Below are 44,184 nucleotides of genomic sequence, written 5' to 3'. Positions count from 1 at the left end.
CCTTTCAGCAGGGCTGGAAAGGGCGAACACGCCACGAGTCAACGTGAGAGGACGATCACGGCTCGGCCTCGGCAGCAGAGGGTGCCGGTCGGGTGGCGGTGCTCTTCCAGGGCCAGGGTGATCTCCCCGGTCGCCGGATCGGCCGACTCGACGACGCCGGAGACCACCAGCCGGTCACCGGCGTACGCGGGGGAACGGTTCTGCCAGCCCACCGAGCGCACCTCACCGGCGTCGCCCGCGAACGCCGCCGCCGCCCGGTAGAACAGGCAGCCGTGCAGCTGGGCCATGACGACCGGCCCGTCCAGGCCCTCGGACCGGGCGAACGCGGTGTCGTAGTGGATGCGGTGCGCGTTGCGGGTGACCGCCCCGAAGCGCAGCAGCCTGATCGCGTCGGGGAGCAGCTCGACCGCCGGGACCGGGGTGCCCGCCGTCATCTGCTGCCTCGAAGGACGGCTCGCCGGGTCGCTCGTCGGAAGACTCGCGGGATCGCTCATCGGACGATGAACCTCTCGATGACCTCGGTGAACGGGCCGCGTTCCGTACGGTAGGACTTGGCGACCGTGAGCAGCAGGAAGCCCGGCGCCTTGCCCTTGCGCTCCACCGACTCCAGGGTGCGACGCACCTCCACCCGCTCGCCGGGGCGGACCGGCCCCAGCAGGCGTACGTCCTGCCCGCCCGCCATGAGCCGCACGTCGAGCCCGTCGGTACCGGGGACCTCATCGCGGTACATGCCGTCCGGCCGGAACTCCCCGGGATCGGCGCCCGGCGCCCCGCGCAGCAGGCTGACCGGATACATCGGATGCACGGTGAAGGCGGGATGGTCCGGATCGACCAGATGCGCCGCCGTCTCCCCCGCCGCCCGCGCGAACTCGGCGGCCTCGGCGGCGTTCAGCACGCCGAGCGAGCGGTGCTCGGCCCGTCCGACCAGCGCGCGGGCGCGTTCCTCGGCCAGGCCGAGCGCCCCGCCCGTCACTCCCCCAGCTCCGGCTGCTCGGAGACGATGCGCTCCCAGATGGGCTGGAACGCGAACCAGCCCACGTCCTCACCGCCCACCTGCTCGGCGGTCAGCCGCGCGGTCTCCTCGTCCAGCTCGACCGGTTCCCCGGCCGCCCGCGCCATCAGCTCGGCCTGGAACGAACGCTCCATGGTCACGAACCACCAGACCGCCGAGTCCACCGTCCGGCCCACGGTGAGATGGCCGTGGTTGGCGAGGATCACCGCCTTGCCGTCGCCGAGCGAGGCCGCGATCTCCCTGCCCTCCTCGGGACCGAACACCACGCCGGTGTAGTCCTCGTGGAAGGCGTGCGAGCCGTGGAAGGCGCAGGCGTCCTGGGTGAGCGGCGCCAGCGTCCGGTGCAGGGACGAGAAGGACTTGCCGTACGGGCCGTGCGCGTGCACGGCCCCCACGACGTCGGGACGGGCCCGGTGCACCTCGGAATGGATCGCGAACGCCGCCCGGTTGAGCCGGCCCTCCCCCTCCACGACCTCGCCCTGGTCGTTCACCAGCAGCAGGTCCCCGGGCATGATCCGGCCGAAGTAGCGGCCGAACGGCGCCGTCCAGAAATGGTCGGTCCGCTCGGGGTCGCGGGCGGTGATGTGCCCGGCGATCCCCTCGTCCAGGCCGAACCGGGCCAGCACCCGGTAGCCCGCGGCGACCCGCCGCTTGCGGTGGGCCCGTTCGGCGGCCACGGTCGGGAACACGGGCGGGGCGGGAATGTTCGCCAGATCCCGCATGGCGACCTCGTCGGCGACCGTCATGAGCTGCCTCCCTTTCCTTTGGGGCCGAGCTGAGCGGCTCCCTCGCGGAGATTAGGCGCGGGCGTGCGTACCGGCTACCGGGACGGCCCGCTCAGCGGACCACCGCGCTTGGCCCGGCCGCCGCGCCCCGGCACGATCGGATCATGGACCTCATGCGGATCCGGCCAGCGCCGGAGGGCGCGTACGCCAAAGCGGACGGCGTCGCCTACCACTACATCGAGATGGGCGAGGGCAGCCCGACGATCTTCCTGCACGGCGGCGGGCCCGGCTGCACCGGCTGGTCGGACTTCGGGCAGGTGGCGCCGCTGTTCGCCGCGGACCGCCGGGTGCTGCTGGTCGACATCCTGCAGTACGGCAAGTCCGAGAAGACCGTCATCACGGGCCCCATGTGGGACTTCCACGCGGCCAAGACGGCGGCGCTGATGGACACGCTGGGCATCGATCGCGCCGACTTCGTCTGCAACTCCTGGGGCGGGACGATCGCGCTCGACTTCGCCGCCCGCCACCCCGAGCGGGTCCGGTCGCTGGTCATCACCGGGAGCCAGCCGGTCTGGTACGGCCCGCTGGCGCCGCTGCCGGAGAACGGTCACCGGGGGCGCAAGGCCCGCGACGTCTACTACGGCGGGGACGGACCGTCCTGGGAGAAGATGCGCCAGCTGATGGCGCGCCTGGAGTGGTACGACGCGGACGCGATCCCCGAGGCCACCGTGACGATGCGCTACGAGCAGAGCCTGGATCCTGAGGAGATGGCTCTGGCCGCGGCGTCCGACAACCCCCGTGGCGACTGGCAGGACCTGTCCGGCGTGCTCGGGTCCGTCCAGGCGCCGACGCTGTTCATGTGGGGCATGTACGACGGGTTCCTCACGCCCGACTACCCGCTGATGCTGGCCCGCATGCTGCCCAGGGGCAACCTGCACGTGATGGACCGGGCCGCCCACCACCTGCAGGAGGAGCGTCCGGCCGACTACTACAGTGTCGTGACCGGTTTCCTCGATCAGGAGCACTGAAAATGGAGGCACCGGCGGTACGGGTCGTCGAGCTGTCCAGCCCGTTCACCCGTTTCGCGGGCCGGCTGCTGGTCGGGCTCGGCCACGAGGTGATCCTCGCCGAGCCGCCCGAGGGCGACCCCTCCCGGCGGGAGCTGGACGGCTGGTCGTTCGCCCACTGGCACGCGGGCAAGCGGTCGGTCACCCTCGCGCCCGGCGACGCCTCAGGGCTGCGGCGCCTGCTGGAGACCGCCGACGTCCTGCTCGACGGCACCGCCGAAGGGGCCGGCGGGCTCGGCGGCCTGGAGCATCTGGTGCGCGTCCGGGTCACGCCGTTCGGGTCCGGTGGCCCGCGCGGCGCCTGGCAGGGAACCGACCTGGTCGTGTCCGCGCTCGGGGGCATGCTCGCCCAGGTCGGCGATCCCGGCGGCCCGCCCCTGTCGCTCCCGGAGAACCAGGCCGAGCAACTGGCGGGCGTGAACGCCGCGATCGCCGTCCTGCTGGGCCTGCGGGCGCGGCGGAACGGCCCCGGCCAGCTCATCGACGTCTCCGCCCAGGAATGTGTGGCCGCGAGCCTGGAGGCGGGCACGCTGGCCTACCTGCACGAGGACCGCGTGCCGTCCCGTCCCGGACGGGTGCACCCGCTGGTCCCGCACGGCCTGTTCCGCGCGGCCGACGGCCATCTGGGCGGCGGGCTGGGCGGCAGCCCCCGCATGTGGGACGCGCTGCTCGCCTGGCTCCGCGAGGAGAACGCGCAGGCCGACCTGGACGAGCCGCGCTGGCAGGATCCCGTCGAGCGCAAGAAGCACCAGGAGCACGTGTTCGAGGTCGTCCAGGCGTTCGCCGGCAAGTGGCCGAAGGCCGCGTTCGCCGAGGCGGCCCAGGGCAGGAAGCTGCCGTGGGCCGCCGTCGAACGCCCCGACGAGCTCGCCGCCAACCCGCAGCTCCTCGCCCGCGACTTCTTCGTCCAGGCCAGGACCGCCGAGGGGGAACGGACCGATCTCGGCTTCCCGTTCGCCTTCCCCGAGGGACGGCGCGTCGCGTCCCTCACCGTGGCCGAACCGGGCGCCGACCAGGCACTCCTTGACATGCCCCGCGAACCCGGCCGAGCCGGAACGGGCCAGGCGGGAGCGGGAGGACAGGGCGCACCGGCGCTGACCGGGGTACGCGTGCTGGATCTCACCTGGGTGCTGGCCGGGCCGTACTGCACCAAGGTCCTGGCCGACCACGGCGCCGAGGTGATCAAGGTGGAGTCGGAGACGCGTCCCGACCCCACCCGGTTCGCCCCGTTCATGCACCTGTCCCGGGGCCCGCACGGCGGCCCGGACGCCAACGGCTACTTCAACGAGGTCAACCGCAACAAGCACAGCGTGGCGCTCGGCCTGCGATCGGACGAGGGCCTGGCCGTCCTGCGCGAGCTCATCGCCGCCAGCGACGTCGTCGTGGAGAACTTCAGCTCCACGGTCATGACGAAGATGGGCCTCGGCTACGACGCGCTCCGCGAGATCAAGCCCGGCATCGTCTACGTGAGCATGTCGGGTATGGGCCACACCGGACCGCGCGGCGGGTGGGTGTCGTACGCCGACACCGTGTCCGCGAGTTCAGGGCTGACCGGACTGACCGGGTGGTCGGCCGACGACGTCGTCGGCGTGATCTACGGCCACGGAGACATCGTCGCGGGCCTCCAGGCCGCGCTCGCGACCGTCGCCGCGCTGGAGCACCGGGACCGTACCGGGCGCGGCCAGCACATCGACCTCTCCCAACTGGAGGCGATCACCGCCCACATGGGCACCAGCGTGATCGCGCCGGTCCCGCCCGTACCGCGCGGCAACTCCCATCCGTACTGGAGCCCGCAGGGTGTGTACCGCTGCCTGGGCCCGGACCGGTGGCTGGCGGTCAGCGTCCGTTCCGGTGCCGAACGCCAGGCGCTGCGCTCGGCGATCGGCCGTCCCGCCCTGGCGGACGAGGCACTCGACGAGGCGCTCGCCGCCTGGGCCCGTACGATGCCCGCCGACGCCGCCGCCGAGCGGCTGCAGGATCACGGAGTGGCCGCGGGGGCGGTGCTCAACGGCCAGGACCTGGTCGAACACGATCCCCAGCTCCGGGCTCGCGGCTTCTACGTGCGGATGGAGCATCCGGTCGCGGGCGCGTTCCTGCACGAGGGGACACCGATCCGCCTGAGCCGTACACCCGGCGGGATCCGCGCCCCCGCACCCCTGCTCGGCGCCGACACCGACGCCGTGCTGAGCGAGGTCGCCGGGCTATCCCCGGAACGGATCCGGCGGCTCCGCGACGCCGGGATCCTGCGATGACGAGTGGGCCCACCACCATCCCGGCCCTGCTCATCGCCGCTGCGGAACGGTTCGGCGAGCGCCCGTTCCTGCGCGCGGGCGGTGTGACCCGTACATACGGGAAGTCGGCCGAGGTCGCCGCGCGCATGGCCGGGGCGCTCGCCGCCCGGGGCGTCCGGCGCGGCGACCGGGTCGCCGTCATGGCGGCGAACCGGCTCGAATTCGTCGACCTCCTCCTCGGCTGCGCCTGGCTCGGCGCGGTGCCGGTCCCCCTGAACACCGGCCTGCGCGGCCAAGGCCTCCGCCACGCGCTGGCCGTCGCCGAACCGCCCTACCTCGTCACCGAGCCGGAATACGCCGAACGCATCGCCGAGGCCGGTCACCGGGGAACGATCTGGCTCATCGGCCTGGACCACCCCTCACCCCGAGAATCCGAGCCGATCGCCCCGGCTCCCGTACGCCCGCAGGACACCGCCGCCGTCCTGTTCACATCGGGCACCACCGGGCCCTCGCGCGGAGTACTCTGCCCGCACGCCCAGTTCGGATGGTGGGGCCTCAACGTCTCCGACTCGCTCCGCCTCACCTGCGACGACGTCCTCTACACCTGCCTGCCGCTGTTCCACACCAACGCGCTCAACGCACTCGCCCAGGCCATGGTCGCCGGCGCGGCCTACACACTCGGCCCGCATTTCTCCGCCTCCCGCTACTGGACGCGCGTGGCCGAGGCCGACGCCACCGTCCTCTACCTGCTCGGCGCGATGGTGCCCATGCTGATGGCACGCCCACCGGGCCCGCAGGACCGCGCGCACCGGGCATGGCGCGCGCTCTCCCCCGCCACTCCCGCTCATCTCTGGGAGCCCTTCCGCGAACGCTTCGGCGTCACGCTGGTCGACGGCTTCGGCTCCACGGAGACGAACCTGGTCATCGGAACCGGCGTCGGCGACTGCCGTCCCGGCCACATGGGCGTGGTCCGCGACGGCTTCTCCGCCCAGGTCGTCGACGAGCACCTCGACCCCGTACCGGACGGAACGCCCGGCGAACTCCTCGTCCGCAGCCACCGGCCCCTGGCCTTCTCCACCGGCTACGTCGGCGCCCCGCCCGAACCGTCCGGCTCCTGGCGCCGTACGGGCGACCGCGTCGTCCGCGACCCCGGGGGCTGGTACCGCTTCGTCGACCGGATCAAGGACGTCATCAGGCGGCGCGGCGAGAACATCTCCTCCCACGAGGTCGAGGCCGCCGTCCGCGCGCACCCGGCCATCGCCGAGGCCGCCGCGTTCCCCGTCCCCTCCGACCTGGCCGAGGACGAGGTCATGGTCGCCGTCCTCGTCCGCCCAGGCCACACGCTCGACCCGGACGACCTCGTCCGCCACTGCGAACGCGAGCTTCCCCCGTTCGCCGTACCGCGCTACATCGAGACCCTGCCGGAACTCCCCCTCACCGAGACCGGCAAGATCCGCAAGGTCGCCCTCCGCGAACGCGGCGTGACCCCCACGACCTGGCACCGCTCATCGCCTCCCCCGACGAACGACGACCCTCCTCAGCACGTCCCTGAAAAGGCAACCCCACCCCGAGCGCCTTCCTCTGTCCACGAAACCGGTTGACCTCAAGTGCGGTCGAGACAGCAGACTGCTGAGCATGCGCGAAGACAACGTGGTCATTTATGAGGAGACCGGCGCCGACCCGACGTCCGACGTCCTGACGATCGAGACCGGGAGCGGGCGCACGCGAGTGCGGGCCGTCGGCAAGCCGGAGGAGATGGTCGAGCTCGTATCCCGGCTGATCGATGAAGGGGTGACCCGGATCGAGCTCTGCGGTGCGTTCGGTGCGGTGTGGCACGCCGCGGCCGGCCGGGCCGCCGGCGGAAGGATCCCCGTGGGGGCCATCTACTACGGGTTCGAGTCGCTCGTCGGCGTGGCCTCGTACAAGACGCGTTTCGAGGACGGAGAGGTCCTGTCAGAGGCGTTCATCGTCATTCACGATGGCGCCGATCCATCGTCCGACGTGGTGGTGCACCACAAGACCGACGGCGGCAGGACGACCCTCGTGGCGGTCCCGGACGAGGCCACCGCCGGCGAGGTGGCCGGAAGGATGGCAGACGAGCTGCAGCTGATCGAGCTGTACGGCGGGCCTGGGCCCGAGGGCGCCGAGCCGGCCATCCGGGCGGCGGACGGCAAAGTGCCCATCGGCGTCACCGCGTACCGGCATTGACGGCACAGGTCGGCGGTCACCGCTGTCCCGCCGACGGGACACCTCGCGTGTACGACACCCCGCCGGCTCGTCCTCTTCCGGCGCTCTGCGACCACCATTCGCCGCGCCCATGGAGCCGTGCCATTCGAAAGGTTCCGCCAGTCGGCCCGGAACTGCACGGCACCACCGGCGAATGGTGGCAGAACATTGCGGTGCGACTTCAGCCAAGCTCAAGGTGCCACCGTGTCCCGCATGGAAACAACGAGAATCGACGAGCGGACACGCCAGGCTGAAATCGACGCGATCGAGCACGTGGTCGCCACGATCCAGCACACCCAGCAGAACGAGCTCCCTGGGGAGTTCGTCGCGCTGTTCCGTTCCGACGCGATCTGGACGACGGCCTTGGGTAAACGCCTCACCGGCCGCGACGAGATCTCGGCGTTCACGCACAAAGTCCTGCCTGGTGCGATGAGAGAATCCACGGCCACTTACGAAGTGGTCCACGTCCTGTTCAACCGTCCCGACGTCGCCGCCGTCAAGGTCCGCCAGCGGGCGGTGACCCTGGACGGCCGGCCGGTCGAAGGCCGGAACGAGGGCAGGCCGCTGTACGTGATGGCCAAGCAGGACGGGCGATGGCTTCTGACCGCCTGCCAGAACACCGAGGTACTCGCTCGTGACCGCCGGCCTCGGCGCATCACGACCGCCGCGACCGTCGGCCTGAGCGCATCGCGATCGCGGATAGCACAGCGTCGATCCCACGGCCGACACGGCTGACGCCGACCACACTGAACACGGTGGCCCCCCGGGAACCGGGATTGCTTTCTGCCTCGTTCGGTCAGTAAGACCCATCTGAAACGGAGAGCAATGACTGACCGTGTAACCCTCGTCCGCAACCCACTGCTCGCGCAGGCGGTCGAGTACGCCTACGCGGCGACCGTGCCCCTCGCCTCGGCCCGTGCCGTCTGGACGGCTGGGGCGTGCCCGCTCGATGGCGACGGCGTCACCGTGGCCGTGGGTGACTATTCAGGCCAGGCCCGCCAGGTGATGCTCAACCTCGAGGAGGCCCTGCGCGGCGCCGGTGCGACGCTGAGCGACGTGGTGAAGACCACCGTGTACGTCGCCTCGTCCCGGCAGGAGGACCTTGTTCAGGCTTGGCAGGTCGTCCGCGAGCACATGGGCGCCCACGATGCACCCAGCACACTCCTCGGTGTCGCGGCGCTCGGCTACGACGACCAGCTCGTCGAGGTCGAGGCCGTCGCTGTGATCAACGACTTCCGCGCTTGATCCGGCGGCCGGGCCGATCGTGCCGCCGTGCAGGGAAGGGTGTCGAGAACGAGCCGGCGGGCGGAACCGCTCGCCGGGGCCGCCGGAATCGGTATCCGCAAGGTGGGTGGCACTGAGTGCCACGGCGAGTTATGGTGGCCCGAAGCAGAGAGGGGATGCCATGTCGCGGGTACGTGACGAAGCCCCGGGTGGTCGTGCCGCCGAGGAGCGCTACACCGTGGTGTCGACCGACAGCCACGTGGGACCGTCCGTCAAGAACCAGCTGCGGGAGTACTGCGACTCCAAGTACCTCGAGGACTTCGATCGCTTCGTGGAGGAGATGGAAGGACACGGGCTGCTTTCCTTCCGGTCCTCCGAAGCCGCCAAGCCCGGCGAGGACGAGAGCTGGTCGCTCGGGCGATCCCAGGCCGAGCAGTTCGGGAAGCGGGCGGGGATCCGCAACGCCGACCAGGTCGGCCATCGGTTCCTGCAGCGGAGTTACGAGCACAGCCTGATGCCGGGGCTCCAGGACCATTCGGCCCGGCTCGCCGACATGGACACCTCAGGTGTCGCCGCGGACGTCATCTACCACGGCGGACTGAACGGCCAGTCGATCCCGTTCTCGACCACCGGCCTCATCAGCTGGGGCGACTCGACGTACAACCATCTCGAGCCCGTCGGGGTCCGCGTCTACAACCGATGGCTGGCGGACTTCGTCTCGATGGCTCCGGCGCGCCATGCCGGCATCGCCCACATCCCGATCTCGGATCCCGAGGCGTGCGTCCGTGAGGTCGAGTGGGCGGCCGGGGCCGGTCTGAAGGGCATCAACCTGCCCGCGCCGCGTGGCGACTTCCCCATGCTCAACGACCCGGTGTGGGAGCCGCTGTGGGCGGCGTGCGCGGAGACCGGGCTGTCGCTCAACACGCACGGCGGCGGCGGCGAGCACTACCCGTACCAGGGCCAGGGCGCGCAGGCGATGTACATGATGGAGACGGCGTGGCGGACCCGTCGCGGCGTCTGGGTGATGGTCCTCAGCGGGATCTTCGACCGCCACCCCGCTCTGAAGCTGGTGCTGACCGAGCAGTGGATGGACTGGGCTCCCGGCGTGATGGCCGACATGGACGGGCTCTACAACGGGTCGGCCGGCTCCGCGGTACGGGCCGCCCTGCCCAGGCCTCCGTCCGAGTACTTCAAGCAGAACTGCTACATCGGCGCGAGCTTCATGGCCAACTGGGAGGCGAAGTTCGCGATCGAGCACGGTTTCGCGGGCAACGTCATGTGGGGCGACGACTATCCCCACGCCGAGGGAACGTGGCCGCACACGCGGGAGGCGATGCGGTTCACCTTCTGCGACATCGATCCGGAGTACACGCGGCGGAACATCGGCGATACGGCGATCGACGTGTACGGGCTCGACCGCGCCGAATTGGACCGGATCGCCGCCCGGATCGGTCCGATGGTGGCCGAACTCACGACTCCCACCCCGCCGCCCGATGACGAGGTGCTGGGTCTCTACGCGTTCCGCACCGGGCCGGGGATCTTCATCTGAGCAGGCGCCGGCGAACGGAACCATAAGCGGTGGCAGGTCGGGCGTCCGGAGGAGACGGTGAACAACATGAAGGACGAGAGTGCGGTGCGGGCACGGCCTTGCAGGTCGGTGACCGTCGAGGAGATCGACCATCTCCACGAGTTCGGCTGGGTGAAACTCAAAGGATTCGTCGACCCGGACGTGCTGCGCGCCATGCTCGACGTCGCACGCGAGAAAATGGGTGACGATGCCGACGGCAACCCGTTGTCCCCGGCCCTTGAGGCGGCGGTGGCGGAGGGAAAGGCCGGGCTGTCCTACTTCAACGCCCAGCGCAGTTCGGGCCTTTCGCACCCGGTGATGCGGTCCCTGATCCACGATGTGGGAAAGAGTGCGCAGCGACTGCAACGGCGCACCACCGCCGATGGTGCCGACCTGGGCGTCCGGTATTACTCGGACTTCTTCGTCCCGAAACTGCCCGCCTCGAAGAAGTCCCGGCATGGCGGGAACGGCCCCACCGCCTTCCACCAGGATTTCATCACCTTCTCCGTCGACCGTTCCGGTGGCATGACCTTCTGGTTCCCCCTGGAGCCGTACGGCCCGCGGGCGGGGACGATGTCGTTCGTGAACGGGTCGCACCGGGCCGGGGTCCTCGGCGACTACACGACGTACGGCGACGGCGACGCCCTCGACGCCTTTCCCGAGCTTCGCGCGCTGGAGGTGTCCGAGCCGATGACGTACGAGCTGGGCGACGTCACGGTCCACACCCACCTCACCGTCCACGGCGCCGGCCCGAACATGATGGAACGCCCCCGCTGGGCCTACCTCCTCGTCACCCAGCCGGCCGACGTCTGCTGGAACGGCTCGCCGTGCCCGAACTTCGATTCGACCGCCATGAAGCCGTGGGAGCCGTTCGGCGACGAGCGCTTCCCGGTGATCGGCTAGCGCGATGGACACAGCGGCGATGGCCCTCCTTCCCCCCTTTCCGAACCGCGACTTCATGCAGATGTGCTGGGTGGTGCCCGATCTTCGTACCGCCATCGACTCCTGGGTGCGCACCGCCGGTGTCGGACCGTTCTTCTGGTTCGACGGCGTCCCGTGCACCGACGGGAGTTATCGAGGGCGGCCGGCCGAATTCCCGGCGGTCACGGCCGCCATCGCCTACGCGGGAGGCCTGCAGATCGAGGTGCTCTGCCAGAACGACGACGAACCCTCGATCTTCTCCGAGCTCGTCCCGCGCGGGCGGTCCGGGCTCCACCACACCGGGCTGATCGCCCGCGACTACGAGGCCGAGCGCGACGCCTACGTCAGGGCGGGCGCGGCGCTCGCCTTCGAGGGCCGCATCGGCGCCAGCCGGACCTGCTGGCTCGACACCTCGGCCACGCTCGGGTTCATGATCGAGCTGCTCGAGCCGAGCCCCACGCGGGAGGCGGGCTTCGCCGCCATGCGCAAGGCCGCCGACACCTGGGACGGCACGAACCCGATCATCGGCCTCTCCTGAGTACGCCCTGGCCGGGAGGAGAGCGATGGACGAGAGCGAGCCGGCGTCGACGTTTCCCCAGCTGTTCGCGGAGATCGTCGCGGCACGGGGCGAGCGTGACGCGCTCATCCTCGCGAACGCGACACTGACCTACCGTGAGCTCGACGAGAGATCCGCCAGGATGGCCCGGGCGCTGCTGGCGAGCGGCATGGGCAAGGGCGCGCGGATCGGGCTGCTGGCGCCCGACGGAGCGCTCTGGCTGACGGCCTTCTACGCGGCCCTGCGGATCGGTGCGCTCGTCACCCCCATCAGCACGCTGGCGCCGCCTCCGGAGCTGGCGCAGATCATCCGCACGAGCGACGCCCAGATCCTCATCGGGGTGCGCCGCTTCCTCCGGCACGACTACGCCGACGAGCTGACCAGGGCGCTGCCGGGGCTGGGCGAGGGCGGGGCGGGCGCGCTCCGGCTCCTCGGCGCCCCGCACCTGCGGTCCGTCTGGCTCGACGACGCCGCCGGCCTGCCGTGGGCGCGGCCGGTCGAGGATCTCCTGGCCCGGGCCGATGCCCCGGACGCGCCCGACGCCGCACTGCTCGCCGCCGTGGAACGGGAGGTGTCACCCGGCGACGACGCGTTCGTCGTCTACACCTCGGGGAGCACGGCGGCCCCGAAGGCCGTCGTGCACGGGCAGTGGGCGGTGGCGCGCCAGCCGCCGGTGCTCGCCAGGTACTTCCTCCTGACGGGCGCCGACCGCACCATGCCGCTACTGCCCGCGTTCTGGATGGGCGGCATCGCCGCCGCTCTCCAGGTGCTGAGCACCGGCGGGACGCTGGTCTACCCGCCTTCCCCGGACATCGAGGACGTGCTCGACATGGTCGAGCGGCACAAGGTCACCTATGTCGTCGTCTGGCACCTCCTGGCGAAGCTGCGGGCGGCGGCGCTCGCGCGGGGCATCGACGCCGACGGGATCCGCGGCATGGGCGGCCCGTCGCGCGACGAGCACGGCTGGATCATCCCGCCACGGCTCCGGGCGAGCCTGCTGGGGATGTCGGAGAGCTTCGCGCCCCACAGCGCCGAGCCGGTCGACCGGCGCATGCCGGACGGCAAGGCGGGCGCCTCGGGCCGCGCCGTCAACGGCATCGAACGTCGCGTGGTGGATCCGGAGACCGGCGCGGAGGTGCCGGCGGGCCAGGTCGGCGAGCTCCAGCTCCGCGGCGGTGCGCTGATGACCGGTCTCTACAAGGTCGACCGCCGGGAGGTGTTCACGCCCGACGGCTTCTACCCCACGAACGATCTCGTGCGGATCGACGCCGACGGCTATGCCTTCTTCGCCGGCCGGACGGGCGACATGATCAAGACGAACTCCGCGAACGTGTCCCGGCTGGAGGTCGAGGCCGCCCTGAACGCGCTGCCGCAGGTGGCGCTCTCGCTCGTCGCCCCGCTGCCCGATCCGGAGTCCGGGGAGGTCGTCGCGGCGGCGGTGGTCCCGGCGCCGGGCACCGCCCCGACCGAGGACGGTCTCAGGACGGCGCTGCGCGACCGCCTGTCCAGCTTCAAGATCCCCCGCCGCATCGTGTTCATCGCGCATGACGACGTCCCGAGAACGGCGACGGGAAAGGTGCGGCTCTTCGACCTGGCCGAACTGATCACATCCCGCGGGCGCCCGGAGCCGTCACCGGAACGGGGGGCATCGGCCGCGGGCTAGGCACCGCCGTTCCGGCACATCGGCACCGACAGGAGAAGGCACGCATGACGGACAAGGACAGCCGGCCCTCGGCGGAGGAGATCGTCCGCTACGAGAAGGATCCGAAGACCAAGATCGCGACGATCACGCTCGACCGGGCCGACGAGCTCAACGCGATGACGATCGACGCCCAGCACCGGTACGCCGACCTCGTCCGGCTGGCCGGCATCGACGACGACGTGAAGGTCCTGGTGATCCGGGCGAACGGCCCGGACCTCGGCAGCGGCGCCGATCTTCCGGAGCTGATGGACATCATGGCCGGCCGGGGCGACGTCTCCATGAAGCACATCGTCAGGGTCCCCGAGGACGCCGACGTCGAGTACCCGCCGAAGGGCTCCTACCGCTACGGCGCCTCGAACGTCCAGTTCTACACCGACCCGAGCGCCGGGATGCGGAGCCTGCAGGACTTCAAGAAGATCAGCATCCTCGAGGTGCGCGGCTACTGCTACGGCTGGCACTTCTACCAGGCGGCCGACGCCGACCTCGTCATCTCGGCCGAGGGCGCCCTGTTCGGGCATGCCGCGTTCCGCTACGCCGGCTTCGCGGCGCGGCAGTGGCAGTGGTGCACGATGATGGGCGTCCGCAAGTTCATGGAGATGGTGTTCACCGGCCGCCCGTTCACCGCCAGGGAGATGTACGACTGCGACTTCGTCAACGCCGTCGTCCCCTTCGACGAACTCGAGGCGATGACGGAGAAGTACGCGCTCGCCTGCGCCCGCTCCCGGCCGACCGACACGGTCTTCGTCCAGAAGACCTTCTTCGAGATCTTCAAGCAGCACCAGGGCGAGTACATGGGCAGCATCCTGGCCGGCCTGCTGGAGTCGACGGGCCGGCTCCTGCGGCCCGACGGCGCATCGCTCGAACTCGACCGCGAGACGCTCGATCGCGGCCTGACCAACGCGGTCCGCGACAACGACGAGCACTTTCCGCCCGAATGGCGGCTCAGCCGGCGGGGGCGGGCGGCCGAGTGAGCCGCGCTACCGCGTCCTGGCGGCTCGCGGCCCGCGGCCGCGGCAGAACCGCCTGTCCGAGATCGGCGCCGTTCCCTGACCAGGGCGCCGATCCGTCGAAGGAGGGATTCCGATGCTGGTCCTGACGAACGCGAAGGTCTTCGACGGCCGGGAGATGCTCCCCGGCAGGCATGACGTGACCCTCGACGGAGACCGGATCGCGGCGATCGACGATGCGTCCCGCGCCCCGTCCCCCGACGCCTCCCCCAGCGCGTCCGATGACGTCCCCGCCGAGGTCGTCGATGTGGGCGGCATGACGCTGATGCCCGGTCTCATCACCAGCCACCTGCACCCGGACTTCTACAAGTTCGACATCTTCGCCGGAGAGAAGCCCGGCAAGGAGCTTCCTCCCGGCGTCATGATGGCGATCGGTGTCCGCACCTGCCGGGTCCTGCTGGAGAGCGGCTTCACCGGCTACTCCGGCGCCGCCTGCGCGCACGACATCGACGCCCAGCTCAAGATCGCCATCGCCCAGGACATCATCCCGGGCCCCCGCATCCGTGCGTGCGGCCATCACCTCGGCACCACCGGCGACATGAACAACAGCGCCCGGTGGTGGAAGCGCTACGAGACGCCGGGCCTCGACATCTGCGTCGACGGCCCCGAGGCCATGCGGAAGCTCGTCCGCGAGGAGATCGGCCGCGGGGTCCAGACGATCAAGATCTTCGCCGGCGCCGGGCACGGCATCCCCCACCACACGACGCGCAACATGGCACGCGACGAGATCGCCTCGATCGCGGACACCGCGCACGAACGCGGCACCAAGGTACGCGCCCATGTCGCCGGCAAGCGGATGATCCTGGAGTGCATCGAGCTCGGCGTCGACGTCGTCGACCACGGCGACGAGGTCGACGAGGAGGTCATCGAGGCCATGGTGGCGGCGGGCACCTTCTGGGTGCCCAGCCTCGTCTACCTCTGGAGCCTGTTCGAGATCGGCTACGCCGAGCGGTCCGGCGTGACGCGGGCGCAGTACGACCATATGCGGGCGATGCTTCCCCTCGCGCAGAAGGCAGGCGTCCGGATCCTGATCGGTGACGACTACAGCGGCGTGTTCCGGACCCTGCTCAAGGACGACCCGCTCGACCACCAGGTCGGCAACTACGGCCGCGAGTTCGCCTTCTACGGCGAGATCGACGGCCTGTCGCCGGCCGAGGTGCTGAGCTGGGGCACCGCCAACGCCGGCCAGCTGCTGATGGACCCGCCGGCGAGGGTCGGCGTGGTGGAGCCGGGGGCCATGGCCGACCTCATCGTCGTCGACGCTGATCCGCTCGCGGATCTGTCGTCCCTCGCGCGTCCCGGCGAGACCCTCAAGGCGGTCATCCGTGACGGTGCCTTCGCGATCGATCGTCTCCCTCCGCGCACGAAGGGCACCGCGGCCTGATCCCGCGCCCGGTCACCGGACCGGCGAGCGGGACGACCTGGAACGAAGGAGCGATGGACCGAACCGAGGAACACAAGGTCGTCTTCGTGACCGGCGCCGGCTCGGGCATCGGGCGCGCCGCGGCGGAGGCGTTCGTCCGCCGCGGCTACGCGACCGTGCTCGCCGACATGAACGAGGAGGCCGGCCGCGCCGCGGAGGCCGAGCTGCGCGCGTTCGGCGAATGCAGCTTCTTCCCGTGCGACGTGACCGAGGACGACACCGTCCGCGAGGCGGTGGCCCGGGCCGTCGCCACCTACGGGCGGCTCGACGCCGCCTTCAACGCCGCCGGGATCGACGGCGAGCACGGCAGGCCCACCGCCGAGTGCACCATGGACAACTGGAACCGGGTGATCGCCGTCGACCTGACCGGCACCTGGTCCTGCCTGCGCCACGAGCTGCCCGAGATCGTCAGGGCGGGCGGCGGCTCGATCGTGAACTGCGCGTCGGTGGCCGGGCTCCGGGCCGCGCCCACGCTGCCGGCCTACACCGCCGCCAAGCACGGTGTCGTCGGGCTGACCAGGGGCGCGGCACGCGAGTACGCCCATGCCGGGGTCCGGGTGAACGCCATCTGCCCCGGCACCGTGGACACGCCCATGTTCCGGCGTTCGATGGCGCCCGACGTCATCGAACGCCTCGTGGCGGCCAATCCGGTGGGGCGCCTGGCCGAGGCGAGCGAGATCGCGGACGTCGCGGTGTGGCTGTGCGAGGACGCCCCCGGTTTCCTCACCGGCCAGGCGATCGCGGTGGACGGCGGCACCGGCGCGTGACGTGGGACCAGCGCGTGACGTGGGATCTGACGGGACCGCCCGGTCCCGGGACGGAGGCAGGACCATGACGATCTCGTCGCTCGGCGATCACGGGACGGCGCCCGCCGAGCCCGGCGAATGGCCGCGCCCCCAGCCGGAGCGGACGATCGAGCAGGAACGCCTGCACCGCAGGCGGCGCCTGGCCGGCGCGTTCCGGATCTTCGCCCGGCTCGGCCTGCACGAGGGTCTGGCCGGCCACATCACCGCTCGCGACCCCGGACGTCCCGACCATTTCTGGGTCAACCGGTTCGGGATCGACTTCAGCCGGATCACCGTCTCGAACCTGCTGCTGGTGGACGCGGAGGGCCGGATCGTCGAGGGCGGTCCGCCGCTGAACAGGGCCGCGTTCGCCATCCACTCCCGCATCCACGAGTCTCGCCCGGACGTCGTCGCCGCGGCGCACAGCCACTCGGTCTACGGGAAGGCGCTGTCGGCCGTCGGCGAGCCCCTGCACCCCATCAGCCAGGACGCGTGCGCCTTCTACGAGGACCACGTGATCTTCGATGACTACGCCGGCGTCGTGCTGAGCACCGGTGAGGGCGACCGGATCGCCGCCGCGCTCGGCCGGCGCAAGCTGGCCCTGCTCGCCAACCACGGGCTGCTGTCGGTCGGGACGTCGGTCGAGTCGGCCGCGTACTGGTACATCGCGGCCGAGCGCGCGGCCAAGGCGCAGCTCATCGCGGCCGCCTCCGGCGCCCTCAAGCACATCGACCACGACACGGCCCGGCTGACCGCCCGCCAGGTCGGCGGCGAGACCCTGGCGCGCTGGTCGTTCGAGGCGCTGTACCAGGTCGTCGTCGAGGAGGAGCCCGCCCTCCTCGACTGAGGCCTGGCCGCCGGGCGTGGTGTCCCTGGCCGGCGCCGGGAGTACGAGGAGCCCCGCGTGCGGAAACGGTTCATGGCACTGCGCACCCTGGAAGGAAGCCGTTCGTCCAGGTATTGCCTGGCCGAGCGGCTACCCCGCCGGTTCGGTAGGGTTGCGTGGATGATCCAGCGGAGGGCCCCCGGCGCGGCCCGTGAACGGGTCCTGGCCGCGGCCCTGGAACTGTTCGCCCGGCACGGCGTCCACGGCACCTCGCTGCAGATGATCGCCGACGAGATGGGCGTGACCAAGGCGGCCGTCTACCACCAGTTCCCCGCCAAGGACGAGATCGTCCGCGCCGTCATCGCCCCGGCCCTCGACCGGCTCGCCGAGATCACCGCCGTGGCGGAGCGGCAGCGGAGCCGCTCCGCGCGCGCCGAGGTCGTCCTGGCGGGGATCGTGGACCTCGTCGTGGACAACCGCCACCTCACGACCGTCCTGCGGTCCGACCCCGCCATCGTCGAGATGCTCCGCGAGACGCCGGGGATGCGGGACGTCGAGGAACGCGTCTTCGAGCTGCTCGCGGGCCCCGACCCCACCCCCGAGATCTTCGTCGCCACCATCATGGTCAGCGGCGGCCTCATGTCCGCCGCCACGGGTCCGACCCTGGCCGGCCTCGACGACGCGACGCTGCGCCGCCATCTCCTCGGTAACGCCCACCGCCTGCTCCGCCTCAGGCCCCCCGCCGATCCACCCCCGCCCCTTGCACGTGGGTGAGCCAGGGCTTGTCTCAAAGTGGCTCGGCCGGGACTTTGAAACACGCCTAGGTGCGGACGGGGAGGGCGTCCCAGCCGCGGACCGTCGCCATCGGGCCGAACTTGGCCTGGTCCGAGTCGACCTCCCATTCGGGAAAGCGCTTCAGGACCTCCTCCAGGGCGATGCGTCCTTCCATTCGCGCCAACGCGGTGCCGAGGCAGAAGTGGAGGCCGCGGCCGAAGGTGAGGGGCTGCCCGGCCGGACCGCGGTGGATGTCGAAGCGGTCACCGTCGGGGTAGCGCCGGTCGTCGCGGTTGGCGGAGCCGTTGAGGAAGAGCACGGCGCTGCCTTCGGGTACCACCTCGCCGCAGATCTCCGCATCCCTGGCCACGTACCTGGCGATCTGGTGCGAGGGCGACTCGTAGCGGAGCACCTCCTCGATCGCGCCCGGGATGAGGCCGGGGTTCTCGACCAGCTCGCGGCGCTGGCCGGGGTGGTCGGCCAGCACCTTCCCGGTCCAGCCGATCAGGCGGTTGGTGGTCTCGTTGCCGGCGCCGGCGATGACGTTGACATAGAGCAGGATCTCGTCACGGGTCAGCCGGCGGCGCGTCCCGGCCGCGTCCACGAACTCGGCCTGCAGCAGGTCGGTCATGATGTCGTCCGAGGGGTGCTCGGCGCGCCAGTCGATGTACGCGGCGAACATGTCGCTGTCGCTGAAGAACTTGGAGACGTCCATGGGCTGCCCGGACTCGGGACGCAGGCCGTCGTCGACGCGGTCGCGGATCCACTCCTGATCGTTCTCGGGGATCCCCAGCAGCATGCCGATCGTGCGCATCGGAACCTGCGCACCGAGGTGGGCGATGAAGTCGAAGCCGCCGGCGCCGACCAGAGGGTCCAGGCTGCGGGCGCAGAAGTCGCGGATCCTGGGTTCGAGGGCGGCCACCTTCCGCGGCGAGAACACGCCCGCCATCAGCCTGCGGTGGGTGGCGTGGATCGGCGGATCCTCGAAAATGATCACGCCCGACGGGATCTCCATATCGGTCTTGATCAGTTCCAGGATGTTGCCGCGGCCCGAGATGAAGGTCTCCGGATCGGTCAGTCCGCGGTCGATGTCGTCGTAGCGGCTGACGGCGTAGAAGTCGTGCTCCTCGTTGTAGAAGAGCGGCGCCTCCTCGCGCAGCCGGCGGTACACGGGATAGGGGTCGGCGTTGATGTCGGCGTCGTACGGGTCGTAGTGGACGTCGCTCGCGTTGATGACCGGCATCGCTGCCCCTCTCTCGGGACGGCACCCGTCCCGGATCCGGCACCGCATCGCCGAGCGGTCGCCCGGTGTCTCCGTGCGGGTGTCCGGCGGCGTGGCGCCGTTGGCACTCGATGCCCGAACCGTATGGCACTCAGTGCCAGTGGTCAAGACCGCCGGCACCGGCCAGGCCGGCCCGGACCGGCCTCATGCTCGAGGGCGTGCAGGCCGCGTCAGGCGACGGTGTTCGCCGGCACTTCCAGCTCGGGGAGCATCTGGGCCATCCGGAACGCGCGGTGAACGAGCTCGGCGAGATCGCTCGACTCGTCCCGCAGCCATTCCTCGTACGCGGCGTTGGAGGCACCGCCGGAGACGTGCGCGGCGAGCTGCGGACCGAGGGACTCCGGCGGCGCGGCCATGCGGCGCGCCGCGAACCGTGCCACGACCGCCTGCCATTCGGCGTGCCGGAGGGCGGCGTTGGCCCGGAGCGCCGGTGTCCGCCGGATGAGTTTCATCCGCGCGCGGTGCGCGACGGGGCCGTCACTGTTCATGCGGTTGAACCGCAGCACCGCGTCCTCGATCGCGTCGAACATCGGCCGGTCGTCCGGCACGGACGAGAACCATTCCTCGAGGTCACGGAGCAGTGCCTCGAAGCCTCCGAACAGGATGTTGTTCTTCGACTCGAAGTAACGGAAGAAGGTACGTCGCGATATGCCGGCGGCCGCGGCGATGTCGTCCGCGGAGGTCTCGCGGAACCCGCGCGCCTCGAACAGTTCGAGCGCGACCTTCTCGATGGCTTCCATCGACGTCTGCTGCGGTTGTCTGCTCACACCTCTCCCATGTCGCGACATTGCGCGATTGCGGCGATCCGGGTTCGGGGCGGTCGGGCGCATCGACGCTACCGAGGATCGTACTCGCCGTGCCGGACTCCGGTTCCGCACACCTCACCAGCAGCTCTGGCACTCAGTGCCTCCGTTGGGTAGCCTCATGGCTCGCGGCCGCCGCGGGCACGGCAGAGGGGATTCGACATGCATCGCAACCTGTTGAGCACCATCGTCATCGACGTTCCCGCCGATGCGCACGACCGGACCCTCGCGTTCTGGTCGGCGGCCCTCGGGGCGACGGCCAGGGCCACGCGCATGCCGAATTACCACATCCTCGAAGAGGCGTCGCCGCCGCACCGGATCGTCGTCCAAAACGTCGGATCGGGTCCGGCGGGAGTCCACCTCGACGTCCACACCGACGACCTCGACGCGGAGGTCGAGCGGCTGGTGGCCTGCGGCGCGACCCTGGTCGACCGCTCCTGGGCCGACCATCCCGGCAGCTGGATCGTCATGCGGGATCCGGCCGGCATGGAGTTCTGCGTCGTGGCGGCGCTCACCGAGGTGCGCAAAGCCGATCATGGCGAGTTCGAGCGCCGGGCGAAGCCGGTGGGCTGAGTCCCGCACGAGAGGAGAGCCGGCACCGATGGATCTGCCGATCGAGGACGTGGCCGAGCTGGAGCAACTCTGCGCCACCTACGCCCTCAAGATGACCCAGGGCGACATCCACTACATCATCGAGCATGTCTGCACGGCCGACGGCACCTACAGCGCGTTCGGCGAGACGTACGGACTCGAAGACTGGCCGAGCCTGGTGGAGGCCGCACCGAAAGGCCTGTTCCTCACCGGCACGCCCGTCCTCGAACTGGACGGCGACACGGGTTCGGGCGAGGTGCCGCTGCTCTTCGTCGACCAGACCGACCACCAGATGCGCATGGGCTGGTACAGCGACACGTACCGGCGCACGGAGAACGGCTGGCGCCTCAGGACCCGCACGATGACGTTCCTCCGCCGCAACGGCGAGGCCGACTCCGGCAGGCCGCACGACCCGCGCCGGCCGAAGCCGGCGGCCAGGCGGTCCGGGTAGCCCTGGGCCGCTCCGACAATTGTGGCACTCAGTGCCTCCCAACTATGGCACTCAGTGCCTTTCGCCGAGTACCCTCAGAGACCATGAGGGAATCGGCGACGCTCGCGGGCCCACCGCTGCACGAGGCGACCGGTATCGGCGCCCTCACTCTCGGCGGCATCCTGACCGAGCTGTGCGCCTGGGTACCGGACGACGAGGCCCTGGTCTTCGACGACCCGCTCCTCGGCGGCGCGACCGTACGGTGGAGCTACGCCGACCTCGGACGGCAGGCCCGGCGCGTCGCGAAGGCGCTCGTGGCCTCGGGCATCGGCAAGGGGGCCCGTGTCGGTGTGCTGATGGGCAACCGGCCCGAGGCGATCGCGTCCCTGTTCGGAGGCGCGCTCGCCGGTGCCGTCGTCGTGCCGCTGTCGACCTTCTCGACGAGACCCGAGCTGGCGTACCTGCTCGCCCACTCCGACCTCAGCGTGCTCCTCGTCCAGACGGCGATGGGTACCCGCCGGTTCGCCGCCGATGTCGCCGAGCTGTGCCCCGCCGCCACGAGGCCCGGGCCGATCCGTGACCCCTCGTACCCGTACCTGCGCCACGTCGCCGCTCTCGGCCCGGCGGAGCACGCGTACGGGATCGGGTCGTGGGAGCCGTTCCTGCAACGCGGCACCGTGGACGACGCCCTGCTCGACGCCGTCGCCGCACAGGTGCACCCCTCCGATCCCGGGGTCGTCATCTACAGCTCGGGTACGACCGACCGGCCGAAGGGCGTCCTGCACAACCACCAGGCGGTCGCGCTGCAGTGGTGGACGCAGGCCGGGCTGTTCGGCCGCGACGGGTCGACACGCCTGTGGTGCGCGCTCCCGCTCTTCTGGACCGCGGGCCTGAACGCGGCGATGGGAGCCACGCTGGCCGCCGGCGGCACCTGGGTGATGCAGGAGATGTTCGAGCCTGGTCACGCGCTGCGGCTCATGAAGCGGGAACGCGTGACCGAGCCGCACACGCTCCCGCACCAGGCCCGCTCCCTCGAAGAGCATCCGGACTGGGCATCGACCGACCTCTCCTCGTGCACCAGGGTGTTCGGCAAGTCGGTGTTCACCCGCCATCCGAGCGTCACGGGGGACACGAGCTGGAACACGCCGGTCGGCTACGGCTCCTCGGAGACGTGCTCGTTCCTCACCGGCCATCCGTCCACCACGCCGCGCGAGCTGCTGAGGAAGCGGAGCTACGGGCGGCTCCTCGCCGGCAACGAGCTACGGGTCCTCGATCCCCGGACCGGCACCGTGCTCGGCCCCAGCGAGGAGGGTGAGTTCGCCGTGCGCGGGCCGACCCTGATGGAGCGCTACGTCAAGCGGACGCGCGCCGAGTGCTTCGACGCCGACGGCTTCTACCGCACCGGCGACCTCGGCTCCTACGACGAGGACGGCTACGTGCACTTCGGCGGACGTCGTACCGAGGTGATCAGGACCGGCGGCGCCACCGTGTCGCCGGCCGAGATCGAGGTCGAACTGCAGGCGTACGAGCCGGTCAGGCTCGCGCGGGCCGTCGGCCTTCCCGATGACCGGCGTGAGGAGATCGTCGTGCTGTGCGTCGAACTGAAGGCGGGCGCCACCGCGACCGAGGACGGCATCCGGTCCTTCCTGCGCGAGCGCCTGGCCAGCTACAAGGTGCCCAAGCGCGTGCTGTTCTTCACCGAGGGCGAGCTCCCGATGAACCCCAGCGGCCTAAAGGTGCGGAACGAAGCTCTCGTGGCCCTGGTACGGGAGCGGATCGGCCGATGAGCGAGAACGAGCAGGGCCCGCTGCGGCACGCCGATCTCTTCCACACCGGGATCATCGTCGATGATCTCGCTTCCGCCCAGCGGGATCTCGGCGACCGCCTCGGCGTGACCTGGCACGTCGGCGGCGGCAGCGTACGGCTGATGACCGACGACGGCGCGCGGACCGTGCGGACGTCCTACGCACTCTCGCGAGAGGGCCCGCACCACATCGAGTTGTGCCAGGCGATCGAAGGGACGCTGTGGACCGCGACCGCGCCGGGCGATGCCCACCACCTCGGCTACTGGGTCGACGATGTGGCATCCGCCTCCGCGGCGCTGGAGCGGCTCGGCTCACCGAGGATCGCGAGCATCGCCATCACCGACGACGCGCCGCCGCTGTGCGCCTACCACCGGACGAGGAACGGACTCTACGTCGAGATCGTCGCCCTGGCCTCGCAGCCGCTGCTCCTTCCCACGGAGGTTCGACCATGACCACTGCCGACATGGAGCCGCGTCCCGGGGAGGTCGGCGGCGTTCCGCGCGGCGAGCAGTTCTACCAGCGGCTGCTCGACGAGGAGACCCGGCCCGTACCGGCGAGCCTGCGCGCGACGTCGGCCGGCCCGCCGGACGACACCGGTATCGCGCCCGGCCGCTACTTCGATCCGGAGACCCACCGGCTCGAGGTCGAGCGGGTGTGGAGCCGGGTCTGGCAGATGGCGTGCCGCGAAGAGCAGATCCCCGAGACCGGTGACTCCATCGTCTACGACATCGCCGACACCTCGCTGATCGTCGTGCGTACCGCACCGGACGAGATCCGCGCCTTCCACAACTCGTGCCTGCATCGGGGCACGCAGCTGCGGAACCGGCCCGGTCATGTAACGCGCCTGCGCTGCCCGTACCACGGGTTCACCTGGAACCTCGACGGCAGTCTCCGCGAGATCCCGTGCGCCTGGGACTTCCCGCAGATCGACCCGGCGACGTTCCGGCTCCCGGAGGCACGCGTCGGGACGTGGGGCGGGTTCGTGTTCGTGAACATCGATCCGCAGGCCGGTCCGCTCGAGGAGCACCTGCAGAACCTGCCGTCGCACTTCACCGAATGGCCGCTGGAGGAGCGGTACCTCACCGGTCACGTCGTGCGCGTGATGCCCTGCAACTGGAAGGTGGCGCTCGAAGCGTTCATCGAGGCGTACCACACGATGACGGTGCACCCGCAGCTGCTGCGCACGGCGGCGGACACGCTGACCGAGTACGACGTCTACGGCGCGCACGTCAGCCGCATGATCACTGCGGTCGGCATCAGCAGCGAGCACCTCGATCGCGAACTCGACGACGCCGAGATCGTCAAGGCCATGCTCGGTACCCCCGAAGCGGACATCACCCTCGACCCCGGGAAGACCGCTCGCGAGGTGCTGGCGGAACGGGTGCGGGCCTCGCTGCACCGGCGCACCGGCCGCGACTACGCGCACATCACCGATGCCGAAGCGCTCGACGGCATCGAGTACTTCCTGTTCCCGAACTTCATGCCCTGGGGCGGGTACCTGACCGCGTTCGCGTACGGCTTCCGTCCGAACGGCAACGATCCCGACTCGTGCGTGATCGACATCATGGTGCTCGAACCCGTCCCGGAGACCGGCCCCCGCCCGCCCGCCGCGAAGACGCGGCACATTGGGCCGGACGAGAGCTGGACCGACGCACCCGAACTGGGCGTCTTCGGCCGGGTGTTCAACCAGGACGGTGCGCGGTTCGAGCGTGTCCAGCGCGGCCTGCGCGCCTCGGTGAAGGCGAGCGGCACGCTGGCGCGCTACCAGGAGAGCCGGATCCGCCACTTCCACGCGACGCTCGACGCCTACCTCGCCCGATCCGATTGAGGGCGCCTTCAGGCGACGATGCCCCGAAGCTTGAGGTCGATGATGGTGTCCCAGTCGAGACCGAGGCCCGTGAGAACGTCCTCGGCATGCTCATTGAAGGGCTGGAGACAGCAGAACGACAGCCACCGTCCGTCCCGGGTCCGATAGGTGGCGACCAGTGGATCGGCCGGAGGAACGCCCGCCGGGGGCGTCCCCTGGGCCCCGGTGAATTCGGAGAGGGCCAGCGCCGATCGAGTCGCCGAAGGCCGGCGACGGCGAGGCCGGCACATGGCCGTACCCGGGACGCATCACGCCCGCTCCGATGCCCGCCCGGGCCCAGAAGGCGAGCAGGTCGTACGAGCCCCGGTCGCGCTCGGGTCCGCGCTCGCCCTGGCCCGTGCCCCGGACATAGATGATGTTCGGATTGTGCGCCCGGACGTCCTCGACGTCGATCCTCAGCTTCGTGCGGACGCGGGGAAGCTTGCTGGTGAGGAAGACGTCCGATGCCGCGGCGAGCCGGTAGAGGATGTCCGCGCCTTCGGGTGAGGCGAGGTCGAGCGCGAGGCTGCGCTTCCCCCTGTTGGAGTGCTCGAACAGGACGTGCGCGTCCGGCGGGACGACGGCCGTCCCGGACGCCAGCAGGCCCCGCATGGCGTCGCCCCGCGCGACATGCTCGATCTTGATGACCTCCGCGCCCCAGTCCGCGAGCAGCGCCGCGGCTCCGGGGACGAAGGTGTGCTCGGCCACTTCGAGGAGGCGCACGCCACGCATCACTTGGGTCATGCGGTTCCTCCGGGTTCCACCGGCGTCCGGGGAGGGAGTCCCTCCCCGGACGGCCCGCCGTCCCTACTTCGCGGCCGCGGCCGCCTGGCGGGCCCGGAGGCGATAGGACTCCAGTTTCTCCTCGGGAGCGATGACCTGGTGGCTCCGCGGCCGGATGGAGACGTCGTGTCCCTCGGCCGCCCGGCGCAGCGCGCCGACCGTGGCCCGTTCACGCGGGACGTCCTTGAAGGGGTCGAAGGAGTACCAGCGCATGGCGTTCTCGTAGGTCATCTTGTTGATGTCCTCGTCCGGCACGTCATGCTCGGTCAGCACCGCCTGCAGCTCTTCGGGGGCGTTGGGCCACATGGAGTCGCTGTGGGGGTAGTCGGCCTCCCAGCAGATGTTGTCGATGCCGATGTCGTGCCGCAGCTTCACGCCCAGCGGGTCGCTGATGAAGCAGGTCAGGAAGTGCTCGCGGAACACCTCCGACGGCAGCCGCCCGCCGAAGTCCTGCATCGTCCAGGTCGAGTGCATCTCGAACGTCCGGTCCACCCGCTCCAGGAAGTACGGGATCCAGCCGGTCCCGCCCTCCGACAGCCCGATCCTGATCGTCGGGAACTCCTTGATCACCCGCGACCACAGCAGATCCGCCGCCGCCTGCACGATGTTCATCGGCTGCAGGGTGATCATCACGTCGGGCGGCGAATCGGCCGCCGGGATCGACAACCGTCCCGACGAACCGATGTGCACGTTCAGGACGGTGCCGGTGTCGCACAGCGCCTTCCACAGCGGGTCCCAGTAGTCGCTGTGGAAGCTCGGGTAGCCCAGCGCGGCCGGGTTCTCGGTGAACGTCAGCGAACGGCAGCCCTTCTCCGCCACCCGGCGCACCTCGGCCGCGGCCAACTCGGCGTCCCAGATCACCGGCAGCGCCATCGGAATGAAGCGGCCCGGGTAAGCGCCGCACCACTCATCGATGTGCCAGTCGTTGTAGGCCCGCACCAGCGCCATCGAGAAATCAGAGTCCTCGGTCGCGAACAGCCGCGCCGCGAAACCCGGAAACGACGGAAAGTTCATCGAGGCCAGGATCCCGCCCGCGTTCATGTCCTTCACGCGCTCATGCACGTCGTAACAGCCCGGACGGATCTCGTCCAGCCCCTGCGGCTCCAGCCCGTACTCCTCCTTGGGCCGGCCCGCGACCGCGTTCAGCGCCACGTTGGGGATCACCGTGTCCCGGAACTTCCAGACATCGGTGCCGTCATCGAGATGCACCAGCCGGGGCGCGTCCGCCCGGTACTTCTCCGGCAGGTGGTTCACGAACATGTCGGGAGGCTCGACGATGTGGTCGTCGACGCTGATGAGGATCAGGTCGGCCAGTTTCATGGATCTTCCTCTCAGGTCGTCCGCCGCGACCGGTCCCCGCCGGCCGTCACCGGTTCGGCGAGCCGCTGCTCGTCGCAGACCTTCTGCAGTTCGGCGAGGGTCTCGTCGAGCCCCGCCCCGATCCGCGTTCCGGGGGTGAAGGTCGCCGGGAGCTTGCGCATGCCGTTGATGACGCCGACGGTCGGGTAGTGCACGGCGCCTTCGGGATCGCAGTGGTAGTCCGGCATCCGGTCGAGCACCTGGACGATCATCCGCTTGAACACCGTCCGCGCGACGTTCGAGCCGATGCAGCGGTGGATGCCCAGCCCGAAGCTGTTGTGCCGGTTGCCCTTGCGGGCCAGATCGACCCTGTCGGGATCGGGGAACACCGACGCGTCCCGGTTGGCCATCGCCCAGGACAGCCAGAGCCGCTCGCCCTCCTTGAACCGGGTCCCGGCGATCTCGCAGTCGGCCGAGATCGTCCGGCCGTCCCCCACCGCAGGGGTGAAGTAGCGCAGGAACTCCTCGGTCGCCGAGTTCAGCAGGCCGTCCCGCTCCCGGCTGAGACGCTCGCGCTCCTCCGGGTTCTCGGACAGCCACTCGATCGCGTGCGCCGTGAGCGCGGTCGTGGTGTCGAAGCCGCCGCCGATGAGCAGGGCCAGCGCGCCGAGCAGCTCGTCGTCGGGCGGAGTGGCACCGTTGATCTCCAGCCGGGCGAGGGCGTCCACCAGGCCCGGCCTGGGATTCGTCCGGATCTCGGCGAACGCGCCGTAGAGGTGCTGGTACATCCGCTTGTGGAGCTCCATGACCCGCGGCGCGTCCGGCGAGTTCGGCGGCGTGTACACGGCGGCGTGCGCCGGCTCGTTGTAGACCGTCCAGTCCCTGAGCGGGATCCCCATCATGGCCAGCGTGAGGACGGCCGGGACGACGTTGGCGAGATCGTCGACGAAGTCGATCCGGCCCGTCTCGATCCTCTCGTCGAGGCAGGCGCGCACCACCTCGTCGATCACCGGCCCCCAGCGGCCGACGGCGGCAGGCGACAGGTACGGGTTGAGCGCCTGCCGGTAGTAGCGCTGCTCGGGCGGGTCCATCTCCAGGAAGCCGCCCCTGACCTGCCTCGCCCGCTCGGGCGGCGGGATGGAGATGCCCCGGTAGCCGCGCTTCTCGCCCTTCACGTCGTGGTCGTTGGAGAGCTTGTCGGCGGACCGGGCGAGTTCGAAGACCTCGCGGTTGCCGGCGGCGACCCAGTGCCCGCCATAGGTGTCCGACCAGGCGACCGGGCAGCGGGCGTGCATCTCCTGCGTGATCGCCTCGAAGTCGAGGCGGTACTCAGGGGTGTGCCGGTCGAAGTGGTATCCGTTCTTCTCGCGTTCGTCCGTGCCGCCGTCTTCCACGCTCATCGCGCCTCTGTCTCCACTGTCGTCGGTTCGCTCGCCTTCACGTCGGATCCGCGCCATGGGAACCGCTCAAATGTGGAAGCCGTACCACTTGAGGTAGCCGCCGGCGTCGACCCGCATCTGCATGCCGGTGACATAGCGGGCCTCGTCGGAGGCCAGGAACAGGACCATATTGCTGATGTCCAGCGGTTCGATGTAGGGGATCGGCATGGCCTGCTGTACGTGGAAGGCCGGCTCGGCGTCCTGGCGGGTCGGGTGCTCCAGGTCCGGGCGGAACGAGCGGTACATCGGCTCGCTCTGCAGCATGTCGGTGTCGCAGTTGGTCGGGTGGACGGCGTTGGCCCGGATCATGCGCGGCGCCAGGTTGGTGGCCAGGTCGTGGATGTAGGCCGACAGCGCCCGCTTGGCGTGCACGTAGGCCATGCCGCCCGGGTCGGCGCCCGGCTTGTCCACCTTGGAGGTGTCCATCATGGCGGCGGTCGAACCGGTCGCGATGACCGAGGCGCCTTCGGACAGATGCGGCAGCGCGGCATGGATCGTGTTCACCGTCCCGATCAGGTCGATGTCGATGACATCGGCCCACGCCTGCATCGGCGGCTCGCCCTTCATCCCGGCGACTCCGGCCTGGGCGACCACGACGTGCAGCCCGCCCAGTTCCGCGATGCCCCGTTCCAGGGCCGCGCGCAGCTGCGCGGGCTCGCGTACGTCCGCCTCCGCCGTGACCATGCGCCGGCCCAGCTTCTCCACCAGGCGGGCCGTCTCCTTCAGATCGTCCGGCGTGGCCATGGGGTAGCCGATGGTGGGGATGTCACGGCACACGTCGACCCCGATGATGTCGGCGCCCTCTTCGGCCAGCCGCACCGCGTGGCTGCGGCCCTGGCCGCGTGCCGCTCCGGTGATGAAGGCGACCTTGCCCTCGACTCGTCCCATGGCGACGTCCTTCCTGAGTAGTCAGCGTTCACTCATCTGACACCCTCTGCAGCCCAGGCATCCCGGAGCGGGTTCGGCGGTACCGCGGGAGCAGCCGATGAGACATGCCCCGCCGACCATCTGGTGAGGCCCAGGTCACACGAATGCTAGCCCGGAGGAAGTAAATGAGCAATCATTAACTTGCGCGGTCGGCCGGTATTCTCGTCGTCGTGTACGGGACGTGACGCGCCCTCAATCCTCCGCCCGCACCCGGTGTCACCGGCGGCGCAGCGGCCCTCACCTCGCGAGAAGGCCGCTGACCTGCTCACCGGGAATCATCGGTGATGAGAGGCGTGGCGGACCGCCAAGCGGACCGGTTCGGTGCTCGCACCCTCTACTATTCAAAGTATGCGCACACTCACTATCCAGAGCCCGGGTTGCGAGGCGCTCCCGTGACCACACCGGCCGCACAGTCGTCCGAGCCCGCCGCACCGTCACCCGAGCCCGCCGAGCAGGCACCGGAGCCCGCGGAGCGAGCGGCCGAGCCCGCCGAGCAGGCACCGCGACCGCGACCGCGGCGGCGGCTCACCGCCGAGGCCCGCCGGAGCTCGATCCTGGCCGCCGCCCGGCGCGCGTTCACCGAGTCCGGCGACATGAGCGGGACCACGATCAAGGTGATCGCCGAGCACAGCGGTATCAGCGAGGGCGTGATCTACCGGCACTTCGAGAGCAAGGAGCAGCTGTTCTTCGAGGCCGTCGTCGAGCCGCTCAAGGAGGCCGTGGACGACCTGGTCGCCGCGACCGCGAGCGTCGACCGCGACGAACCGCTGACACCCGAGCTGCAGCTCAAGACGATGACCGGCCTCTACCGGCAGCTCATCTCGACGCTGGAGGAGATCCTGCCGCTGCTCGGCCTGGTGCTGTTCGGCGATCCCCAGGTGTCCCGGCGGTTCTACCAGGAGAACTTCGCGGTGGCGATGGACCGTCTCGCCGAAGCGTGGCGCGAGGTCGAGGACAGGTACGGCTTCCCGTTCGAGTCCCCGGACATCTCGGCCCGGGCGGTGATGGGCATCGCGTTCGTCTTGGCCCTGGAGAGCCACCACGGCACGGGGTTCGACCGCCATCGCGCGGTGTCCCTGATCAGCGAGGGGACCGTCAAGGGCTTCTTCCCGGCCCTCGAGCCGACGCGCAGGCGGCGCTGAACCGCGTCACGGAGCGGGCACGTCCAGGACCAGGGCGGTGGCCATGCCGCCGCCGGCGCACATCGCGGCCACACCGATGCCGCCGCCGCGGCGGCGGAGTTCGTGGGTGAGCGTGAGCACCATCCGGGCACCGGTCATCGCGATGGGGTGGCCGAGGCTGCAGCCGCTGCCGAGGACGTTGACGAGGTCCTCGTCGAGTCCGAGGGCCCGGGTGGCGGCGATCGGCACCGAGGCGAAGGCCTCGTTGATCTCCCAGAGGTCGACGTCCCCGGCCCGCAGCCCGGCCCGGCCGAGCGCCTTCGGAATGGCGAGGGCGGGTGCCAGGCCGGTCTCCGCCGGCGGCACGCCCGCCGACGCCCACGCCCGGACGATCGCCAGCGGCTCGAGCCCGTGCTCCTCCGCGACGGCGCGGGCGGCGACGACCAGCGCCCCCGCGCCGTCGTTCACGCCCGCCGCGTTGCCCGCGGTGATGCTGAAGCCGTCGATCTCGGGATGCAGCGGTTTCAGCGCCGCGAGCTTGGCCGGCGTGGAGCTCCGCCTGGGGTGCTCGTCGACCTCGAAGGTGAAGCGCGTCCCGTCGCGGCGGGTGACCTCCAGGGGGAAGACCTCGTCCCGGAAGGCACCGGTGTCGATGCCGGCGACGGCCCGCTGGTGGGAGCGGTACGCCCAGGCGTCCATCTCCTCCCGGGTGATGCCGGCCTTCACCGCCGCGTTCCATCCGACCGTGATCGTCATGTCCCTGATCGGGGCATCGGGCGTCTCCCGGTGGCTGGGCGCGAGCCAGTCCTCCTCCCACTCGTCGGTACCGGGGATGCGCCGGCCGGTCTTCGGGGCGGTCGAGCTGGACTGGGCGCCGCCGGCGACGACGACGCGGTCCATCCCCGACATGATCGATGACGCGGCGGTCTGCAGCGCGGCGAGTCCCGAGGCGCAGTGCCGGTTGTGGGCGATGCCGGGCGCGTTCACCAGGCCGGCCTCGATCGCGGCGTAGCGGCCGATCGCCCCGCCTCCGTAGAGGGACTCCCCCATCACGACGTCGTCCACGAGCTCCGGGGCCAGGCCGGAGCGCCGGACGGCCTCGGCGACCGCCCTCGTCCCGAGTTCGAGTGCGTCGACATCGACGAGCGACCCTTTGTACGCGGTCCCGACCGCGGTCCGGGCGCCCGAGACGATCACCGCCTCATGACTCATCACGCATCGCTCCCTGGTCCCTAAATGAGTGAATACTTCCTCACATACGTGATTCATAGTAACTTCGGCCCATGACGCGAGCAAGCGTGCACGGGCTCACGGTCGGCTACGAGGTGATCGGCGAGGGAAGGCCGTGGGTGCTCACGCCCGGCGGGCGGGACGGAAGGCGGACCCCGGGCCTGCGCGACCTGGCGAACGCGCTGGCGGAACGGGGCAACCGCGTGCTCATCTGGGACCGCCCGAACACCGGCGAGTCCGATGTGTGCTTCGCCGGTGCGTCCGAGTCGGCGATGCAGGCCGACGTCCTGGCCGGGCTGCTCGCGCACCTCGGCATGGCGCCGGCCGTGATCGCGGGAGGGTCGGGCGGCTCCCGGGTCTCGCTGCTGACCGCCGCCCGCCACCGTGAGATCGCCGCCGGCGTCGCGATGTGGTGGATCAGCGGCGGCGTCTTCGGCCTCATGTCCATCGGGAACCACTACTTCGGAGCATCGGTCCGGGCGGCGTGGGAGGGCGGCATGGAGGCCGTCGTCGCGCTGCCCGAATGGGCCGAGACCCTCGAGCGCAACCCGGCCAACCGGCGACGCTTCCTGGACCTGGACGCGGCGGACTTCATCGCGACCTGCGAGCGGTGGATGGCCGCGTACTGCCCGTGCGGTGACGAACTGGTCCCCGGCCTGCCGAACGCGCAGGCGCGGGCCCTCGACCTTCCCGCCCTGGTCTTCCGCAGCGGCGCGAGCGACATCCACCACCGGCGCGAGACGTCCGAGCAGGTGGCGAAGGCGCTCCCGAACGCGCGGCTCGTCGATCCGCCGTGGGGGGACACCGAGTGGCGCGAACGGCAGGCGGCGCGAACGGCCGGCGACGCCCCGGGCCTCTTCGTACGCTGGCCGATGCTCGCCCCGGCCCTGGACGCGTGGGCGACCACCGCCCTCCGGTGATGTCCGCGGCCGGGGGCGTCAGGCGGGGGATATCAGGCGACCTGGGCGGGTGGCGGTGAGCTCGTCGTGGTCGACGAGGACCTCGCCGTTGACGATCGTGTAGTCGTAGCCGCGGGCGCGCTGGACGAACCGGTTCGCCCCGAGCGGGAAGTCGTCCACCATCTCGGGCGTGTGGAGGTAGAGGTCGTCCAGGTCCAGGACGTTCGCGTCGGCGAAGGCGCCCGGCGCCAGAACACCCCGGCCGGCGATCCCGAAGAGGTCGGCGCCCTCCAGCGTGAGCTTCCTGACGGCCCGGCCGATATCGAGCAGTCCCTGGTCGCGCACCCAGTGCTTCAGGAGGAAGGTGGAGTTGCCGGCGTCCATCGTCAGGGCCACATGGGCGCCGGCGTCGGCCACGCCCACCACCACGTCCGGGTTGGTGATCATCTCGGCCACCGCGTCCAGGTCCTGGTTGAGCACCGGGTAGTACAGGAGCCCGAGGCCACCGGTCTCGATCGAGTAGTCCAGGAACGCGGCGGCGGGGGTGGTGCCCCGGCGGGCGGCCTCGGCGGCCAGGCTGTTGTCCGGGCGGACGTCGTAGTCGGCCGATCCCGGCGGCATCAGGTAGAGCTTGCCGGGATCCTTCGGCGCGAGCGGCCCGGACATCTCGGCGGGACGCTCGGCCTCCTCCAGCAGGCGGCGCCGCGACGCCTCGCCGGACAGCGCCTTCAGGCGTTCCGGGAACGGCCTGGACGCGAGCTCCGCCCATGCGGGCAGCGTGTCGTACGGGGTCCGGCCGACCAGGCCGTAGACGATCGCACTCCCCCGTACCGCGGTCATCGGGCGGACGTCCGCGCCCCGGCCGCGCGCGGCGGCGACCTCGTCCATCACCCACGACCACAGGCCCGGGCGGCGGTCGCTCTGCATGATGGAGAACGCCAGCGGGCGGCCCGAGGCGCGGGCGACCTCCTCCATCCACGCCATCTCGGCGATGGAGTTGCGCCGCTCGGCACCGTCGCGCTCGCCGATGCGGGGCACGACCTGGAAGGTGCCGCGGCCGCGGTCGGCCAGGACGCCGGCGATGGCCGCGAGCTCGGCGGGAAGGGCGTAGGTGCCCGGCACCGGACGGCCGTCGGGCACCCGGTGCATGAAGGTACGGGACGTGGAGAACCCGAGGGCGCCGCCGTCCATGGCCTCGGCCACGGCGGCGGCGATTCCGGCGATGTCGTCGTCGGTGGCGGGCGACTCGTCCAGGCCGCGCTCCCCCATGACGTAGTGCCGCAGGGCGCAGTGGCCGACCAGGCCGCCCGCGTTCACGCCGATCTCCCGCCGCCCCAGGGCCCTGAGGTACTCGCCGTAGGTCTCCCAGCCCCAGTCGAGACCGGACATGATCGAGTCGGCGGGGATGTCCTCGACCGACTCCATCATCCCGGCCAGGTACTCCTCCTGCCCGGGACGGACGGGCGCGAAGGTGACTCCGCAGTTGCCCATGACCACGGTGGTGACGCCGTGGTGGCACGACGGCGTGGCGGCCGGGTCCCAGAAGAGCTGCGCGTCGAGATGGGTGTGGACGTCGATGAACCCGGGAGTCACGAAGCGCCCGGCGGCATCGAGTTCGCGCCGGCCTCGTTCGGCGACCTCGCCGACCCCGGTGATGCGGTCGCCGTCGATGGCCACGTCCGCACGTCTGGGGGCCGCACCGGTCCCGTCGACCACCTCGCCGCCGCGGATCACGATGTCATGCATGGCTGATGCCCTTCCGGCCGGACCGTCGCCCTATAACAAAGCGTGTACTCACTCACGATAATCCCCCGCCGACCGGGACGACAGGCGTAGGGCTAGAGAAAGTAGGCACTCACTTTGCTAGAGTGATCGTGAGCGCGGGGCCCGGCCCCGTCCGGACGGCTCGCGGCTCGGGAGTTCTCTTGGCATCGATGGACGGGCGGGTGGCGATCGTCACCGGGGCGAGCCGCGGCATCGGGCGGCACATCGCCGAGCGGTTCGCGGCCGAGGGAGCGGCGATCGCACTGGTGGCACGGACGGTCACCGCCGGCTCGTCGGCCCTGCCCGGGTCGCTGGAGGAGGTCATGGACCGTGTCTGCGCCCAGGGCGGCCGGGTCGCGGTCGTCCAGGCCGACCTCACCGTCCCCGGTGAGGTGGAGACGATCGTGGCGCGGGCCGAGGAGGCGCTCGGCCCGGTCGACACCCTGGTCAACAACGCCGGCGTCAACTTCTACGGGCCCGCGCTCGACATTCCCCCGCGCCGCTACGCGCTGATGTTCCAGATGATGGTCCATGCCCCGTTCCGGCTCTGCCAGCTGGCGGCTCCGGGCATGGTCGAGCGCGAACGGGGCTGGATACTCAACATCACCTCCAAGCAGGCCCGCCACCCGATCGGGCCGCCGTATCCGGACTGGGCTGGCGACGGCTGCGTCCCGTACGGGATGTGCAAGGCGGCGCTCGACCGGCTCACCACCGGCCTGGCCGCGGAACTGTACGGGACGGGCGTGAACGTCAACGCGCTCGGGACGTCCGGCCTGGTGATGACGCCCGGAGTGGCCGTGGTCTCCCCGCACACCCCCGACAACGCCCCGGTCGAGGACGACGGCGCCATGGCCGAGGCCGCGCTCCTGCTGTGCGGCGCGGACTCCGGTACGGTGACCGGCCGTATCGGCTACAGCATGGACCTGCTCGGCCGGCCCTTCCCGGACGGTCCGTGGGCCCTGTCCGCCACGTTCTGATCGATCCGCCGACCATGAGGGACGACGAAGGAGGAGCGGCGATGAAGGCCACCGTGGATCCGGACCGGTGCCAGGGGCACGCCCGCTGCTGGGACATCAGCCCGGAGGTGTTCGACCTCGACGAGCAGGGACACGGCAGGGTGATCGTCACCGAGGTCCCGGCCGGCCTGCGGAAGAAGGCGGCCGATGCCGCGGCCAACTGCCCGGAGCGCGCCATCACCGTGAGCTGAACCCCAGGCGTCACGGAGCCGGGAACGGCGCCGCGCCCGCCCCTCCTTCGGGAACGGCGGGCGGCGGCGCACGGCGGGGCCACCGTCAGGAGGGGGCGCCGATGGTGGCCGGGGCCGCCGGGGTGAAGTCGTAGACCCGGCAGGCGTTACCCACGGTGATCTTGTGCTGGACGTCCTCGGGCAGGTGCCCGAGCCACTTGTTGGCCATCTCGATGGTGTCCGGCCAGGTCGAGTCCGAGTGCGGGTAGTCGCACTCGAGCATCACGTTGTCCTCGCCGATGATGTCCAGCAGCCGGATGCCGGCCTGGTCCTCGATGAACGTCCCGAAGACATGGTCCCTGAACAGCCGGCGGATGTCGGTGTCCAGGTCGAACGACGCCGCGCCCTTCTCCTCGCCGCGCTCATGGGCGGCGTTCATGCTGATGTCGAAGCGGGACGCCCAGAACCGCTGCTTGTCGATGACCTGCTCGGCCCGCTCCAGGAAGTAGGGCATCCAGCCGATCGATCCCTCCGACAGCGCGATCCTCAGGTTCTGGAACCGGGTGAACTTGCCGCTGAACAGCCAGTCCATCAGGGTGCCCGCCTGGTTGGCCGCGGCCGAGTAGGCCATGAACGCCAGCGTCGGCATGTCCTCGGACGTGCGGATGAGGTTGGACGAGGATCCCACGTGCATCGAGACGACCATTCCGGTCTCGTCACAGGCGCGCAGCATCGGGTCCCAGTGGTCGGTGTGGATCGACGGCAGGCCCAGCTTGGTCGGGTTCTCCGAGAAGGCGATCGACTTGGCGCCGCGGGCGGCGGTCCGCTCGATCTCCGCGGCGGCGGCCGCCGGGTCCCAGAGCGGGATGATCATCATCGGGATGAACCGGCCCGGGTAGGCGTCCGCGAACTCCTCGAGGATGAAGTCGTTCCAGGCCCGCACGCACAGCAGCCCGAGCTCCCTGTCCCTGGCCTCGTGGAAGACCTGGCCGCAGTAGCGGGGGAAGGACGGGAAGAGCATGGACGACAGGACGTGGCCCTGGTCCATGTCGGCGACGCGGGCGGCCGGGTCGTAGCAGCCCGCCCGCATCTCGTCGTAGGTGATCGGCTCCGGCGAGAACTCCTCGCGCCTCTTGCCGGCCACCGCGTTCAGGCCGGTGGTGACGATCTGGCGGTCCTCGTAGACCCAGAACTCCGAGTCGCCGTCCCGCACGATGCGGGGGCCGGTGCCGCGGCACCGCTCGGGCAGCCGTTCCTGCCACAGCCGGGCCGGCTCGATGAGGTGGTCGTCCACCGAGATGAACCAGTCGAAGGACATCACGAACTCCTGACCGCTCCGCCGGGACGAACGGAGACTAGAAAGCGAACGCTCACATACATCCTAGGTCGCGAACGGCGCGCGTGCCAGGGACGATGACCGTCCGCACGCCTTCGGCACGGGCCACCGTGTCGATGCCCTCGTGGATCTCGTCGAGAGTGATCCGCTTGGAGACCATGGACCCGAGGTCGAGCCTGCCCGCCTCGGCGAGGCGGATGTACCGGGGGAAGTCGCGCAGGATCTGGGCCCCGCCGACGACGGACCCGGCCAGCCGCTTGCCCGAGAAGACCGCCTGGATCGCCGGCAGCGTCAGCGTCTCGCCCGCGGCCGGCATGCCGACCAGCGTCACCGCGCCCTGGACGCGGGCCATGTCGAAGGCCTGCACCATCAGCTCCGGCCGCCCGACCGCCTCGAAGGTGTAGTCGGCGCCCTCTCCCCCGGTCAGCGCCCTGACCTGCTCGACCGGGTCGGCCTCGGAAGGGTCGGCAATGTGCGTGGCGCCCGCGCGCAGGCTCGCCTCGCGCCGTCCGGCGACCGGGTCGACAGCGATGATGACCGCGGCGCCGGCGATGCGCGCGCCCTGGATCACCGACTGCCCGACTCCCCCGCAGCCGATCACCACCACGCTGGAGCCCGGGACGACCCCGGCGGTGTTGAGCACGGCTCCCAGGCCGGTGGTGACGCCGCATCCCAGGAGGGCGAGTTCCTCGTCGGGAAGGTCGGTCTCCACCGGGACGAGCGATGCCTCGTGCACCACCATGGCCTCGGCGAACGTCCCGCAACCGCAGACCGCCGGGGCCCAGCGGCCGTCGCCGAGCCGGAACCGGGGGGTCGCCTTGGTCACCGGGTTGAGCAGGCAGTGGTTGGACATGCCGCCGACGCACCGCCGGCACGTCCCGCACGCGGGTGCCACCGACGACAGGACGCGGTCGCCGGGCCGGACCCTTCGCACCTCCGCGCCGGTCTCCTCCACCACCCCGCAGGCCTCGTGCCCGAGCACGATCGGCAGCGGGAGCGCCGACCGTCCTTCGAGGACGTTGAGGTCGGTGTGGCAGATGCCGCTCGCGGAAACGCGGACCAGGACGTCCCTGGGGCCGATGGCGGGGACGGGAAGGTCCTCCATCACCGGTGGCTCGCCGGCCTCGTAGGCGATGACGACCTTCACGGCCGCACGCTCCGTGGAGGCGGCGCGAGGGCCGGGCCGGATATCCCGAAGAGCGCGGCGCTGTTCTCCCTGAGCACTTTGCGGGTGACCTCGGCGTCGCAGCCGTCGAGCCGGGAGATGTAGTCGCGGGGCTCCCGCAGCCCCTCCGGGTGCGGGTAGTCGGAGCCGAACAGCACGTGATCGGCACCGATCGCGTCGATGAGGTCGTGCACGTCGTCCTCGGGGAACGGGCAGACCCACAGATGCTCGGCCAGCGCCTCGCTGGGCCGGTCGGGCAGCGGGCCGCCCAGCATGGGGCCCCGGCGGCCCAGCGCGGCGGCCTTGTCGACCGTCCTGAACAGCGGCCGCAGCCAGCTCGAGCCGTTCTCGATCGAGATGATCTTCACGTCCGGGTGGCGGCCGAACAGGTTGTGCAGCGTCAGCGCGATGAGCGTGTCGACCACCGGCCGCTCGGTGTTGCACAGGGCCCATTGCAGGGGCGACTGCAGGTGCGAGGGGTTGCCCGGACTCTCGGACCAGTGCGTGCCGTAGAAGTGCTGGTAGCCACTGTTGGAGACGTGGAAGACCACCGGGATCCCCGCCTCGGAGACCGTCGCCCAGAACGGGTCGAACAGCGGGTCGGCCGGAGAACGTCCCCCCACCGGGCCGGGGCACAGGTGGACCATGCGGGCACCGGCGGCGATCACGCGGTGCAGCTCGGCCATCACGCCGCCGATGTCCAGCAGGGACAGCATGGGGACACCGAAGATCCGACCGTCGTCCCCGTACCCCCAGTCCTCCTCCAGCCAGCGGTTGAACGCCCGCAGGCTCGCGTGGCTCAGCTCGGCGTCGTCCCGCAGGTCGTACTCGACCGCGACGCCCAGGGTGGGAAGCATGATCGTCGCCTCCAGGCCCTGCTCGTCCAGCCGCTTCAGGCGTGCGGGCTTGTGCGTGAACTCCGGGTGGTCCTTGGCGTTGACGACCTCCCGGTGGGTGAACCCGTCGGCGACGCCGCCGACGAACAGCCCCTCCAGGGCGCCGGGCGCCGAGGCGTAGTCGCCGGGCATCACGCTCATAAACGTCCGCCGGCCGCGCAGGAAGACGCGGCCCAGCCCGTCCTCGCCCCGCCGGACGCGCACGGTCTCGTCCTTGAAGCGCGACTCGATGTGGCGGGTGAAGCAGTCGTCGGGCTCGTAGTAGTGCCCGTCGGCGTCGATCAGCCGGTACTCCATCGCCACGCACCTCCGGACGGCCCCGCGAACACGAGCGGGACACTAAGAAAGTGAGCGCCCAGTTACTAATGTTCCCCCGGGCGGATCAGCGTGTCAACCACGCCGTTGCGCCGCCTCGCCGCCGTCCTCGTCCAGGGTCTCCAGCAGCGCGTGCGTGTCCTGCTGGAACACCCGGATCTCCGCGATGAGCCCGCCGGAGACCGAGAACAGCTCGACCACGTCCACGGTCGCCGCGCGCCCGGTGGCCTTCGCCGTCCAGGTCTGCTCGGTGACCTGGACGACCGTGCCGCCGCCCGCGTCGCCGGAGCCGAGGATCCGCGGCTCGCCGATCGTGCGGTCCCAGTGGCGCGCGAACGCCGCGCCCATCTCGGACATGCCGTCGCGGCCGTGATGCCAGCCGCCGTGCGGGAGTGACGCGGGTTGCTGGATGCGGAACTCCGGATGGAGAAGCGCGAACGCGCCCTCGCGGTCGCCCGCCCGGAAGCGGCACCCCAGCTCGCTCACCAGTTCCGCCGGCTCAAGGGTCGTGCCCATCTACGGCTCCTCGTCCTCGAACGTCACCGTGCTTGAGATGTCACTCGTGCTCGAACGGTCACTCGGGCCGGCGGGCCACCTTCGCCGCCAGCAGAGCGTCGATCTCCGTACGGCCGAAGCCCAGCTCCTGGAGGACCTCCACGGTGTGCTCCCCCACGCCGGGGAGCATCAGCCGCGGGCCGCCCGCGTCCTCGGGCCCGTACCGCAGCAGCGGGCCGATCTGCTCGAACCGGCCCCAGTCCGCGGTCCGGTACGAGGCGACCCGGCCGAGCCCGCGGTTCAGCGGATCGTCCAGGACGGCCCGCCTGAAACCGTCCCGGTCCAGCGGCTCGATCAGCTCGACGTGCAGTCCCAGGTCGCGGAGGCGCTCGGCCCACTCCCGAGCCGGGGCCGTCGCGAACATCGCTTCGAGGACGGTCTCGGCCCGGCGCGCGAGTGCGTCGGTGCCGCCCCCGCGCAGCGGCGCGTACTCCTCCGGGAGCACCGGGACGTGCGGGAGCGCTGCCAGCCGCCGCCAGGCGTCCTCGTCCGGGACGACCATCGCGAACCAGCGGCCGTCGCCGCCCTCGTAGATGCGGTGACCTGGCCCATAACCCGTCTGCCCGGCGTCCAGTCCGGGGCCGCGGACCAGCTCGCCGTCCCGCAGGAAAACGCCGCTCTGCAGCAGCATCCCGGCGCCCAGCAGGCTCGTCACCACGCGCTTTCCGCAGCCGTCCACGGCTTGGGCGTACAGGGCGGCCATGACACCGATGGCCGCGACCCATCCGCCGGCCATGTCGATCGGGATCCACGTCGCCGCCAGCGGATCGTTTCCGGCCCCGCCGACGGCCTGCTCGAATCCGGTGACCGCCTGCATCAGCGCGTCGTTCGCCGGCAGGGCGGCCCTCGGGCCGGTGGTGCCGAACGCGCTCGCATGGCAGTACACGGCGTCCGGGTTCAGCCGGGCCACGGTCTCCTCGCCGATGCCGAGCCGCTCCGCCACCCCGACCCGGAAGTTGTGCAGGACGACGTCGGCACTCGCCAGCAGCCGCTCAACGGCGGCACGGGCCTCCGGCGCGCCGATGTCGAGCGCCAGGCTGCGCTTGCCGCGCTGGCACGCGGCGATGGCGTACGCGGCGGCGCGCATCGCCTCGCCCCCGGGCGGCTCCACCTTGACCACGTCCGCGCCGAGGTCGGCGAGGACCTGCGCGGCCAGCGGCCCGGCCACGAACGCCGAGAAGTCCACCACCCGCAGCCCGGCCAGCAGGCCTCCCTCGGTGCCGCCCGCCGCCGCGCCGCCACCCGGTACGGGCCGTGGCCCGGCGGCGGTCCCGGTCCCGGTGGCGAGCGGGCGCACCGTGATCGGGGAGGCGACCACGATGTCGCGGTGGCCGCCGTCCGAGCGTGGGATCGCGAGCCCGATCTCGGCCAGATGGGGATCGGTGAGCGCCTCCCCGGGGCCGAGGACGGGCTCGCAGGCCACGCCGGCCGCGCGCAGGAGGCGGACCCACTCCGCGCGCGGCCTGGTCGCGAAGAACGACGTCCACCGCGCCGCCCGCTCGCCGAGCCGCCCCGTCATCTGGTCGGTGTAGTAGCCGTCCTCGCTCGGCTCGTCCCCGAGGACCCCGATCAGGGCGGGGTACATCCCCTTGCCGCCGAACCAGACCTGGATCAGCTCGCCGTCGGCGCAGCGGTACAGGAAGTTCGGGAAGGTCGAGCCCTTCTCCCAGTAGCCCTCGATCTCCGGGGCCGCGCGCTCCGACCGGCCGATCATGCAGCCGAGCGTGGCGAGCATCCCGTCGTAGAGCGACGTCTCGGCCCACCCTCCGGTCCCGGTGAGCGCCCGCCGGCGCAGCAGGCCGAGCACCGACACCGTCAGCAGGGACGCGGCCCCGATGCCGGACGCCCGCACGTCGACGAGGATCGGGCCCGGCCGGTGGCCGGCGAGCTGGGTACAGAAGCCGGCACTCGCCTCGACCAGAAGGCCGAAGTCCTCGACCGCTCCCTTGGACGTACGGCTGGGACGGCAGCGCGCGTAGACGAGCGCGGGGTTCGGCCCGGCCAGGTCCCGATGGCCCAGGCCACGCCCTTCGACGAGCTCCTCCGGGCCGTACACCAGTGCGACGTCCGCGGCACGGAGCAGCGCGAACACCTCGTCCCGGTCGTCGGTGGCGACGACGCGCTTGTCGCGGTGCCAGGCCCCTCCCCATGGCACGTCCCGGTCGATGGGAACCGGCTCGGAGCCCACCACCCGGACGACGTCGGCACCGAGGTCGGCGAGGATCATCCCCGGCACGCCCACGGCCGGTCCGAGGCCGAGGTCGCTTGCGCCGACGGCCAGTTCGACGACCGACAGGCCGGCCCACGGCGTCCCGCTCACGGCGCCGCCGCCGGAGCCGGGACGGTCAGGCGCGGCAGCACCTCCTCGGCGGCGAGCGTGACGACCTCCAAGGTCTGCTCGCGCGCCGCCGGGGAGATGACGAAGTGCCGGACGCCCGCGTCCACGTACTCCTGGAGCCGCGCCGCGACCTCCTCCGGTGTGCCGGCGGGGGCGATGCGGTCGAGCATGGCGGCCTGCCTGCCACCGTAGGCGCCGCCGAGGAAGGTGGCGACGTCATCGCGGGCACGGTCGCCGTCGCGGCGAACGGAGCAGTAGAGGTACATCAGCCATTCGAAGCCGGCCAGATCGCGGCGCGCCGCCCGCGCCTCGTCCTCGATCGCCTGCACGGAGCGGGCGTAGGCGCCGGGTGACATGAGGTAGGGCATCCACCCGTCCCCCAAAAGGGCGGCGCGGCGCATGGCCGGGGCCTTGCGCCCGGACACCAGCAGCGGCGGACCGCCCGGCCGCATCGCCGGTGCCTCGGCTCCCGGCGGCCGCACGGGCCGCAGCTCCACCCCGCCGAACCGGAAGAACCGGCCCTCGTGGGCGAAGGGCCCGCCGCTCCAGAGTCCGCGCAGGATCCGCATCGCCTCGTCGGTCCGCTGGCCGCGCTCACCGACGGGCACCCCTGCGGCCTCGAACTCCTGCGGGAACTCGCCTCCCACACCCACGCCGACCGAGACCCGGCCGCCCGAGCGCGAGTCGAGGTCGGCGAGCTGCTTGGCGACGATCACCGGCTGGTACAGCGGCAGTTGCAGGACCGCGGTGCCCACCCGCACCCGCTCCGTCCACGCGGTCAGCAGGGCGAGGCGGGTGATCGCCTCACCGGTCGCCGTCGGGGGGAGGACATGGCCGCCCTGCCAGAGCGAGTCGATCGGGAGCCGTTCGGCGGCGGCCAGCCAGGCCCGGTCCGGCTCGGGGATCGCCGCCGCTCCGAAGATGATGCGATCGCCTGGCAAACCGACTCCCTCGCCGGTGGCCCTCCGGCCCGCCCGGACGGCACCGACCCGCCCGAAGGTAGCAAAGGCTCACTTTCTTAGGAAGAGTTATAGTGAGCGAACACTCTCTTAAGTTGACCGGGAGACGGCTGCCGGTACGGATGATACGCCGCCGGCGCGAGGAGACCATGGACGCGACGACAGGGATTCCGCCCGCGGTCACCGAGGAGACCGAGCCGTTCTGGGCCGCGGCCCGGGAGGGGCGGCTGGTCGTCGAGGGCTGCCCGTCCTGCGGGGCCGAGTCGTTCCCGCCGCGCGGGATGTGCCGGTCCTGCCATGCCAGGACGCTGGTCCCCATCGAGATCACCGGGCGTGGTCACGTCTACAGCCTCACCGTCAACCACCAGCGCTGGCTCCCGGATCTGGACGTCCCGTACGCCATCGTCCTGGTCGAGTTCCCCGGCCATCCCGGCGTGCGCGTGGCGGGCAGGCTCCGGGGCGTTCCACCCGAGGACGCGGCCATCGGCATGGAGGTCGAGGTCGGTTTCGAGCCCGGCCCCGGCGGCTGCGCCATCCCGAGTTTCGTGGCCCTGCCCGGGGCCTCCGGATGAGCGGGCCGGCGGCGGCCGACCTGCTGGAGCGCCGGGTGGTGATCTCCGGGGTCGGCCAGTCGGCCATCGGGCGACGGGTCGGCCGGTCGGGCCTGCAACTCACCCTGGACGCGATCCTCGCCGCCGTGGCGGACGCCGGGCTGGCGATCGGCGACATCGACGGCCTGTCCATGTTCCCGGGCGGCGGTGCGGCGAACCTGCCCGGCTACGCCAACGGGAACCTCTACGAGGTCCAGGACGCGCTGGGGATCGCCACGCGCTGGCGCCAGGGGGTCGTCGAGGGGATGGGGCTGCCCTTCTACGGCCCGGCGATGGCGGTGGCCACCGGCCAGGCCCGGCACGCCGTCGTGTGGCGGACCGTGAAGGAGGGCAGCGCCGCCCGCGACGCCGGCGGGCGGCCGGCCTACGGATCGGTCAAGCCGGTCGCCGAAGGCCCGCTGGCCTGGCTGCTGCCCATCGGCATGCTCTCCCCCGTCTGCCAGGTCGCCCCCTTCGCCGCCCGGTACATGTACGAGTACGGCGTCACGCGCGAGCAGCTGGCGTGGATCCCGGTGACGCAGCGGGCCCATGCCGCCGGGAACCCGGACGCGGTCTACC

The 44,184-nt window shown here is 71.2% G+C and carries 43 protein-coding genes (1 of these 43 cut by a window edge); 26 read left to right on the top strand and 17 right to left on the bottom strand.

Features of this window, described 5'->3' with window-relative positions; translation table 11 throughout:
• Positions 1 to 38: 38 nt before the first annotated feature.
• Genes ACH34Q_RS31755 through ACH34Q_RS31745 form a run of 3 tightly spaced genes read right to left on the bottom strand, consistent with a single transcriptional unit; the run spans position 39 to position 1,758 of the window.
• Positions 39 to 494 (bottom strand): acyl dehydratase, encoded by a 456-nt coding sequence (locus ACH34Q_RS31755; protein WP_395986791.1) that lies wholly within the window; start codon positions 492 to 494, stop codon positions 39 to 41.
• Positions 491 to 973, bottom strand: coding sequence for a MaoC family dehydratase N-terminal domain-containing protein (locus tag ACH34Q_RS31750; protein ID WP_395986790.1), 483 nt, complete (start codon positions 971 to 973; stop codon positions 491 to 493). The genes ACH34Q_RS31755 and ACH34Q_RS31750 overlap by 4 nt, the downstream gene beginning before the upstream one ends.
• Positions 970 to 1,758 carry a class II aldolase/adducin family protein gene (locus ACH34Q_RS31745; protein WP_395986789.1) on the bottom strand — a complete coding sequence of 263 codons (789 nt, stop codon included), beginning with the start codon at positions 1,756 to 1,758 and terminating at the stop codon, positions 970 to 972. Before ACH34Q_RS31745 ends, ACH34Q_RS31750 begins: the two co-directional genes overlap by 4 nt.
• 143 nt (positions 1,759 to 1,901) lie before the next feature.
• Between ACH34Q_RS31745 and ACH34Q_RS31740 the strand changes: the two genes are divergently transcribed.
• The 15 genes from ACH34Q_RS31740 (at position 1,902) to ACH34Q_RS31670 (ending at position 18,046) form a co-directional block, all read left to right on the top strand.
• Positions 1,902 to 2,765, top strand: coding sequence for an alpha/beta fold hydrolase (locus ACH34Q_RS31740; protein ID WP_395986788.1), 864 nt, complete (start codon positions 1,902 to 1,904; stop codon positions 2,763 to 2,765).
• Between the two features lie 2 nt (positions 2,766 to 2,767).
• Positions 2,768 to 5,056, top strand: a complete 2,289-nt coding sequence (locus ACH34Q_RS31735) for a CoA transferase (RefSeq protein WP_395986787.1) — start codon at positions 2,768 to 2,770, stop codon at positions 5,054 to 5,056.
• A complete protein-coding gene (locus ACH34Q_RS31730; RefSeq protein ID WP_395986786.1) occupies positions 5,053 to 6,636 on the top strand; it encodes an AMP-binding protein in 1,584 nt (527 codons plus the stop codon). Before ACH34Q_RS31735 ends, ACH34Q_RS31730 begins: the two co-directional genes overlap by 4 nt.
• Before the next feature lie 34 nt (positions 6,637 to 6,670).
• Complete coding sequence (locus ACH34Q_RS31725; protein ID WP_395986785.1) at positions 6,671 to 7,243, top strand: DUF6506 family protein; 573 nt, start codon at positions 6,671 to 6,673, stop codon at positions 7,241 to 7,243.
• Positions 7,244 to 7,474: 231 nt separating this feature from the next.
• Complete coding sequence (locus ACH34Q_RS31720) at positions 7,475 to 7,996, top strand: SgcJ/EcaC family oxidoreductase (protein ID WP_395986784.1); 522 nt, start codon at positions 7,475 to 7,477, stop codon at positions 7,994 to 7,996.
• A gap of 90 nt (positions 7,997 to 8,086) precedes the next feature.
• On the top strand, positions 8,087 to 8,506 hold the full coding sequence (locus tag ACH34Q_RS31715) for a RidA family protein (protein ID WP_395986783.1): 420 nt from the start codon (positions 8,087 to 8,089) through the stop codon (positions 8,504 to 8,506).
• A gap of 160 nt (positions 8,507 to 8,666) precedes the next feature.
• Complete coding sequence (locus ACH34Q_RS31710) at positions 8,667 to 10,034, top strand: amidohydrolase family protein (protein ID WP_395986782.1); 1,368 nt, start codon at positions 8,667 to 8,669, stop codon at positions 10,032 to 10,034.
• 66 nt (positions 10,035 to 10,100) lie between these two features.
• Positions 10,101 to 10,955 carry a phytanoyl-CoA dioxygenase family protein gene (locus tag ACH34Q_RS31705; RefSeq protein WP_395986781.1) on the top strand — a complete coding sequence of 285 codons (855 nt, stop codon included), beginning with the start codon at positions 10,101 to 10,103 and terminating at the stop codon, positions 10,953 to 10,955.
• A 4-nt stretch (positions 10,956 to 10,959) separates the two neighbouring features.
• A complete protein-coding gene (locus tag ACH34Q_RS31700) occupies positions 10,960 to 11,511 on the top strand; it encodes a VOC family protein (protein WP_395986780.1) in 552 nt (183 codons plus the stop codon).
• A gap of 25 nt (positions 11,512 to 11,536) precedes the next feature.
• The gene (locus ACH34Q_RS31695) at positions 11,537 to 13,192 is read left to right on the top strand and encodes a class I adenylate-forming enzyme family protein (RefSeq protein WP_395986779.1); all 1,656 of its coding nucleotides are present in this window, start codon (positions 11,537 to 11,539) and stop codon (positions 13,190 to 13,192) included.
• A 44-nt stretch (positions 13,193 to 13,236) separates the two neighbouring features.
• The gene (locus tag ACH34Q_RS31690; RefSeq protein ID WP_395986778.1) at positions 13,237 to 14,202 is read left to right on the top strand and encodes an enoyl-CoA hydratase/isomerase family protein; all 966 of its coding nucleotides are present in this window, start codon (positions 13,237 to 13,239) and stop codon (positions 14,200 to 14,202) included.
• A 112-nt stretch (positions 14,203 to 14,314) separates the two neighbouring features.
• Complete coding sequence (locus ACH34Q_RS31685) at positions 14,315 to 15,622, top strand: amidohydrolase family protein (protein WP_395986777.1); 1,308 nt, start codon at positions 14,315 to 14,317, stop codon at positions 15,620 to 15,622.
• 53 nt (positions 15,623 to 15,675) lie between these two features.
• A complete protein-coding gene (locus ACH34Q_RS31680; RefSeq protein ID WP_395986776.1) occupies positions 15,676 to 16,428 on the top strand; it encodes an SDR family oxidoreductase in 753 nt (250 codons plus the stop codon).
• 64 nt (positions 16,429 to 16,492) lie between these two features.
• On the top strand, positions 16,493 to 17,293 hold the full coding sequence (locus tag ACH34Q_RS31675) for a class II aldolase/adducin family protein (RefSeq protein WP_395986775.1): 801 nt from the start codon (positions 16,493 to 16,495) through the stop codon (positions 17,291 to 17,293).
• 159 nt (positions 17,294 to 17,452) lie between these two features.
• Complete coding sequence (locus tag ACH34Q_RS31670) at positions 17,453 to 18,046, top strand: TetR/AcrR family transcriptional regulator (protein ID WP_395986774.1); 594 nt, start codon at positions 17,453 to 17,455, stop codon at positions 18,044 to 18,046.
• Positions 18,047 to 18,092: 46 nt separating this feature from the next.
• Here ACH34Q_RS31670 and ACH34Q_RS31665 read toward each other — a convergent pair whose 3' ends face one another.
• Positions 18,093 to 19,289 carry a cytochrome P450 gene (locus ACH34Q_RS31665; RefSeq protein WP_395986773.1) on the bottom strand — a complete coding sequence of 399 codons (1,197 nt, stop codon included), beginning with the start codon at positions 19,287 to 19,289 and terminating at the stop codon, positions 18,093 to 18,095.
• Between the two features lie 209 nt (positions 19,290 to 19,498).
• Positions 19,499 to 20,095: a TetR family transcriptional regulator gene (locus tag ACH34Q_RS31660; RefSeq protein ID WP_395986772.1), complete on the bottom strand. Its 597-nt coding sequence runs from the start codon at positions 20,093 to 20,095 to the stop codon at positions 19,499 to 19,501.
• Positions 20,096 to 20,293: 198 nt separating this feature from the next.
• On the opposite strand from ACH34Q_RS31660, the gene ACH34Q_RS31655 reads away from it, so the two are divergent.
• The 5 genes from ACH34Q_RS31655 (at position 20,294) to ACH34Q_RS31635 (ending at position 24,785) form a co-directional block, all read left to right on the top strand.
• Positions 20,294 to 20,704 (top strand): VOC family protein, encoded by a 411-nt coding sequence (locus ACH34Q_RS31655; protein WP_395986771.1) that lies wholly within the window; start codon positions 20,294 to 20,296, stop codon positions 20,702 to 20,704.
• Positions 20,705 to 20,732: 28 nt separating this feature from the next.
• A complete protein-coding gene (locus ACH34Q_RS31650) occupies positions 20,733 to 21,173 on the top strand; it encodes a nuclear transport factor 2 family protein (RefSeq protein WP_395986770.1) in 441 nt (146 codons plus the stop codon).
• A gap of 83 nt (positions 21,174 to 21,256) precedes the next feature.
• Positions 21,257 to 22,939: a class I adenylate-forming enzyme family protein gene (locus tag ACH34Q_RS31645; RefSeq protein ID WP_395986769.1), complete on the top strand. Its 1,683-nt coding sequence runs from the start codon at positions 21,257 to 21,259 to the stop codon at positions 22,937 to 22,939.
• Complete coding sequence (locus ACH34Q_RS31640; protein WP_395986768.1) at positions 22,936 to 23,409, top strand: VOC family protein; 474 nt, start codon at positions 22,936 to 22,938, stop codon at positions 23,407 to 23,409. Before ACH34Q_RS31645 ends, ACH34Q_RS31640 begins: the two co-directional genes overlap by 4 nt.
• The gene (locus ACH34Q_RS31635; RefSeq protein ID WP_395986767.1) at positions 23,406 to 24,785 is read left to right on the top strand and encodes an SRPBCC family protein; all 1,380 of its coding nucleotides are present in this window, start codon (positions 23,406 to 23,408) and stop codon (positions 24,783 to 24,785) included. Before ACH34Q_RS31640 ends, ACH34Q_RS31635 begins: the two co-directional genes overlap by 4 nt.
• Positions 24,786 to 24,875: 90 nt before the next feature.
• Here the strand turns inward: ACH34Q_RS31635 and ACH34Q_RS31630 are convergent, their stop codons facing one another.
• The 4 genes from ACH34Q_RS31630 to ACH34Q_RS31615 all read right to left on the bottom strand — a co-directional run bounded on the left by ACH34Q_RS31630 (position 24,876) and on the right by ACH34Q_RS31615 (position 29,212).
• Positions 24,876 to 25,547 carry a CoA transferase gene (locus ACH34Q_RS31630; RefSeq protein ID WP_395986766.1) on the bottom strand — a complete coding sequence of 224 codons (672 nt, stop codon included), beginning with the start codon at positions 25,545 to 25,547 and terminating at the stop codon, positions 24,876 to 24,878.
• Between the two features lie 63 nt (positions 25,548 to 25,610).
• Positions 25,611 to 26,906 carry an amidohydrolase family protein gene (locus ACH34Q_RS31625; RefSeq protein WP_395986765.1) on the bottom strand — a complete coding sequence of 432 codons (1,296 nt, stop codon included), beginning with the start codon at positions 26,904 to 26,906 and terminating at the stop codon, positions 25,611 to 25,613.
• A gap of 11 nt (positions 26,907 to 26,917) precedes the next feature.
• A complete protein-coding gene (locus ACH34Q_RS31620; protein ID WP_395986764.1) occupies positions 26,918 to 28,285 on the bottom strand; it encodes a cytochrome P450 in 1,368 nt (455 codons plus the stop codon).
• 66 nt (positions 28,286 to 28,351) lie between these two features.
• A complete protein-coding gene (locus ACH34Q_RS31615; RefSeq protein WP_395986763.1) occupies positions 28,352 to 29,212 on the bottom strand; it encodes a mycofactocin-coupled SDR family oxidoreductase in 861 nt (286 codons plus the stop codon).
• Between the two features lie 431 nt (positions 29,213 to 29,643).
• Here ACH34Q_RS31615 and ACH34Q_RS31610 point away from each other — a divergent pair, with 431 nt between their 5' ends.
• A complete protein-coding gene (locus tag ACH34Q_RS31610; RefSeq protein WP_395986762.1) occupies positions 29,644 to 30,393 on the top strand; it encodes a TetR/AcrR family transcriptional regulator in 750 nt (249 codons plus the stop codon).
• 6 nt (positions 30,394 to 30,399) lie between these two features.
• On the opposite strand, the gene ACH34Q_RS31605 is transcribed toward ACH34Q_RS31610, so the two are convergent.
• Positions 30,400 to 31,584 (bottom strand): thiolase family protein, encoded by a 1,185-nt coding sequence (locus ACH34Q_RS31605; RefSeq protein WP_395986761.1) that lies wholly within the window; start codon positions 31,582 to 31,584, stop codon positions 30,400 to 30,402.
• Positions 31,585 to 31,655: 71 nt separating this feature from the next.
• Here ACH34Q_RS31605 and ACH34Q_RS31600 point away from each other — a divergent pair, with 71 nt between their 5' ends.
• A complete protein-coding gene (locus ACH34Q_RS31600; protein WP_395986760.1) occupies positions 31,656 to 32,522 on the top strand; it encodes an alpha/beta fold hydrolase in 867 nt (288 codons plus the stop codon).
• Between the two features lie 18 nt (positions 32,523 to 32,540).
• Here the strand turns inward: ACH34Q_RS31600 and ACH34Q_RS31595 are convergent, their stop codons facing one another.
• Positions 32,541 to 34,247, bottom strand: coding sequence for an amidohydrolase family protein (locus ACH34Q_RS31595; protein ID WP_395986759.1), 1,707 nt, complete (start codon positions 34,245 to 34,247; stop codon positions 32,541 to 32,543).
• Between the two features lie 188 nt (positions 34,248 to 34,435).
• On the opposite strand from ACH34Q_RS31595, the gene ACH34Q_RS31590 reads away from it, so the two are divergent.
• On the top strand, positions 34,436 to 35,242 hold the full coding sequence (locus ACH34Q_RS31590; protein WP_395986797.1) for an SDR family NAD(P)-dependent oxidoreductase: 807 nt from the start codon (positions 34,436 to 34,438) through the stop codon (positions 35,240 to 35,242).
• 41 nt (positions 35,243 to 35,283) lie between these two features.
• The gene (locus tag ACH34Q_RS31585) at positions 35,284 to 35,472 is read left to right on the top strand and encodes a ferredoxin (RefSeq protein WP_395986758.1); all 189 of its coding nucleotides are present in this window, start codon (positions 35,284 to 35,286) and stop codon (positions 35,470 to 35,472) included.
• A gap of 85 nt (positions 35,473 to 35,557) precedes the next feature.
• On the opposite strand, the gene ACH34Q_RS31580 is transcribed toward ACH34Q_RS31585, so the two are convergent.
• The 6 genes from ACH34Q_RS31580 to ACH34Q_RS31555 form a co-directional block, all read right to left on the bottom strand.
• Positions 35,558 to 36,769 (bottom strand): amidohydrolase family protein, encoded by a 1,212-nt coding sequence (locus ACH34Q_RS31580; protein ID WP_395986757.1) that lies wholly within the window; start codon positions 36,767 to 36,769, stop codon positions 35,558 to 35,560.
• Positions 36,770 to 36,821: 52 nt separating this feature from the next.
• Positions 36,822 to 37,934: an alcohol dehydrogenase catalytic domain-containing protein gene (locus tag ACH34Q_RS31575; protein WP_395986756.1), complete on the bottom strand. Its 1,113-nt coding sequence runs from the start codon at positions 37,932 to 37,934 to the stop codon at positions 36,822 to 36,824.
• Complete coding sequence (locus tag ACH34Q_RS31570; RefSeq protein ID WP_395986755.1) at positions 37,931 to 39,145, bottom strand: amidohydrolase family protein; 1,215 nt, start codon at positions 39,143 to 39,145, stop codon at positions 37,931 to 37,933. Before ACH34Q_RS31570 ends, ACH34Q_RS31575 begins: the two co-directional genes overlap by 4 nt.
• A 93-nt stretch (positions 39,146 to 39,238) precedes the next feature.
• Positions 39,239 to 39,679 (bottom strand): nuclear transport factor 2 family protein, encoded by a 441-nt coding sequence (locus ACH34Q_RS31565; protein WP_395986754.1) that lies wholly within the window; start codon positions 39,677 to 39,679, stop codon positions 39,239 to 39,241.
• A 58-nt stretch (positions 39,680 to 39,737) separates the two neighbouring features.
• The gene (locus ACH34Q_RS31560) at positions 39,738 to 42,038 is read right to left on the bottom strand and encodes a CoA transferase (protein WP_395986753.1); all 2,301 of its coding nucleotides are present in this window, start codon (positions 42,036 to 42,038) and stop codon (positions 39,738 to 39,740) included.
• Positions 42,035 to 42,997 carry an LLM class flavin-dependent oxidoreductase gene (locus ACH34Q_RS31555; protein WP_395986752.1) on the bottom strand — a complete coding sequence of 321 codons (963 nt, stop codon included), beginning with the start codon at positions 42,995 to 42,997 and terminating at the stop codon, positions 42,035 to 42,037. The genes ACH34Q_RS31560 and ACH34Q_RS31555 overlap by 4 nt, the downstream gene beginning before the upstream one ends.
• Positions 42,998 to 43,164: 167 nt before the next feature.
• Between ACH34Q_RS31555 and ACH34Q_RS31550 the strand changes: the two genes are divergently transcribed.
• Complete coding sequence (locus ACH34Q_RS31550) at positions 43,165 to 43,587, top strand: Zn-ribbon domain-containing OB-fold protein (protein ID WP_395986751.1); 423 nt, start codon at positions 43,165 to 43,167, stop codon at positions 43,585 to 43,587.
• On the top strand, positions 43,584 to 44,184 hold the 5' portion of the coding sequence (locus ACH34Q_RS31545; RefSeq protein WP_395986750.1) for a thiolase C-terminal domain-containing protein. 593 nt of this gene lie beyond the right edge of the window; only the first 601 of its 1,194 coding nucleotides appear in the window; its start codon is at positions 43,584 to 43,586; the stop codon falls past the right edge of the window. Before ACH34Q_RS31550 ends, ACH34Q_RS31545 begins: the two co-directional genes overlap by 4 nt.

Source organism: Actinomadura sp. 9N407, from assembly GCF_044326315.1.
Taxonomy (GTDB): Bacteria; Actinomycetota; Actinomycetes; order Streptosporangiales; family Streptosporangiaceae; genus Spirillospora.
This window is presented reverse-complemented; position numbering and strand designations above follow the sequence as displayed.

Bases quoted from the DNA above. Each gene is read 5' to 3' on its own strand.
- ACH34Q_RS31755 (WP_395986791.1), bottom strand. From the start codon at position 494: ATGAGCGATCCCGCGAGTCTTCCGACGAGCGACCCGGCGAGCCGTCCT.
- ACH34Q_RS31745 (WP_395986789.1), bottom strand. From the start codon at position 1,758: ATGACGGTCGCCGACGAGGTCGCCATGCGGGATCTGGCGAACATTCCC.
- ACH34Q_RS31740 (WP_395986788.1), top strand. From the start codon at position 1,902: ATGGACCTCATGCGGATCCGGCCAGCGCCGGAGGGCGCGTACGCCAAA.
- ACH34Q_RS31735 (WP_395986787.1), top strand. From the start codon at position 2,768: ATGGAGGCACCGGCGGTACGGGTCGTCGAGCTGTCCAGCCCGTTCACC.
- ACH34Q_RS31730 (WP_395986786.1), top strand. From the start codon at position 5,053: ATGACGAGTGGGCCCACCACCATCCCGGCCCTGCTCATCGCCGCTGCG.
- ACH34Q_RS31725 (WP_395986785.1), top strand. From the start codon at position 6,671: ATGCGCGAAGACAACGTGGTCATTTATGAGGAGACCGGCGCCGACCCG.
- ACH34Q_RS31720 (WP_395986784.1), top strand. From the start codon at position 7,475: ATGGAAACAACGAGAATCGACGAGCGGACACGCCAGGCTGAAATCGAC.
- ACH34Q_RS31715 (WP_395986783.1), top strand. From the start codon at position 8,087: ATGACTGACCGTGTAACCCTCGTCCGCAACCCACTGCTCGCGCAGGCG.
- ACH34Q_RS31710 (WP_395986782.1), top strand. From the start codon at position 8,667: ATGTCGCGGGTACGTGACGAAGCCCCGGGTGGTCGTGCCGCCGAGGAG.
- ACH34Q_RS31705 (WP_395986781.1), top strand. From the start codon at position 10,101: ATGAAGGACGAGAGTGCGGTGCGGGCACGGCCTTGCAGGTCGGTGACC.
- ACH34Q_RS31700 (WP_395986780.1), top strand. From the start codon at position 10,960: ATGGACACAGCGGCGATGGCCCTCCTTCCCCCCTTTCCGAACCGCGAC.
- ACH34Q_RS31695 (WP_395986779.1), top strand. From the start codon at position 11,537: ATGGACGAGAGCGAGCCGGCGTCGACGTTTCCCCAGCTGTTCGCGGAG.
- ACH34Q_RS31690 (WP_395986778.1), top strand. From the start codon at position 13,237: ATGACGGACAAGGACAGCCGGCCCTCGGCGGAGGAGATCGTCCGCTAC.
- ACH34Q_RS31685 (WP_395986777.1), top strand. From the start codon at position 14,315: ATGCTGGTCCTGACGAACGCGAAGGTCTTCGACGGCCGGGAGATGCTC.
- ACH34Q_RS31680 (WP_395986776.1), top strand. From the start codon at position 15,676: ATGGACCGAACCGAGGAACACAAGGTCGTCTTCGTGACCGGCGCCGGC.
- ACH34Q_RS31675 (WP_395986775.1), top strand. From the start codon at position 16,493: ATGACGATCTCGTCGCTCGGCGATCACGGGACGGCGCCCGCCGAGCCC.
- ACH34Q_RS31670 (WP_395986774.1), top strand. From the start codon at position 17,453: ATGATCCAGCGGAGGGCCCCCGGCGCGGCCCGTGAACGGGTCCTGGCC.
- ACH34Q_RS31665 (WP_395986773.1), bottom strand. From the start codon at position 19,289: ATGCCGGTCATCAACGCGAGCGACGTCCACTACGACCCGTACGACGCC.
- ACH34Q_RS31655 (WP_395986771.1), top strand. From the start codon at position 20,294: ATGCATCGCAACCTGTTGAGCACCATCGTCATCGACGTTCCCGCCGAT.
- ACH34Q_RS31650 (WP_395986770.1), top strand. From the start codon at position 20,733: ATGGATCTGCCGATCGAGGACGTGGCCGAGCTGGAGCAACTCTGCGCC.
- ACH34Q_RS31645 (WP_395986769.1), top strand. From the start codon at position 21,257: ATGAGGGAATCGGCGACGCTCGCGGGCCCACCGCTGCACGAGGCGACC.
- ACH34Q_RS31640 (WP_395986768.1), top strand. From the start codon at position 22,936: ATGAGCGAGAACGAGCAGGGCCCGCTGCGGCACGCCGATCTCTTCCAC.
- ACH34Q_RS31635 (WP_395986767.1), top strand. From the start codon at position 23,406: ATGACCACTGCCGACATGGAGCCGCGTCCCGGGGAGGTCGGCGGCGTT.
- ACH34Q_RS31630 (WP_395986766.1), bottom strand. From the start codon at position 25,547: ATGACCCAAGTGATGCGTGGCGTGCGCCTCCTCGAAGTGGCCGAGCAC.
- ACH34Q_RS31625 (WP_395986765.1), bottom strand. From the start codon at position 26,906: ATGAAACTGGCCGACCTGATCCTCATCAGCGTCGACGACCACATCGTC.
- ACH34Q_RS31620 (WP_395986764.1), bottom strand. From the start codon at position 28,285: ATGAGCGTGGAAGACGGCGGCACGGACGAACGCGAGAAGAACGGATAC.
- ACH34Q_RS31615 (WP_395986763.1), bottom strand. From the start codon at position 29,212: ATGGGACGAGTCGAGGGCAAGGTCGCCTTCATCACCGGAGCGGCACGC.
- ACH34Q_RS31605 (WP_395986761.1), bottom strand. From the start codon at position 31,584: ATGAGTCATGAGGCGGTGATCGTCTCGGGCGCCCGGACCGCGGTCGGG.
- ACH34Q_RS31600 (WP_395986760.1), top strand. From the start codon at position 31,656: ATGACGCGAGCAAGCGTGCACGGGCTCACGGTCGGCTACGAGGTGATC.
- ACH34Q_RS31595 (WP_395986759.1), bottom strand. From the start codon at position 34,247: ATGCATGACATCGTGATCCGCGGCGGCGAGGTGGTCGACGGGACCGGT.
- ACH34Q_RS31590 (WP_395986797.1), top strand. From the start codon at position 34,436: ATGGACGGGCGGGTGGCGATCGTCACCGGGGCGAGCCGCGGCATCGGG.
- ACH34Q_RS31585 (WP_395986758.1), top strand. From the start codon at position 35,284: ATGAAGGCCACCGTGGATCCGGACCGGTGCCAGGGGCACGCCCGCTGC.
- ACH34Q_RS31580 (WP_395986757.1), bottom strand. From the start codon at position 36,769: ATGTCCTTCGACTGGTTCATCTCGGTGGACGACCACCTCATCGAGCCG.
- ACH34Q_RS31570 (WP_395986755.1), bottom strand. From the start codon at position 39,145: ATGGAGTACCGGCTGATCGACGCCGACGGGCACTACTACGAGCCCGAC.
- ACH34Q_RS31565 (WP_395986754.1), bottom strand. From the start codon at position 39,679: ATGGGCACGACCCTTGAGCCGGCGGAACTGGTGAGCGAGCTGGGGTGC.
- ACH34Q_RS31550 (WP_395986751.1), top strand. From the start codon at position 43,165: ATGGACGCGACGACAGGGATTCCGCCCGCGGTCACCGAGGAGACCGAG.